This window comes from Pseudomonas carassii (assembly GCF_036324045.1).
Lineage (GTDB): Bacteria > Pseudomonadota > Gammaproteobacteria > Pseudomonadales > Pseudomonadaceae > Aquipseudomonas > Aquipseudomonas peradeniyensis.
In genome coordinates, this window is the sequence record NZ_JAZDCT010000042.1 from 1 (window position 1) to 54166 (window position 54166).

Sequence of the window (54166 nt, forward strand, 5' to 3'; positions counted from 1 at the left end):
AGCGCGGCGGGTTGAGCTACCTGTCGGCGTCGTTGTGCATGAACGAGGGATTCTTTCCCCAGACGGCGCAGGTGGTGTCGCGCAAGACCACGCAACTGCAGTTGATCCAGGCCGGGTTCGGGGTGGCGTTGCTGCCCCTGAGCATGCGCGAAATCGCCCCGCCCTCGGTCACCGTCGTGCCGCTGGCCGAGGCCTGCCAGAGCACCGTGGCCCTGGCCTGCCGACGCGACGCGGGAGCGCTGTCGAGAAAGCTACTGGACAGCCTGCGCTTGCCACAGGGCGATCAGGGCATGTAGCGCTCCACCAGCGCAAAGATGATCGCCGCGGTTTCCGCATCCAGTACACCGTCAAAGTTGCCTGGCCGGAAATGCAGCTGGAACGCCCTGAGCACTGCACGCACCTGGGCCGGATCGGGGCTGGTCGGGAAGCTGTAGCCGTAGGTACGCAGCTTGGCGAGGACGACCTTGACCTGCGGCAGGCAGCCCGCGAAGCGCTGCTGGTAGTACGCCTTGCGCGCCTCGTCATACCAGGCACCGATACCGGCCTGGTGCAGCGCCTGCCAGGGAAAAGCGGCACCCGGGTCACTCTTGCGGCCAATGGCGATGTCGCTGTGGCCGACCACCTGGGTCGGCGTGATGTCCGGATAGCGCTGCAGGATCGCCTGGCCCAGCTGGATCAAGGCCTCCACCTGTTGGGGGTGATAGGGCGGGAACACGAACTGGCCGTTGCTCACCGACGCCTGGCTGACGATCTCGATGCCGATCGACGTATCGTTCAGGTTGCTGCGTCCGGCCCAGCCGCTGACACCCGCGTGCCAGGCGCGCTCGTTCTCGTCGACGAGGTTGAAGGTGCGCATCGCGTCGAAACCTGCACTGGTGAAGCTCGGATCGGATGGGTCGGGCACCAGGTAATGGGCGCTGACCTGGGTACCGTTGACCAGCGCATTGATCGAGCCGTTGAAATTGACGGCTGTGTAATGCAGCACCAGGAATCGCACCCGTCGGTTGAACGCCTTGGACCGGTAGGTGTGAGCGTCTATGGGATACATGGCGAATCTCCACCTGGAATCAGGCGCCCAGCGTGCATCGCCGGATATCGGGGCCGGCAGCCGGAAATGCTCCCAAGGTGGGGCGTGCCAGAGGCCGGCACAGACAACCAGGCCTTCGCTCCTTTATGATGCCCGGCATGATCAGAGACCCTTTCGAACGACTCGGCCTGGACCGCGAGGTCCTCACCGTCAGCCAGCTCAACGGCCGCGCCCGCGTGCTGCTCGAGGACGTGTTCCGCAGCGTCTGGGTGGAAGGCGAGATTTCCAACCTCGCCCGCCCGGCCTCCGGCCACATGTACTTCACCCTCAAGGACAGCGGCGCGCAGATCCGCTGCGCGCTGTTCCGGCAGAACGCCGCCCGCGTGCGCCAGGCCCTGCGTGACGGCCTGGCGGTGAAGGTGCGCGGCAAGGTTTCGCTGTTCGAGGGCCGCGGCGACTACCAGCTGATCCTCGACACCGTCGAACCGGCCGGTGACGGCGCCTTGCGCCTGGCCTTCGAGGCGCTGAAGGAAAAGCTCGGCGCCGAGGGGCTGTTCAGCACCGAACGCAAGCAGCTGCTGCCGGCCCACCCGCAGCGCATCGGCATCGTCACCTCGCCCACCGGCGCGGTGATCCGCGACATCATCAGCGTGTTCCGGCGCCGCGCGCCGCAGGTCGAACTCAATCTGATCCCTACCGCCGTGCAAGGCCGCGAGGCCATCGCACAGATCGTCCGTGCCCTGCAGATGGCCGACCGGCAGGGCTTCGACGCGCTGATCCTGGCCCGTGGCGGCGGCTCGCTGGAAGACCTCTGGTGCTTCAACGAAGAGGCCGTGGCCCGTGCCGTGGCCGCCTGCGTGACGCCGATCGTCAGCGCCGTGGGCCATGAAACCGACGTGTCGATCAGCGACTTCGTCGCCGACGTGCGCGCCCCTACGCCATCAGCCGCCGCCGAGCTGCTCGCCCCCGACAGCAGCGGTCTGCAGCAGCGCCTGGACAGTCTGCAGCGGCGCCTGTTGCTGCGCATGCAGAGCCGCCTGGCCCATGACCGCCTGCGCGTCGAGGGCCTGGCCCGACGCCTGCGCCACCCGGGCGAGCGCCTGCGCCAGCAGGCCCAGCGTCTGGACGACCTGGACATGCGCCTGCGCCGCGCCTTCGCGCTGAACATGCGCCAACGCCACGAACGCCTCGGCCGCCTCGACATGCGCCTGGCCGCGCAACACCCGGGACGCAACCTGAAACTGCTCAAGCAGCGCCTGGACAGCCTGGCCGAACGCCTGCCACGGGCCATGCGCGAGGTGATCAAGGACCGCCGCCAGCGCTTCCAGGCGCAGTTGCAGACGCTGCAGGTGGTCAGCCCATTGGCGACCCTCGCCCGCGGCTACAGCATCCTCCTCGACGAGCGCGGCCAGGCCATCCGCAGCGCCGCGCAGACCCACAACGGCCAGCGCCTGACCGCCCGCCTCAACGAAGGCGAGCTCAAGGTGCGGGTCGAGGACAACCACCAGACTCCGGTCACCCTCTCGCTACTGGACTGACACATGCCCCGCCTGTTCGCGCCCCTGCTCGCCCTTGCCCTGCTGCTGCCGCTCACCGCGGCCCAGGCCAGCTACATCACCCGCACCCTCGACAAGCCGGTGCCCGGCGGCGTGGCCGTGGTCAACCTGGGGCCGGCCGCCAGCGCGCCGAGCGCCCGCTTCGACGGCAAGCCGGTGCTGGTGGTGAAGGAGCAGGACAACTGGCTGGCCATCGTCGGCATCCCGCTCACCCAGAAGCCCGGCAGCGCCGTGCTCAGCCAGGGTGGGCGCGACATCCGCTTCAGCGTGGGCAGCAAGAAATACCCCGAACAGCACATCACCCTGAAGAACAAGCGCCAGGTCAACCCCGAGCCCGAGGATCTCAAGCGCATCGACCGCGAGCTGGCCGAGCAGGTCAAGGCCTACCGCAGCTTCAGCCCGACCCTACCGAGCAACCTGATCCTCGACAAGCCGGTCAACGGCCCGCTGTCGAGCAAGTTCGGCGTGCGCCGCTTCTTCAATGGCGAGGAGCGCAACCCCCATGCTGGCCTTGACTTCGCCGTGCCGGCCGGCACGCCGATCAAGACCCCGGCCAACGGCAAGGTGATCCTGGTGGGCGACTACTTCTTCAATGGCCGCACGGTGTTCGTCGACCATGGCCAGGGCTTCATCAGCATGTTCTGCCACATGTCGCAGATCGACGTGAAGCCGGGGCAAGTGCTGCGCCGGGGCGAGGTGGTCGGCCGCGTGGGCTCGACCGGCCGGGCCACCGGGCCGCACATGCACTGGAACGTCAGCCTCAACGATGCGCGGGTCGATCCGGCAATTTTCATCGGCGCGTTCCAGCCCTGAAAGCGTAATCGCGGGGCAAGCCCGCTCCCACGCAGCCATGGTGGGATCGTGGGAGCGGGCTTGCCCCGCGATTTGCGCAACGAAAAAACATCACGCAATAAAATCTCAACAAACCCTAATCAACGGCCACAAAAACTCAGAAGCATCGTTTTTTTAAGCATTCCTCTCAATTTTCCCGCAATGCTTGCCATCCCCCAACCCACTGGTTAGGGTTGAGCCTATGAACATCTTCAGCACCCTGCTCCGACAACACCGCAGCCTCTGCCTGGTCAGCGCCCGACTACCAGGGTGAATCGCGTCGCCTAGCCTTTTTCTCTCGTTTTCGTTTGGCAGGCCCGATCACGGCCGCACATAAAAGGATTGCTTCCATGACCATGCTCAAAGACCCATCGAAGAAATACCGCGCGTTCCCGACCATCGACCTGCCTGACCGTACCTGGCCGTCGAAGACCATCACCCAGGCACCGATCTGGTGCAGTTCCGACCTGCGTGATGGCAACCAGTCGCTGATCGAGCCGATGGACTCGGAGAAGAAGCTGCGGTTCTGGAAGACCCTGGTGCAGGTGGGCGTGAAGGAAATCGAAGCGTCGTTCCCGTCGGCCTCGCAGACCGACTTCGACTTCGTGCGCACCCTGATCGAAGACGGCCACATCCCGGACGACACCACCATCCAGGTGCTGACCCAGGCCCGTGAAGACCTGATCGCCCGTACCTTCGAGTCCCTGCGCGGGGCCAAGAAGGCCATCGTGCACCTGTACAACGCCACCTGCCCGTCGTTCCGCCGCATCGTCTTCAACCAAGACAAGCAGGGCGTGAAGGACATCGCGGTCAACGCCGCCAAGCTGTTCGTCAAGTACGCCGCCCAGCAGCCGAACACCCAGTGGACCTTCCAGTACTCGCCTGAAACCTTCAGCGCCACCGAGCTGGAGTTCGCCAAGGAAGTGTGCGACGCGGTGATCGAGGTGTGGAACCCGACCCCTGAGCACAAAGTCATCCTCAACCTGCCGGCCACCGTCGAAGTCGCCACGCCGAACATCTACGCCGACCAGATCGAATGGTTCTGCCGCAACATCAACCGTCGCGACAGCGTGATCATCAGCCTGCACACCCACAACGACCGTGGCACCGGCATCGCCGCCACCGAGCTGGGCCTGATGGCCGGCGCCGACCGTGCCGAAGGCTGCCTGTTCGGCAACGGCGAGCGCACCGGCAACGTCGACCTGGTGACCCTGGCGCTGAACCTCTACACCCAGGGCATCGACCCGCAACTGGACTTCTCCGACATCGATGGCGTGCGCAAGGTCGTCGAGGAGTGCAACCAGCTGCCGGTGCACCCGCGTCACCCGTACGTCGGCGACCTGGTCCACACCGCCTTCTCCGGCTCGCACCAGGACGCCATCCGCAAGGGCTTCGCCAAGCAGCAGGACGGCGAACTGTGGGAAGTGCCGTACCTGCCGATCGACCCGGCCGACATCGGCCGCAGCTACGAGGCGGTGATCCGCGTCAACAGCCAGTCGGGCAAGGGCGGCATCACCTACCTGCTCGAGCAGGAGTACGGCATCAGCCTGCCGCGCCGCATGCAGATCGAGTTCAGCCAGGTGGTACAGGGCGAGACCGACCGTCTCGGCCTGGAAATGACCGCCGAGCAGATCTACAAGCTGCTGCAGAAGGAATACCTCCAGGCCAACGCACCGTATGCGCTGGTCAGCCACCGCCTGCAGGAAGAGAACGGCAGCAGCCACGTGCAGGTGGAAGTTTCCGGTGAAGGCGAGACCACCCTGCATTGGCACGGCAAGGGCAACGGCGCCCTGGAAGCGCTGGTCGCCGGCTTGCCGATCGCCGTGGAGATCATGGACTACAACGAGCACGCCATCGGTGCCGGCACCAACGCCAAGGCGGCGGCGTACATCGAACTGCGCGTGGCCGGCGGGCGTCCGGTGCACGGCGTGGGCATCGACGAGAACATCACCACCGCCAGCTTCAAGGCGCTGTTCAGCGCGCTGAACCGGTCGCTGAGCCAGCAGCAGGCCAAAGCGGCTTGATGCGCTGATCGACCAGAAGAGCCCGCAGAGATGCGGGCTTTTTTGTGCGCGCTGGATGAGATTAACAGGCTGCAGAAAGCAGGCCATCATTTAGCCTTCATTCATGGGTATACTGCGCGAGCCCTCCCCCACTCATGCAAGGAGCACCATGAGCTATTGCCTGGCGCGCGCACCGCGCCACCGCCCGCTGGAATGCAATCGATGAGCATCCCATTGAGTGAACGGATCGGCGCCATGGGGCTGGTTGACCAACTGCGTCATCGCGAAATGGCCATCCAGGAGCACCTGGACTTGCCTCGGCGCCGGGCCGAAGTGGCCGAAGGCATTCGCACTTACTACCAGAGCCATGGCATCGCCTTCGACGAAGCAACGGTCGAGGAAGGCGTACGTCAATTCTTCGCACGACGCCTTGAATTCCAAGCCCCTGCACTGGGCTTCACACAACGCCTGCTGACTCGTCTGGCCATGGCCTACCGACCGCTGCTAAAAGGCGTGGCCTACAGCGTGCTGCTGATCGCCTTGGGCCTGGGCACACTGTTTCTGGTGGAGAGTGGACTAAACATTCGGGCGGGCCTGAGCGCCGACCAATTGGCCATCGATGTCCAGCTGTTGCAGATGGATTTAGCTGCGCAGCGCCAGCGTTTGGAGCAATCCAAGGCGCGTCAGGCACGCCAACCGGTTCCAGTGGTGGCGGATCTGCTCGTCAAGGTCGAGCGTCTGCTGCCCAGCCCCAGCCAATCATTGAATGTCGTACGACCCGATCCGATCACCCGCGACAACCGCGCGCCCTTCAATGCTCGAATCGAACAAGCGTACTTCGTGTTGGCCGGCGCGCAAAACAACCTGGCAAAGGCCAGAAAACGACTCAACCGCGTGGAGCACGTCTACATCAGCCTCGACCGGCAGCAGCAATTGCAGGATCGCCTGAATGCCATGCCGCTGCCCAAGGCCGATCATGAGCAACTGGCTGACTGGCTCAACCGTGCCGGTGAAGATATCGCCAAGCTGCAACTGGAAAAGGCCGACTCCACCCTCGACGCAGTGAAGGACTACCTGATTTACGCCGCAGAACCCCTGACCATCGAGCTGATCGATCGCCCCGGCATCAAGTCGGGTGTGGAGCGCTGTTACGAAAACGCCGGCTGCAGCCCGAACAGCACCCGAGGCAAAAGCTGGTATCTGATCGTCGAACCCTTCGACGCTGCCGGTAAGCAGACGTGGGCGCCGGTGACCAGCGTGGAGACCGGCAAGACCCGTTGGGCCAATCGTTTCGGTGTCCGCGTCAGTTACGACGAGTATCTGCGGGTCCGGCAGGACAAGCTCGAAGATGGCCATATCAGCCAACGCCTGATCGGCAGAAAACCGGTGAACAGCCTGAGCATACACTTCAGCCAGAGCACCTACGCTACCCCCGACATGATTCTGGAATGGTAATGCCATGACACCGATCACCCTTGTCAATGCGCTCGAACACAACTCGCGCCAAGCCGAACAGACCAGACGTGACGCTGAGCAAGCGCTGTATACCCAGCTTGACCAAGAAGCCCGACTGGAAGACCAGATCACCTCGAAGCTGGGCCAGATTGCCGCCCTGCAGCTGAATATCGCCCCCGATCAAGACCTGCATACGCGGCAGTTGTTCGAGCAGCGCGAGTACGCCCGAGCGAACCTTATCCAGGCGCTCGAACGAGTCGAGCATTTGATAGCCGCCCAACTGGATAAACGTCAGCAAGTGCGCAGTGATCTCGGCCAACTCGATGCCCAGGCCCAGCGTCTGCTCGACGAGGATCCTGCTTTCGCCCAATTGCTGGAACAACTGAATGCGGCCCGGCAAGCCGAACAGCAGTCCGATGCGGGTTACGAGGAAATCCGCAACGAGTGCGCCAACAAACTGGAGGGTTACAAGAGCAACACGCTCTACCGTTTCCTCAAGGCCTGTAGCTATGGGACCGAACAATACCGGCCTTACCCCTTCCAGCGCGCACTGGACAACTACCTGGCGCGCAAGGTCGACTTTCACGTCAACTACGCCAACGAACAGACCTTGCTGGCCATGTACACGCGCAACGAGACCCAGCGCCAGACCCTCGCCCAGGCGCGGCAGCAATTGCAGGCGCAACACCAGCAGCATCTGGAAAAAGCCCGAGAAGCAGCTGGCATGCAAGCCCTGCAGGCCGAGGAACAAGAGCTGGAAGTGTTGTTGAGCGAGGCCAAGGCCGACGCCAGCTCGCTGCATGCTCAACTGGCCGACTTCAATCAGCAACGCGATCCCCATCTGTTGCAGATTCGCCAGAGCATCACCGACAGACTCAGGGCACGCCCCTTGGCCGAGCTGATCATCGAGGCAGCCAAAACACCGAGCCCGGACGACGATGTCCTGGTAGGCGACCTGCAGTTGCTGCACGCGCGGCTACGGGAGATTCAGCAACCGCTGAGGAGCCTGCGCGACCAGAGCGACAACCAGCGCCAACGCTATGACCGGGCCAAGACCCTGGAGTACGCGCTGCGCGATGCCCATTACCGCGACCCAAGCCATATGTACCAGCTGCAGCAGCCCATCGAGCAAATACTCGACGACTACATGCGCGGCCAGCTGGAACAGTCCGACGTTCAGCGCTTGCTCGATGAAGGTCGGCAGTTCGTGTCGCCACAGCTTCCAGTTGACGACCGGAGCAACTCGGCCAGCTCCCATGGCAGCAGCTTCTCCACGTCAGGCAGTTTCGGTGGAAGCGGTTTCAGCACCTCCAGCAGTTCCGGCGGTGGTGGTTTCCGCACTACCAACAGTTTCTGAATCGCGCAACTCAATTGCAGATACCCACTCAGGCAAGGATCACCATGAGCCAATACCTCGAACGCGCCCTCGACGGCCTGCGCAAAATCGGCATCGCCTTCGGTCAGGCGCCCCAGCCAGCACCAGTACTGAGCCTGCTGGACAAGGTCGCGCACTACGACAACCAGCGTGTCACCGGCATCGCCGCAGTACTGCAGCAGGCGTCACTGTTCAACCAGACCGTACGCGAGCAGATCGCCGGAATGGATATCTCTCACCGCTACATGGATATCACCGACAGCTTCACGTCAATTCGTGAAGATGCGGCTGCCATGGCCACCTGGATGGACGATGGTCGCCTGGATACCCTCGAACGCCTCAAGCTGGCCTGGATGCGCATGCTGCGAGGCTCGATCCCGAGCCGCTTCGAGGACATCCGCAAGCACTACCTGGACGTTTGCGCGGCCGCCAGCGATCAGATCACTCGCGAAAGCCTGATTCTGGAAGCGTACATGGACTTCCGCCTGGCCATGAAGACTGCCGAGGTCGATGCCCAGCAAGTACTGGCCATCGCAGGGCAGTCCCTGCAGGAGTGCAGCAGTGCCCTGGACACCGCCAACGCTACCGTGGCGGCGGCCGCAAGCGAAGCGCCCGCCCGCATCGCGGCACTTGAGCTGGTGCGTGACGAAGCGGTGCGAGCCCTGCAGAACGAAGACAAGAGCTACCAGATCGTCAAGGATATCGCTGACGACCTACGGGTTGGCTACAACACCGCCGAGATGGTTTTTGCCCGCATCAGCCAGGTGCATGTGGTCAAGGAGCGTCAGTACCAGCGAATGGTGTCGTTCTTCGCCACTAACGAAATCGTGCTCACCAGCCTTGCGGTTTCGTTCACCGCCAACCAGGGCATGGCCGAGGCCACCCATACCCTCAACGCCACCACCTCCGGTATCAACAAGGGCCTGGAAGCCCTGGGCGAGCTGGGCAACCAGCAACTGGGGGCGGCGATGAAAGCCAGCTATGGCTCGACCCTGCGCGTCGAATCGGTGCGCGCCCTGGCCCAGGCCACCCTGGATTTCCAGAATGACATGAAAGGCCTCACCGAAACCTACCGTGCCGAGTCGAGCAAGGCCGCGCTGGAAATTTCCACCGCAGTCGAAGACGCCAAGCGCGCCTTCGCCTCCTTGCTGAGCAAAGCCGCGCAATGAGCAATGGCTCGCTCAGCGAACAGATGGGGGCCATGGCCCTCGTCGACGAGCTGCGCCTGCAGCAGCGCCAGGTTCAGGAGCATCTGGACCTGGCGCTGCGTCGCGCCGAAATCGTCGAACGCATTCGTGGCTACTACCAGCGCCAGGGCATCGCTTGCGATGACAGCCTGATCGAGCAAGGGGTACGCGAGTTCTTCGCCCGCCGCCTGCGGTTCGAGGCGCCGCAACTGTCCTGGCCCCACAGGTTGCTGGCGGGGATGCTCCTGCGCCGCAGGCTGCTGGCCTGGGGGGGGCTGACGGGGGTCGCCTTGCTGGGCGGTGCCCTGCTGACGGCAAATCTGCGCCAACCTGTGGCGCCCACCCGACCGACCGAGGTCAGCGCCCCTGCCAATAAGGGCCTGGGGGTGCCAGCGCCAGCCTGGACAAGGGAAGCGGACCGAGCGGCGCACCAGGCACGCCTGGACCAGTACACTCAGTTGATGGCCCGCTTGGAAGCCATGCCGCTACCGGAAGACGTGCGCGCCAAGCTGCTGCCGTTCGCCCGTTCCACCGGCGCGCTGGTGGCCGATCATGGGCCGGCCAAGGCCATTCAGGCATTGCGCGAGCTGCAGGTGTACGTCGACTACACCGAAGCGCAGCTGCAACTGCGCATCCCCGACGGCGCCGGACAGCTATCCGGTTACGAACGCTGCCGCAAGACCTCGGCGTGCCAGCCAGGCAGCGAGGACGGCAAGGCATGGTTCCTGGTGTTTCAGGCACGCGACCCGCAGGGCAAGGTGGTGACGATGCCGCTCGCCAACGGCCACACCGGCGCGATCGCCCTCGCCGACTCCCTCGGTGTGCAGGTCACCCACGCGCAGTACCTGAAAGCCCAGCAGGTCAAGCAGGCCAAGGGCCGCGTCGATAATCCGGTCATCGGCCGCAAGGATGCCTACAACCTGAGCAGGCACTTCGACAATCGCGTCTTTGCCGGTAGCAGCTTCGACAATCCGGCCGACACCAACCAGTCCATCGTCTCCGCCAGCTTCTGATGACCCGCCAATGACCGTCTCACTTTCCGAACAGATGGGGGCCATGGCCCTGGTCGACGAGTTGCGCCACCAGGAACTCGCACTGCAGGAGCACCTGGATCTGCCGAAGCAGCGCAGCGAAGTAAGCGAACGCATACGCAGCTATTACCAGCGCAACGGCATCCATCATGAACAGACGCATGTCGAACAGGGCGTTCGGGCATTCTTCGCCCAACGCCTGGTCTTCGAAGCGCCGCCGCTGAGCAGGTGGGAGCGCTTGCTGGTGCGCCTGGCCCTGTCGCCCTCGCTGCTGATCCCTCCAACTGCGGCCGTACTGGCTGTCGGCGCCCTGAGCTGGGCACTGCTTGCTGGTTGGATATGACCGAACCATGACACCCGACACCCTGTTCATCGCGATCGACAACTACACCCGTAGCACCCTGCTGGCGCAGCGTGAAGCCGAAGAAGACTTGCGTGAGGCCATTGCTCGCGAGGTCAGGCTTGAGTGTCTGATGGCCGAGAAACTCAATGAACTTGCCAGTTTCCAACTGGAACAAGGCCCAGAGCTTGATCCTGAGACCCGACAACTGCTGGCCGAACGCGAAAGCGCACAAGCCGAGCTGCACGACCACATCGATCGCCTGCAACGGCTGATCGAGGCGCGCCTCGAGACTCAGCGCCACCTACAGACACACATCGGTACACTTGAAACCCAGGCACGTACTCAACTTGAGAAAGACCCGGCATACCTGAGCCTGACTGCGCACATTCGCCGAGCGCTGGACAACGAGCCGCAAGCCGAACTGGCTTATGTGGAGATCCGCGACGAGTGCAGGGCAAAGCTGGTAGCGTACTGGAACAACCCGATATTCCGCGCCCTGGTATTACGCGACTACGCAACCGAGCGCTACAGACCTCGCTTGCTGCGTACCTGGCTCGATGACTTCCTGGCCCGCAAGGTGAGTTTCCAGGTAAACCAGGCCAACGAACAGATGCTCCAGGCAATGCTCGACCGCAATGAAGTACAAAGGGAACAGCGCATGCGCGACAGGGAGCAAATGGGACGTGAACACCAGGCGTATCTGGACGAGGCGTACCATAGGCTGGGCTTGCCGGCGCTCTGGGCACAGGACGATGCTCTCGACCACGAACTGTCCGAGGCGAAGGCCGAAGTCGATGCCTGGTACCTGCAATTGAGCGCCTTCAACCAGGGGCTGGATCGCAACCTGCAACGCATTCGCGAGCAGCTCACTGCGAAACTCAAGACCCGCCCGCTTGCGCAACTCATGCAGCACGCCGCCGCCACACCGGATGAGACCGATGATGCGTTGGTGAGTGAGCTACAGGGCTTGCACCCACGCCTGCTTGCACAGCAGGAGGCCAGCACCAGGCTGCTGCAGGTGCGTGACCGCGCGAGCTTCGACCATGAGCGCGCGCTGGCACTGGATCGCGCCTTGCGCAACGACTTTTACCAAGATCGCAACAGCCGCTACATCACCCCTCGTCCGATCAGGCAGTTCATCGAGGCCTACCAGCGAGGCGAGATGGACCTGCAGGCGATCAAGACCCTGCTTACCAGCGCACGGACCCTGATCGACCCCAGCCGGCCTGGCAGCGGCTGACAATTATCGGCCTAAATGACTCAGGCAAAAAAAAGGGGCGCCGACCAAGCGCCCCACAAGCCGTGTAGCACACAACGAAATCTGTCAGTCCAGCAATGCCATCGCCTCGGCGCTGCACGCCTCGATCCGCGCCCAGTCGCCGTTCTTGATCCAGCTGCTGTCGAGCATCCAGGTGCCACCCACGCACATCACATTGGGCAGGGCCATGTAGTTGCGCACGTTGGCCGGGTTCACCCCACCGGTCGGGCAGAAGCGAATGTCGCCGAATGGGCCGGCAAAGGCCTTGATCGCCGCCACGCCACCACTGATCTCCGCCGGGAACAGCTTGAAGCGACGGTAGCCGAGGGCATAGCCCATCATGATCTCCGACGGCGTGCTGATACCCGGCAGCAGCGGAATGTCACTGTCCACGCCCGCTTCGAGAATGTCCTGGGTGATGCCCGGGGTAACGACGAACTGCGCGCCCGCGGCCTCGACGGCGGCGAACATGCCACGGTCGAGCACGGTACCGGCGCCGACGCACAGCTCGGGGCGCTGCTCGCGCAGCACCTGGATGGCCTTCAGGCCGTGCTGCGAGCGCAGGGTCACTTCCAGGGTGCGGATGCCGCCGGCGGCCAGGGCGTCGGCCAGAGGCAGGATGTCTTCCTCACGGGCGATGGTGATCACCGGCAGGATGCGCGCCTTGTCGCAGATCGCGTCGATCCGCGCGGCTTTGTCGGCCATCGAGAGCAAAGGCTGTGGGCGTTCGAGGGTGGTCATGACAATGGGTCCTTGGCTCATGGGCACCAGTAGATGTCCAGGGGGTCGTGAAGAAAAGCGCGAATCGGCATTTCGGTAGGGTCTTCGGCCGCCAGGGCGGCACGCAGGGTGGCGAGCTTGCCCGCGCCTTGCACGGACAGGGCGATGAAGCCGGCGCTGGCCAGCAGCGCGCGGGTCATGCTCAGGCGCTGGTGCGGCACGCTCGGCGCCAGCATCGGCAGGCAACGACGCTCGCCGACCTTGGCCAGGCCCTGGCGCAGGTTGGGGCTGGCCGGGAACAGCGAGGCCGTGTGGCCGTCGTCGCCCATGCCCAGCACCAGCACATCGATCGGCGGCAGGTCGGCGAGCACCTGGTCAGCCTGCTCGGCGGCAGCCTCCAGGGTCGCGGCACTCTGGTACAGGCCGATGAAGCGCGCCTTGGCCGCCCCGCCCTTGAGCAGGTGGCGGGCCAGCAGGCCGGCGTTGCTGTCTTCGTGTTCCACCGGCACCCAGCGCTCGTCCGCCAGGCTCACGGTGACCTTCGACCAGTCCAGCACCTCTGCCGCCAGTTTCTCGAGAAACGGCACCGGGCTGCGGCCGCCGGACAGCACCACGCAGGCCTGGCCCTTGCTGGCGATGGCCTGGCGCAGGCGCTCGGCCACATCACGGGCCAGGGTCGCCGCCAGGGTTTTCGCATCAGCCAGCTGATGCGCCTTAACCGTCGCCGGCAGTTGCAGTTCAGATATCGCCATACCAGGCCCTCCCATCGCGAGTGATCAATGCAATCGAGCTCATCGGCCCCCAGGAACCGGCCGCATAGGGCTTGGGCGCGTCGCCGCTGGTTTTCCAGCCGGCGATCAGCTGATCGCACCATTTCCAGGCGTATTCGATCTCGTCCTTGCGCACGAACAGGTTCTGGTTGCCGCGCATCACTTCCAGCAGCAGACGCTCATAGGCGTCCGGAATCCGCGCGCTGCGCCAGGTGTCGGAGAAGTTCAGTTGCAGCGGGCCGCTGCGCAGTTGCATGCCCTTGTCCAGGCCCTGCTCCTTGGTCATCACCCGCAGCGAAATGCCTTCGTCCGGCTGCAGGCGGATGATCAGCTTGTTGCCGATCTGCAAACGCTGTTCCGGGGCGAAGATGTAGTGCGGGGTTTCCTTGAAATGGATGACGATCTGCGACAGCTTCTGCGGCATGCGCTTGCCGGTGCGCAGGTAGAACGGCACCCCCGACCAGCGCCAGTTGCGGATATCGGCGCGCAGGGCGACGAAGGTCTCGGTGTCGCTCTGGGCGTTGGCGTTGTCCTCTTCCAGGTAGCCCGGCACCGGCTTGCCGTCACTGAAGCCGGCAATGTACTGGCCGCGCACCACATGGGTGCTCAGGCCTTCGCCAGTGATCGGCGCCAGTGCCTTGAGCACCTTGACCTTCTCGTCGCGGATGCTATCGGCCGACAGGTCGCTGGGCGGGTCCATGGCGATCAGGCAGAGCAGCTGCAACAGGTGGTTCTGGATCATGTCGCGCAGCTGGCCGGCCTTGTCGAAGTAACCCCAGCGGCCCTCGATGCCGACCTTCTCGGCGACGGTGATCTCCACATGGGAGATGGAATTCTGGTTCCACTGGGTTTCGAACAGGCTGTTGGCGAAACGCAGGGCGATCAGGTTCTGCACCGTCTCCTTGCCCAGGTAGTGGTCGATGCGGTAGACCCGGCTCTCGGGGAAGAACCGCGCCACGGCGTCGTTGACCCGGCGCGACGACTCCAGGTCGTGGCCGATGGGCTTTTCCAGCACCACTCGGGTGCGCGAGGCCAGGCCGGCCTTGTCGAGGTTCTCGCAGATCGCGCCGTAGACCGCCGCGGCCGTGGCGAAGTAGGCGATCAGCGGCTGCCCGCTCGGCGCCTGTTCGGCCAGGGCCTGGTAGCCCTCGGGTTCGACGAAGTCCAGGTGCAGGTAGCTCAGGCGCCCGAGGAAGCGCCCCAGGGAAGCGGCATCGATCTCGGCCTCCGGCACATGGCGGCGCAGGTGGGCTTCGATGTTGTTCAGGTGTTCCTGCACGCTGCCCGGCTCGCGGGCCAGGGCCAGCAGGCGGGTGTCCGGGTGCAGGAGGTCGGCGCGGTCGAGCTGGTACAGCGCGGGAAACAGCTTGCGCAATGCCAGGTCGCCGAGGGCGCCAAAGAGGGCGAAGGTGCAGGGTTCGACACTGATCGCGGCCATGATGTTGGTTCTTTTATAAATGTTGGACTAGGAATACCGGTTTCAACCCTGCTTTTCAAGGGTTAATGTAGTAAAAACCACAACATCCAATACAGCCATTACAGACAAGTGGTGTGACAATCTTACCGACAGTACGATACACGCCACCGCAAAAAGCCAGCTTCCCGACCCAAGGACACACCATGGACCGCGTGCGCAACCTCCTGGAACAGATCCAGGGCCGCCTCGACGAGCTGAACAAGGCCGAACGCAAAGTCGCCGAAGTCATCCTCCTCAACCCGCAACAGGCCACCCGCTTCAGCATCGCCGCCCTGGCCCAGGCGGCCAAGGTCAGCGAACCGACGGTCAACCGCTTCTGCCGCTCGTTCGGCGTCAGCGGCTACCCCGAGCTCAAGCTGCAGCTGGCCCAGAGCCTGGCCAGCGGCGCCGCCTATGTCAGCCGCGCGGTGGAGGCCGACGACGATCCGGCCGCCTACACCCAGAAGATCTTCGGCAGCGCCATCGCCTCGCTGGACAGCGCCTGCCAGGCGCTCGACCCGCAGCAGGTCAGCCGCGCCGTGGACATGATGATCCAGGCCCGACAGATCCACTTCTTCGGCCTCGGCGCCTCGGCCCCCGTGGCCCTCGACGCCCAGCACAAGTTCTTCCGCTTCAACCTCGCCGTGTCGGCCCATGCCGATGTGCTGATGCAGCGCATGCTGGCCTCGGTGGCCCACACCGGCGACCTGTTCGTAATCATTTCCTACACCGGGCGCACCCGCGAACTGGTCGAGGTGGCGCGCCTGGCCCGGGAAAACGGCGCCTCGGTGCTCGGCCTGACCGCCGCCGGCTCGCCCCTGGCCCAGGCCTGCAGCCTGAGCCTGCACATTCCGCTGCCGGAAGACACCGACATCTACATGCCGATGACCTCGCGGATCATCCAGCTCACCGTGCTCGACGTGCTGGCTACCGGCATGACCCTGCGCCGCGGCGTGGACTTCCAGCCGCACCTGCGCAAGATCAAGGAAAGCCTCAACGCCAGTCGCTACCCGATCGAGGACGACGACCTCAACTGAGCCGGTGCGCCTGCAGTCGCAGGTGCGCCCGCTCCCCCGGCGCCAGGCTCAGGCCCTCGCCACTGCCGCTGGCCGCCTCGACGCAGACAAAGCCCTGGCATTCACGCCCGGTCACGCCCATCAACGGGCGATTGCCCGGGTGCCAGACCACGGTGTCGTCGCTGTCGCCGGTGTCGATGCACAGCTCGCGCTGCCAGTCCGGATCCTGCAACTGCACCTTGGGTGTGCCCGGGTAGACTTTCTGGCAACCGCCCTTGAGGGTCAGCGCGCCATCCTCACGGCAGGCCTGGCGATTGAGGCGATCGTAGCCTTGGATATCCTCGAGCCCGGACAGCGCTATCTTCGACACGTCGCTGATTCGCCAGTAGGCCAGCAGCGCATGACTCAGCTGGCAGGGCTCGCTGTCCTGGTGCTCGGTGCTCAGGCTCAGCTCCATGCTCGCGCCGAGCCGGGCGTGCAGGTCGACCTGCCAGTCGCACAGGTCCAGGCGCCACTTCAGGGTCACGCCCTCATCATCCTCACTGCTGTCCACCAGCTTCCAGTCCAGCAGGCGCGCCCAGCCGTGGGCCGGCCACAGGTCCTCGCTGGGGTGACGGCCATACCATGGCCAGCATACCGGCACGCCCCCACGGATGGCGCCCACCTGCGGCCACTGCTCGGCGCACCACAGCCAGGGCTTTTCGCCGGCAGGCTGGAAATGCAGCAGCTGCGCGCCCTGACGGCTGAACACCGCCTGGCAGCAGGGGTGGTCGATGATCAGCACATCGCGCTGCTGGTAACGCTCCCACTCGAAGGTCGGCCTGGGCCGTTGCGAGGTGAAGAAGCGATGTAGCGGATGTTCAGGCATGGTTCCGAGCTCTTTTGTTGTTCGAGATAGCGCTGTCTCGACCCGTGCCCGCTAACCACTGCTGGCCAGTGGTTAGCGGGAGGTCGAGATGGATGGCGTAAATTTACAACAATTTTTCTCAGAATGACGACTGAATCTTCAACCCCGCGACCAGCGCGTTATCCACCTCGTCCACACCGCCCGGACTCTTGATGTACTGCAGGTTCGGGCGCACGGTCAGCCAGTTGGTGACGTGGAAACCGTAGTAGAGCTCGGCGTTGTACTCGGTGCGCTGCAGCGGCGCGAAGCCCGGGTTGTCGTAGTCGTTGATACCGCTCTGGGCATTGAGCAGCTCGGCACGCTTCTTCACGTCGTCGTTGACGTGGATGCGGGCGATGCCGAAGCCGATGTCGTCCTTGGGCCGGGCGTCGAAGGCGCCCTTGTAGACCAGGCCGACCTGCTGGTAGTTATCGACCACGTTGGTGGCCTTGTCGTGCACGGTGAAGTTGGCGAACAGGCTCAGGCCGCGATTGACGTCGCCGGCATGGGCGGTGACCTGCTGCTGCGCCACCACCCACCAGCCGTGCTTGCTGGAGTGCGACTTGAACGCCGCGCCGGTCAGCGCCTGCGGGTTGCCGTTGATGTCGTCGTAGACGTCGTCGGCCTTGGCGGTGCTGTAGTAGTAGCCCAGGCGGTACTCGCCCGGCAGGCCATTGACCTTGGGCGACCACACCGCCTCCACCGGCAGGATCGCGCCCTTGGTGCCGCTGCCGCTGAGCTTGAAGCCGTTGCCGGTCTCAAGGTTCGACGGGTTCTGCTCGTAGGCGCCGACCTGGACGAAGAATTCCGGGGTGATGTTGTACTTGACCCGCAGCGCCCACTGGCTGACCGGCCAGTTGTACCAGATGCCGCCGACCCAGTTGCCCACCTGCGAGCCGCAGAACGCCAGGTTCTGGAAGTCGCAGGGGAAGCTGTTGAAGTCCTCGCCCTCGCCGAAGCGGCCGAATTTCACGTCCAGCGCGCCGTCGAAGTACTTCTGCTTGATCCACATCTGGGTCAGGCGCCAGGTCTGGCCCCGGCCCCAGACTTCCTGCACCGAGCTGAACTGCCCGGCGCGCGGGTCACTGATGCGGTCGTTGGACAAGTTGCGGCCGCTACGTTCGGTGATCGCCAGTTTGAACTCGGTGTCCTTCCAGCCGAAGATCTTCTCCAGGTCCAGGTGCGCGCCCAGGGCGAACTGGTCGCTGTAGCGCGCGGTCTTGTCGTCGTTGTAGCCGCCGTGCAGATTGCCGGCCACCTCGCCGACATAGTCGAGGGTGAAGTCGTAGCCCTTCTCCAGCAACTCGGTGCGGGTGCCGCCCCAGTCGCCGGTCATCCATTTCGATTCCGACGAGAAAGCCTCGGCGGCCTGGGCCCCGCTGCTGCCGACCACGGCCAGCAGTGCCAGTGAACCCAGCGTCCTGATGCGATTGCGATGTTCCATCCCTTTGCGTCCTCTTTTCTTGTTATTAACAGAACGAATCAACGGCCAGGTCTTTTCTGTGGGAGCGGCCTTGTGTCGCGAAAGGGCTGCAGAGCAGCCCCAGCGATTGTGCGGGTTGCTCAGATCCCGGGGCCGCTACGCAGCCCTTTCGCGACGCAAGGCCGCTCCTACAGGGACCGCGTCCGGTTTAGCGGCCTTTGAAGCGAGTCACGTTGTCCTTTACGGCGGTGGCGGCAAGGTCCAGGCGTTCGCCGCTGCTGGCGTCGAACAGCAGCACCCGCGCCGGGTCGAACTGCAGGTTGAGGCTGTCGCCGACCCGGCATGCCACATCCGGCGCCAGGCGGCAGCACACCTTGGTCTGGTTGAGGGTGACGAACACCAGCAGGTCCGGGCCGGTGGGTTCGGTGACCTGTACTTCGGCGCGGATGCCCGGCAGGCCATTGCCCTGCTCCGCCCCCAAGGCGATCTGCTCCGGGCGCACGCCGAGGATGATCTCGCGGCCTTCCAGCTCGTCCGCCGCCACGCCCAGCGGCAGCTCGCAGCGCGCCTGGCCGCTGTCGAGCAGCGCCAGCACGCGGCCGTCCTGCTTCGTCAGGCGCACCGGGATGAAGTTCATCGGCGGCGAACCGATGAAGCTGGCGACGAACAGGTTGGCCGGATCGTTGTAGATCTGCTGCGGCGTGCCGAACTGCTGGATGATGCCGTCCTTCATCACCGCCACCTTGTCACCAAGCGTCATCGCCTCGATCTGGTCGTGGGTGACGTACACCGTGGTGGTTTTCAGGCGCTGGTGCATCAGCTTGATCTCGGTGCGCATCTCCACCCGCAGCTTGGCGTCGAGGTTCGACAGTGGCTCGTCGAACAGGTAGATCTTCGGCCGCCGCGCCAGCGCCCGGCCCATGGCCACGCGCTGCTGCTGACCGCCGGACAGCTGCCCGGGCTTGCGCTCGAGCAGGTGCTCGATCTGCAGCAGCTTGGCGACCCGTGCCACCTCCTGGTCGATGGCGGCCTGGGGCATCTTGCGGATCTTCAGGCCGAAGGCGATGTTGTCGCGCACGTTCATGGTCGGGTACAGCGCGTAGGACTGGAACACCATGGCGATGTCGCGATCCTTCGGGCTCATGCCGCTGACGTCCTCGTCGTCGATGAGGATCGCCCCGCCGCTGATGCTTTCCAGGCCGGCGATGCAGTTCATCAGCGTCGACTTGCCGCAGCCCGAGGGGCCGACCAGGATCAGGAACTCGCCGTCCTTGATCGCCAGCTGGATGTCCTTGAGCGTGTCCGGCAGGCCCACGCCGTAGGTCTTGTGCACATTGCGAAGTTCGAGTGTTGCCATGACTTACCCCTTGACCGCGCCGGCGGTCAGCCCGCGCACGAAATACTTGCCCGCGACCACGTAGACCAGCAGCGTCGGCAGCCCGGCGATCATCGCCGCGGCCATGTCGACGTTGTATTCCTTGGCCCCGGTGCTGGTGTTGACCAGGTTGTTGAGGGCCACGGTGATCGGTTGCGAGTCGCCGCTGGAGAACACCACGCCGAACAGGAAGTCGTTCCAGATCTGGGTGAACTGCCAGATCAGGCAGACCATGATGATCGGCGTCGACATCGGCAGGATGATCCGCCCGAAGATGGTGAAGAACCCGGCGCCGTCCAGGCGCGCGGCCTTGACCAGCGCCTCGGGGATGCTCACGTAGTAGTTGCGAAAGAACAGCGTGGTGAAGGCCAGGCCGTACACCACGTGCACCAGCACCAGCCCGCTGGTGGTGCTGGCCAGGCCCAGCTTGCCGAGGGTGAACGAGGCCGGCAGCAGCACGGTCTGGAACGGCAGGAAGCAACCGAACAGCAACAGGCCGAAGAACAGCTGCGAGCCACGGAAGCGCCACATCGACAGCACATAGCCATTGAGCGCGCCGATGGCGGTGGAGATCAGCACCGCCGGCACAGTGATCAGGATCGAATTGACGAAGTAACCGCTGACCGTGGCCCAGGCCTTGCTCCAGCCGATGGCGGTGAACGCGGTCGGCCAGCTCAGCAGGTTGCCGCTGCCGATGTCCTCGGGGCTCTTGAAGCTGGTCAGCAGCATCACCACCAGCGGCACCAGGTACAGCAGCACGGCCAGCAGCAGTACGGCATGGATGGCGATGCGGCTGAGGTTCAGTACGGGTTTGTCGGTCAGGCTAGTCATGGCGTTTGCCCCGCAATTCGGAATACAGGTACGGCACCAGGATCGCCAGGATCGCGCCGAGCATCAGGATCGCGCTGGCCGAGCCCATGCCCATCTGTCCACGGCTGAAGGTGAACGAGTACATGAACATGGCCGGCAGGTCCGAGGAGTAGCCCGGACCACCGGCGGTCATCGCCGCCACCAGGTCGAAGCTCTTGATGGCGATGTGCGCGAGGATCATCAGCGAGCTGAAGAACACCGGACGCAGGCTGGGCAGCACCACGGTCCAGTAGATCCGTGGCAGGCTGGCGCCATCGAGCTGGGCGGCGCGGATGATCGACTGGTCGACACCGCGCAGGCCGGCGAGGAACATCGCCATGATGAAACCCGAGGCCTGCCACACGGCAGCGATCACCAGGCAGTAGACCACGCGGTCGGGGTCGATCAGCCAGTCCAGGCGAAAGCCTTCCCAGCCCCAGTCGCGCAGCAGCTTGTCCAGGCCCATGCCGGGGTTGAGCAGCCACTTCCAGGCGGTGCCGGTGACGATCATCGACAGGGCCATGGGGTAGAGGTAGATGGTGCGGATGAATCCTTCACGGCGGATGCGCTGGTCGAGCAGCACGGCGAGGAACACGCCGATGGCCAGGGTGATGCCGATGAACAGGCCACCGAACAACAGCAGGTTCTTGCTCGCCACCCACCAGCGGTCGTTGTCGAACAGCCGGGCGTACTGCGCCAGGCCCGCCCACTTGTAGGTGGGCAGGAAGGTCGAGGTGGTGAACGAGAGGACGAAGGTCCACAGGATGTAGCCGTAGAAGCCCACCAGGACGATGAACATGCTCGGCGCCAGCACCAGCTTCGGTAGCCAGCGCTGCAGCGCGTCCAGGGGGGAGGCCCGCAGGCGGGCGGTTGCTGTGGTCATGGTTCAGATCTCGTTTCGAGAAAGGCAGATAACCGTGCAGGAGCGGCCTTGCGCCGCGAAAGGGCCGCAGCGCGGCCCCGACAACAACCGGAGAGGCCAGGGGCTGCTATGCAGCCCTTTCCGGCCGGTCCGGCGCCCCGGCAAGGCCGCTCCTACACAGGCGCCTGACTACTTGGCGGCGTTGACTGCTGCGGCCAGTTTCTTCGCCGCATCCGCAGGATCGGCCTTCGGATCGTTGATGTAGTTGGTCACCACATCGAAGAACGCCCCCTGCACCGCCAGCGTGGTGGCCATGTTGTGCGCCATGCTCGGTTGCAGGCCGCCGGTCTTGGCGTCGGCCAGGAAGTCCTTGGCCGCGGTCTGGGCGCAGCTGTCGAAGCCATGCTTGCCCATGTCGGCGAGCATGTCGTTACGCACCGGGATCGAGCCCTTGTTGATGCTGAAGACCTTCTGGAACTCCTCGCCCAGCACCTTGCGGGCGATGTCCTGCTGGCCCGCCGCGGTGCCCTTGTCCTTCTGCTTGAACACCACCAGCGAGTCGATGTTGTAGAGGAAGGCCTGGTCGGTGCCGGGGAAGGCCACACACTGGTAGTCCTTGCCGGCGGTCTTCTTGGCCAGGGTCCATTCGCTCTTGGCCCAGTCGCCCATGATCTGCATACCGGCCTTGCCGTTGATAACCTTGGCCGCCTCCAGGTTCCAGTCCTGGCCCTTGCCGTCAGGGTCCATGTAGGTGGCGACTTTCTTCAGCTCGGTGAGCGCCTTGACCATCTCGGGGCCGGTCAGGGCCTTTTCGTCCAGTTCGACCAGCGCTTTCTTGTAGCCTTCTACGCCCATTACCGAGAGCACCACGCTCTCGAACACGGTGCTGTCCTGCCACGGCTGGCCACCGTGGGCCAGCGGGATGAAGCCGGCGGCCTTGAGCTTGTCACCGGCGGCATAGAATTCTTCGAGGGTGGTCGGCGCCTTGTCGATGCCGGCCTTCTTGAACACTTCCGGGTTGATCCACAACCAGTTGATGCGATGGATGTTCACCGGCACGGCCACGTAGTCGCCGTCGTACTTGACGGTGTCGGCGACCTTCTTGTCGAGCAGGCTGTCCCACTTCTCCGCTTTGGCCACGTCCTTGAGCACGTCAGGGTCGAGCAGGCCGGTGGCGGCCCAGTCCTGGATATCCGGGCCCTTGATCTGCGCCACGCCAGGCGGGTTACCGGCCACGGCGCGGCTCTTGAGCACGGTCATGGCGGTGGCGCCACCACCGCCGGCCACGGCACCGTCCTTCCAGGTGAAACCGTCCTTCTCGACCTGGGCCTTGAGCACATCGACCGCGGCCTTTTCACCGCCGGAGGTCCACCAATGGACGACCTCCACGCTGCCTTTGGAATCGGCGGCCTGGGCACTGAGGGAGAACAGGGAGGCAAAGGAGATCGCGGCGGCGAGACGAAGCGTCGAATGCATGGGAATACCTTTCTTGTTGTTATGCGAGGCAAGACTGTCGCTTGCATGGCATTGAGTGTAAGGAGCCCGCGTCCGTCGTCAGGTAACGAACGGATGCGCGAATGTCATCATCTGGTTACATAGCCAGGGCCGTGGCCAGGCTCGGCGCCAGCGGCAGGCGCGGCAGCAGCAGGGCCTGGTAGGCGTGGTAGAGGTCGGGCTTGCCGCCCCAGATCCGCGCACTGGGCAGCAAGGTCGCATCGAGCTCGTGGTGCCAGCTGCCGTGGCCGCGGTCGATGAAGTGGCTGGCGATAAAGTCCCAGAAGCTGCGATACCAATGTTCGTATTGAGCCTCGCCGGTACGCCGCAACAGGGCCGCGGCGGTGGCGCTGGCCTCGGCATGCACCCAGTGCAGGCGCTCGCGCACCACCGGGCGGTTGCGCCAGTCCAGGGTGTAGACCAGCCCCGGCGCGCCATCGGCTTGCCAGGCATGGCGGCAGGCGCTGTCGAACAAGCCTCTGGCGGCAGGCAGCAAGGACTCGGGCGCAGGCAGTTGCGCCCGTTGCAGGGCCGCCTCCAGGTGCAACACCAGGCGTGCCCATTCGAAGGCATGGCCGGGCGTGGTGCCGTAGGGGCGGAAGCCGTCGGCGGGGTTGTCGCGGTTGTAGTCGGGCACTGTCTGCCAGTGCTCGTCGAAATGCTCGGTGACCCGGAAACCGTCGGCGGCGGCCTGGGCCAGGATCAAACGCTGCACGATGCGCAGCGAACGCTCCAGCCAGCGCACGTCGCCGATGACATCGGCCAGGGCAAGAAACGCCTCGACGCCGTGCATGTTGCTGTTAGCGCCACGGTAGGCCTCCGCCTGCCGCCAGTCGCGGGAGAACGACTCACGCAAGGCGCCCTCCTCCTCGCACCAGAAGTGCTGCTCGATGACCCGGACCACGGCATCCAACAGTGCCTGGGCCTGCGTGACACCCGCTACCACCGCCGAGCTGGCGGCAAGGGCGACGAAGGCATGCAGGTAGGCGGCCTTGCCGGTGTCGCCGTGGCCTTCGGGCTGGGCGTACCAGCCGTCGTGCTCCTGGTCACGCAGCGGGCCCAGCAGGGCCTCGACGCCATGCTCGACCAGCCCGCGGCACCCCGGAACACCCTGGATATGCGCCAGGGCGAAGCTGTGGGTCATGCGCGCGGTGTTCATGGTCTCGGCCAGGGCGCAACGGGGCAGGCGGCCTTCGTCGTCGAGGTTGCCGAACCCCTGGGGCAGGCGCGAAGCCCTGGCGAAGGCGAGCAGGCGCAGGGCCTCGGCGTCGAGCCAGGCATGGTGTGTCGGGGAGTCGAGCCAGCTGATGGCCATGGGTGCACCCTCCTTGTTGTTGTCAGCCGATTCTAGTCAGCCGTCCTGGCTGGCATGTCACGAAGGCCTGCCGAATTGTCACCATGCAGTGACATCAGTCCTCTGTAGGAGCGGCCTTGTGCCGCGAAAGGGTTGCGAAGCAGCCCCAGCAATTTCAGATCCCTGGGGCCGCTTTGCGGCCCTTTCCGGCCGGTCCGACGCCTCGGCAAGGCCGCTCCTACAGGGAATCGTGTCAATCGGCCGTACGGGGTAGGTACAAGGTCACCCGCAATCCCCCTTCACGCAGATTGAACAAGCTCACCTCGCCGCCATGGCTGTGGGCGATGTTGCGCGCGATCCCCAGCCCCAACCCATAGCCCTGCTGCTGTCCGGCCAGCCGGAAGTGCGGCTCGAACACCTGCTCAAGACGTTGCTCCGGTACCCCCGGCCCCTGGTCGTCCACCTGCAGGACGAAGCTCTCGGCGCTGTCGATAATCCGCAGGTGCGCCCGCTCGCCGTACTTGATGGCGTTGTCGATCAGGTTGCCGATGCAGCGACGCAGGGCCAGCGACTTGCCGGGATACGGCGCCAGCGCCTGTCCCTCGAGGGTGATGCGGCCGTCGCCGAGGTAAGGTTCGGCGAGCATCTCCAGCACCTGGTTAAGGTCGATCGGCTCGATGTTCTCGTGAATATCGGTGTCCTTCACGCACTGCAGCGCACCCTTGACCAGCAGCTCCAGTTCGTCGAGGTCGCGACTGAATTTCGCTTGCAGCTTCTCGTCCTCGAGCAGCTCGACCCGCAGGCGCAGACGCGTGATCGGCGTACGCAGGTCATGGGAAATGGCGCTGAACAACTGGGAGCGCTCGGTGAGGTAACGGCTGATGCGCTCGCGCATGCTGTTGAACGCCCGCCCCACCTCGACCACTTCACTGCCGCCGCCCTCGGCCACCGGGGCCACGTCGGCGCCCAGCGACATTTCCCGCGCCGCCCGCGCCAGACGCTTGAGCGGCCGGCTCTGCCAGTGCACCAACAGGCCGATGAACAGCAACAGCAGGGCGGTGGTCATGGCGATGAAGCCAATCTGCTGGCGCGGCAGGCGCTCGGCCTCGAGGCTGGTGTAGGGCTCGGGCAGCAGCGAGGCAATGTACAGCCACTCGCCCTCGCCCAGGCGGATCTGGGTCACCAGCACCGGCGGATTGAGCGGTTCCAGGGTCAGCGAGTAGTGCGCCCAGGAACGAGGCAGCTCATCGAGTTTCAGGCCGCTGTTGAAGATCCGCAGGTCGTCGGGGCTGACGAACTCGACGGAAATCTCCATCTGCTGGCCCAGGCGCTCGTGCAACACCTCCTGGAACACGTCGATCACCGCCTGCTTGCGCGAGGTGATCGGCAGCACCGGCATCTCCAGCGGCTTGACGTTGAGCGAGACGAAGAAGCGCGTGCCGCCCATGCTGCGCAACTGATCGAGGACCATGGGCCGGTAGGCCACCGGTAGCGAACGGAAGTAGCTGACGCTGGCGCTCATCGAGTGAGCCAGGCTGCCGGCGCTGGCACGCAGGCCCTGCAGCTGGCTGGCGCGCAGTTGCGCCACCCAGATCAGGCTCGACAGCCCCTGGGCCAGCAAAACCACCAGCAAGGTCAGCAGCAGCATGCGCCCCAGCAGCGAGCGCGGCAGCAGACGCCAGCGGCGCTCGCTAGGCCGGGCAGACATTGGCCGCCAGCAGGTAGCCGCTGCCGCGTACGGTGCGGATCAGCCGAGGGGGTTTTTCCGTGTCGCGCAGGCGCTGACGCAAGCGGCTGACAGCCATGTCGACGATACGGTCCAGCGGCATCGGCTCGCGCCCGCGGGTGGCGTTGCCGATGGTGTCGCGGTCGAGGATCTGCTGCGGATGGTCGAGGAACAGCTTGAGCAGGGCGAAGTCGGCGCCGGAGAGGATCACCTCCTCGCCATCGCGGTGGAACAGGCGATGACTGATCGTGTCCAGGCGCCAGTCGTCGAAGGCCAGCACCGCACTGGCCGGCGCCGCCTGGCCGAAATCAGCGCGGCGCAACAGGGCCTTGATCCGGGCCTGCAGTTCACGTGGGCTGAAGGGTTTGCCGAGGTAGTCGTCGGCGCCCAGCTCCAGGCCGATGACCCGGTCGGCCTCGTCGGAACTGGCGGTCAGCATGATGATCGGCACCCGCGCCTGGCGTGGGTGCTCACGTACCCAGCGGCACAGGCTGAAGCCATCCTCGTCGGGCAGCATCACATCGAGGATCACCAGGTCATAGGGGTTGGCGTCCAGGGCGCGACGAAAGCCCTGGCCATCGGGTTCGGCATGGACCTGCAGGCCGCAGCGGGCGAGGTAGGTCTGCAACAGTTCGCGGATGTCCTGGTCGTCGTCGACCATCAGGATCGATTTGCCGGCAGTGGTCACAATGGTCAGTCCTCTTGTAAACGCAGATCTTAATGCCTGCTGTACGGGGCTGCCTTGCAGCCCTTTCGCGGCACAAGGCCGCTCCTACCGTTGATCGCGTTGCCCTGTAGGAGCGGCCTTGTGCCGCGAAAGGGCCGCGAAGCGGCCCCAGCGATCAATGGTCCAACGCTTGCTGCAAGGCCACCCCGGCCCCCAGCAACCCGGAAAACTCCGCCGTCACCAGCCATACCGGCACCCCGGCAAAATAACCACTCATGCAGCCCTTGTCGGCGAAACTCGCGGCGAATCCGCTGCCCAGGAACAACTCGGCGAAACGCGGAATCACCCCGCCGACAATGTAGACCCCACCCCGGGCGCCCAGGGTGAGCACGTTGTTGCCCGCCACCCGCCCGAGAAAGCGGCAGAACTGCTCGATCACCGCCAACGCCCGAGGCTCACCGGCCAGGGCCGCGTCGGTGATCTGCGCCGGGGTCTTGTGCGTCGGCGTGGCGCCGTCGAGCGCGCAGATCGCCTGGTACAAGCGCACCAGCCCACCGCCACTGAGCACCGTCTCGGCGCTGACATGGCCGATCTGCCGGTGAATCTCCTGATGGATCGCCGCCTCGCGGGCATTGCCCACCGGCAGGTCGACATGCCCGCCCTCCCCCGGCAGCGCCAGCCAGTGCTCGCCCAGGCGCATCAGGCTGCCCACGCCCAGGCCGGTGCCGGGGCCGATCACCAGTGCCGGGCGCGACGGGTCGGCGAGGCCTGCGCAGACCTCGCGGAATTCACCGTCGCGCAGCCGGGTCATGCCCAGGGCCATGGCGGAAAAATCGTTGATCAGCAACAGGCGCTCGACCTGCAGCGTCTGGCAGAACGCGCTGCGGCTCAGGCGCCAGTGGTTGTTGGTGAAGCGGAATTCGTCGCCGTCCACGGGACCAGCCACCGCCAGGCACACCGCCGCCAGGCCGCCACGGGCGATGCCCTGGTCGGCGAGGTAGGCCTCGATGGCCTGCTCGGGGCTGGTGTAGTCGGCGGTGGCCAGCACCTGGACCGCCTGCAGCCCGTTGTCGCGCCACAAAGCGAAACGTGCGTTGGTGCCGCCGATGTCGCCGACCAGCAAGGCCTTCATTTGAGGTTCTCCAGGGCCGAGGTGAAGGCGCTCGCGCCCTGCTCGGCGGAACTGAACGCCACGCGCATGAAGCCGAACAGCTCGCGCCCGCAGCCCAGGTCGTTGCCCGTGGGCGGCTCGGGCAGCTCACGGCTGGCCAGTTCCTCGGCCGAGACCATGATCCGCAGCGTGCCTTCGGCACCATCGACGCGCACGATATCACCATCGCGCACCCGCGCCAGCGGGCCGCCATCGAAAGCCTCTGGGCACACGTGGATGGCTGCCGGGATCTTGCCCGAGGCGCCGGACATGCGCCCGTCGGTCACCAGCGCCACCTTGAAGCCGCGATCCTGCAGCACGCCGAGGAACGGTGTCAGCTTGTGCAGCTCGGGCATGCCGTTGCAACGCGGGCCCTGGAAGCGCACCACGGCGACGAAGTCGCGCTCCAGTTCGCCGGCCTTGAACGCATCGGCCAGCGCCTGCTGGTCGTGGAACACCCGGGCAGGCGCCTCGACCACGCGGTGCTCAGGCGCCACCGCCGACACCTTCATCACGCCGCGCCCCAGGTTGCCCTCCATGACCCGCAGGCCGCCCTCGGCGGAGAACGGCCGCGCCACCGGGCGCAGGATGCTTTCGTCGAGGCTGTCCTTCGGCCCTTCGCGCCACACCAGTTGGCCATCCTCGAGGAACGGCTCCTGGGTATAACGGCGCAGGCCATGCCCGGCCACGGTGTTGACGTCCTCGTGCAGCAGGCCCGCGTCGAGCAGCTCGCGAATGAGGAACGCCATGCCGCCGGAGGCCTGGAAGTGGTTGATGTCGGCCTTGCCGTTCGGATAGACGTGGGACAGCGTCGGCACCACCTCGGACAGATCGGCCATGTCCTGCCAGGTCAGCTGGATGCCGGCGGCCTGGGCGATGGCCGGGATGTGCAGGGTGTGGTTGGTCGAGCCGCCGGTGGCGTGCAGGGCGACGATCGAGTTGACCAGCGCCTTTTCATCGACGATCTCGCCGATTGGCATGAAGTTGCCGCTGGCCTTGGTCATGCGCGTGACCTGGCGCGCGGCTTCGGCGGTGAGGGCATCGCGCAGTGGCGTGTACGGGTTGACGAACGAGGCGCCCGGCAGGTGCAGGCCCATCACTTCCATCACCAGCTGGTTGGTGTTGGCGGTGCCGTAGAAGGTGCAGGTGCCCGGACCGTGGTAGCTCTTCATTTCCGATTCGAGCAGTTGCTCGCGGGTGGCCTTGCCCTCGGCGTAGCGCTGGCGCACATCGGCCTTCTCCTTGTTGGAGATGCCCGAGACCATCGGCCCGCCCGGCACGAAGATGGTCGGCAGGTGGCCAAAGCGCAGCGCGCCCATCATCAGGCCGGGGACGATCTTGTCGCAGATGCCCAGCATCAACGCGGCGTCGAACATGTTGTGCGACAGGGCGATGGCGGTGGACATGGCGATCACTTCGCGGCTGGCGATGGCCAGCTCCATGCCCGGTTCACCCTGGGTGACGCCATCGCACATGGCCGGCACGCCGCCGGCGAACTGGCCGACCGAGCCGAGCTCGCGCAGGGCCTGCTTGATCTGTTCGGGGAAGTGCTGGTACGGCTGGTGCGCCGAGAGCATGTCGTTGTAGGCCGAGACGATGGCCACGTTGGCGGCGTTCATCAGGCGCAGGGTCTGTTTGTCCTCGCCGCCACAGCCGGCCACGCCATGGGCGAAGTTGGCGCACTGCAGGCTGGCGCGCATGGGTCCGTCACTGGCCGCCCCACGGATCAGCTCAAGGTAGCGTTCACGGGTACGGCGGCTGCGGGCGATCAGCCGTTCGGTGACCTCAAGGATGCGCGGATGCATGTACTGGACTCCAGGCTAACTGTGGGGCGGCCTCCACAGGTCATTTCCCCTCCAAACGATTGCGACCTAGGCTCTAGAAAAAGGTGCCTGGACCGTTCGAAATGGGGCTGACCCGACCACTCGTTGTATGTTTAAACAAAATACTGCCAGTAAAAAGGCTTGTTTTCTATCTCTCGGTGAATAATCTTGTAATTCCAACAACAAAACCGTTTCAGTGAAGCTGCTCTTTGTGCCACAGGCTTCACCCGACTGCCAGAGGTAACGCCATGACCCTACGCATCGCCATCAACGGATTCGGCCGCATCGGACGCAACGTCCTGCGCGCACTGTACACGCAGGGCTACCGCCAGGACCTGCAGGTCGTCGCCATCAACGACCTGGGCGACAGCGCGATGAACGCCCACCTGCTCAAGTACGACAGCGTCCACGGCATTTTCGACGCCAGTGTCGAGGCCGACCACGAAAGCCTCACCGTCAATGGCGACCGCATCGCCGTCAGCGCCATCCGCAACCCCGCCGAACTGCCCTGGAAGACCTTGGCCATCGACGTGGTGTTCGAGTGCACCGGGCTGTTCACCGAACGCGCCAAGGCCGCCGCCCACCTGACGGCCGGCGCCGCCAAGGTGATCGTCAGCGCGCCGGCCAAGGGCGCCGACGCCACCGTGGTATACGGGGTCAACCACGACGTGCTGCGCGCCTCGCACCAGATCATCTCCAACGCCTCGTGCACCACCAACTGCCTGGCGCCGATCGCCCAGGTGCTGCACCGCGAGTTCGGCATCGAGCAAGGCCTGATGACCACCATCCATGCCTACACCAACGACCAGGTGCTCACCGACGTCTACCACGGCGACCCTTACCGCGCCCGCTCGGCCACCCAGTCGATGATCCCGAGCAAGACTGGCGCCGCCGAAGCCGTGGGCCTGGTGCTGCCGGAACTGGCCGGCAAGCTCACCGGCATGGCCGTGCGGGTACCGGTGATCAACGTGTCGTTGGTCGACCTCACGGTCAACCTCAAGCGCGAGGCCAGCGCCGACGAAGTCAACCAGCTGTTCCTCGAGGCCAGCCGCCACTCGCGGGTGCTGGGCTACAACGCCCTGCCGCTGGTGTCGTGCGACTTTAACCACAACCCGCTGTCGTCGATCTTCGACGCCAACCACACCCGCGCCAACGGGCGCATGCTCAAGGTGCTGGCGTGGTACGACAACGAATGGGGCTTCTCCAATCGCATGCTGGACAACTGCCTGGCGCTGTTCAACGCCAGGTGACGTTTTGCGCGATCCCCTGTAGGAGCGGCCTTGCCGAGGCGTCGGACCGGCCGGAAAGGGCTGCGCAGCGGCCCCAGTAATCTGCGCATCGACGCTAAAATCCTGGGGCCGCTCTGCGGCCCTTTCGCGGCACAAGGCCGCTCCTACAGGGATCGCGTTAGCCGCAATATTTACCTGTTCGTGACATTTCCGCGCTTGACCTCGAGCATGGATGATAAGCATTATCATTCACCCGAAAAGCGACCAGGTTTCCCCGTGAGTCAGTCCCGGTTCAACTCCGTGTTCCTCAACCAGCGCCTCTCCCTGCTGCGCACCTTGCAGCGCATGGTGGGCAACCCCAGCACCGCCGAGGACCTGCTGCAGGAAACCTACCTGCGAGTCACCCGCGCCCTGGGCGAGCGGCCAATCGAGCACCTCGAGCCCTTCGTCTTCCAGACTGCCCGCAATCTGGCCCTGGACCACCTGCGGGCACGTCGGGTGCAGGCCCGCACGCTGGTGGACGATGTGCCCGAACAGGTCCTGCACAATGTCGCCGCCCCCTCGACCAGCAGCGAGGACGCCGCCCACGCCGAACAACTGCTCAAGCACCTGAGCGTCAGCCTCGGCCAGCTCAGCGAACGCCAGCAGCGCATCTTCATCCTCAGCCGCCTGCACGGCGCCAGCTACCTGGAAATCGCCGAACAGCTGAACGTCTCGGCCAGCACGGTGCAGAAGGAACTGAAACTGATCATGGCCATCTGCATGGGCGTGGCCGATCGTCACCAGTGATGCGACCGCTCGCCGCTGCCCCGCGCAAAGCCCTTGCCACGGACCGGGTCTGCACTGATCATGCGCAAAAAAGCCCCAAGCAAGGATCCCCCGTGACCGACCGCCCCACACCTCGCCCGTCACCCGCCGAGCCTGATGCCCGCGCCCGTGCCCGCGAGGAGGCGCTCGACTGGCTGATCCGCCTGCAGTGCGCCAGCGAGGAGGATACCCGCGCCTTCGAGCACTGGCTGGGGGCAGAGCCGGAAAACGCCGAGGCCTATGTCGAGGCCGAAGCACTGTGGAACGGCGCCTCGCTGCGCCAGGCCGCCGGTCAGCTGCAGTACAACCGCAAGCGCTCGCTCGCCGGGCGCCTGCGCAGCCATTGGAAACCGCTGGCCACAGCCGCCGTGCTGCTGGTCGGGCTATTCACCTTCGGCAACCTGCCGGTGCGCCTGCAGGCCGACCATCTGACCGTGGTCGGCGAGCGCCAGCGCCTGGAACTGGACCCGGGCGCCAAGGTGCTGCTCAACACCAATTCGGCCTTCGCCAGCGACGAGCGCGAAGGCCGCAAGGTTGCCCGCCTGCTGCAAGGCGAGGCGTACTTCCAGGTGTCCAACACCAGTCAGCCGCCCCTGGAAGTCCAGGCCGGCCCGTTGCGCGCCAGCGTGCGCGACACCGACTTCGCCGTGCGCTACCTCGATGGCGAGGCACAGGTGCGGGTGCAGCGCGGCGATGTCGACCTGCAGGCCGCGAGCGACCAGCGCATCCGCCTGAGCGCCGGCGACAGCATCAGCGTCGGCCCCAAGGGTTTCAGCCAGCGCCAGCGCCCCGACATGAGCAAGGACCTGGCCTGGATCGAAGGCCGCCTGGTGTTCGAGAACTGCCCGCTGAGCCAGGTGCTCGCGGAAGTCCGCCGCTACTACCCGGGTTGGATCATCAACCGCAACGCCCACCTGGAGCAGGTCGCGGTCACCGGCAACTACCGCCTCGACCAGCCGCTGGAAACCCTGCGCGCCCTCGCCCATATCACCTCGGCGCAACTGCACGAGTACCCAGCCGTGGTGATTCTCAACTGACCCGGTAAGTTTTTTTACGCGATCACCCTGCCTCGCCCGTCTCGTTATAGCCAATACGATTGATTCTCGTTCGAAAACGAGAACAAGCACCGCCTATAACTCACGCGCGACAGGGAGCGCTTTCGATGCCCACAGGTCAGACCCGCCCGTCCACTTCTTCCCGCCGTCGCGGGCAATTGTCCCTGCTGACCCTGGCCCTGCTCGCCAGCGGCGCCTGCAGCCTGCCGGCGCTGGCCGTGGAACCGGCCCAGGCCAGCAGCCCGCGCATGGGCGACTACCGTTTCGCCATCGCCCAGCAGCCGCTGGTCGAGGCCATCAACGCCTTCAGCAAGGTGACCGGCTGGCAGGTCGGCTTCAGCGCCGAGCTCGCCGACGGCGTGGCCTCGCCCGGCGTGCAGGGCTCGCTGGCCCCGGAAGCGGCGCTGCAGCGACTGCTACGCGGTACCGGCCTTAGCTTCCGCAAGATCAGCAACGGCAACGTGGTGCTTGAACGCCAGTCCGCCGGCAATGCCATCGCCCTGCAACAAGTGACCGTCAGCGCCACCCGCAGCGCCCAGGATGTCAGCCAGGTGCCGAGCACCGTCAGCGTGCAGACCCGCGAGCAGCTGGATCGGCAGAACGTCAACGACATCAAGCAACTGGTGCGCTACGAGCCCGGCGTGTCGGTGTCCGGCACCGGCCAGCGCAGCGGTCTGAACGGCTACAACATCCGCGGTATCGATGGCGACCGGGTACTGACCCAGGTGGACGGCGTGTCGATTCCCGACAGTTTCTTCTATGGCCCCTATGCTCAGACCCAGCGCAACTACGTCGACCCGGAGATCGTCAAGCGCGTGGAGATCCTGCGCGGTCCGGCATCGGTGCTGTACGGCAGCAATGCCATTGGCGGCGCGGTGAGCTACTTCACCCTGGACCCAGAGGACATCATCAAGCCCGGCAAAGATGTCGGCGCGCGTCTGAAAACCGGCTACAGTTCGGCCGATGAAAGCTGGCTGACATCCGCCACCGTCGCCGGGCGCCAGGGTGACTTCGACGGTCTGTTGCACCTGAGCCAGCGCAACGGCCACGAAACCGATTCGTACGGTGGGCACGGTGGTACCGGCCTGTCACGCACCGCCGCCAACCCCGAGGACGTGCGCACCACCAACGTGCTGGCCAAGCTGGGCTGGAACTATGCCGAGGACGCTCGCCTGGGGCTGACCTACGAGCGCTACAAGGACGACCGCGACCAGAACATCCTCAGCGCCGTGGGTGGGCCCTTCATCCCGGGCATGCCGGCCATGAATTCTTACCGCATGCGCCAGGGCAACGACACCGTTACCCGTGAACGGGTCGGCATCAATCACGAATTCGGCCTCGACAGTCTGTTCGCCGACAACATGAAGTGGAGCCTGAACTACCAGATCGCCAAGACCGACCAGACCACCGAAGAGCTCTACTTCGCCCGTGGCCGCCAGGTAGCCCGTGACCGCCAGACCACCTACAAGGACCGCCAGTGGGTGTTCGACGCACAGCTGGACAAGGCCTTCAGCATTGGCGCTACCGACCACCTGCTGACCTACGGCACCACGCTCAAGCACGAGAAGATTACCGGTTCACGCAGCGGCACCGGCATTTGTCTCAACGTCGGTGGATCGTGCCGGGCAATCGGCCAGATCAGCGCGGACGATACCCAGGCGCGCGTCAGCGACTTCCCGGATCCGACAGTCGATACCTACAGCCTGTTCGCCCAGGACGAAATCCGCTGGAACCAGTGGACCTTCCTGCCCGGCCTGCGCTACGACTACACCCGCCTCGATCCGCGCATGACCGACGAATACCTGCTCGGCCTGCAGAGCGCCGCACCGGGGCAGTCGACCGGCGTGGACGACTCGCAGAAGAACTGGCATCGCCTGTCGCCGAAACTCGGTGTGACCTACGCCTTCAATGATCACTACACCTGGTACGGCCAGTACGCCGAAGGTTTCCGCACACCGACGGCGAAAGCCCTGTACGGGCGCTTCGAAAACCTGGCCGGCGGCTATGTGGTGGAGCCCAACTCGGGGCTGGAGCCGGAAAAGAGCAAGAGCTATGAAACCGGCCTGCGCGGCAACTTCGATGCCGGCAACTTCGATGTGGCAGTGTTCTACAACAAGTATCGCGACTTCATCAACGAGGACGCCGTCCAGTCCGGCAAGCTCGGCTCGACCTTCCAGGCCAACAACATCAAGCACGCCACCATCAAGGGCGCGGAGATCAAGGGTCGCCTGAACCTGGACCACTTCGGTGCGCCGGAAGGTCTCTACTCGATCGCCTCGGTTGCCTATGCCTATGGCCGCAACGACGACACTGGTCAGCCGCTCAATAGCGTGAACCCGCTGACCGGGGTGTTCGGCCTGGGCTACGAACAAGTCGACTACGGCACTCAGTTGAGCTGGACCCTGGTCAAACGCAAGAACCGCGTGGACGACACCACGTTCTTCGCCCCCGACGGCTCCAGCTCGGAGTTCCGCACACCAGGCTACGGCGTGCTCGACCTGACCGGCTTCTACCGGATCACCGACGACCTGACCATCAATGGCGGGCTGTACAACCTGACCGACAAGAAATACTGGCAGTGGGACGATGTGCGCAAGTACGCCAGCGTCGGCAATAACACCGGCGTGAGCGAAGCTGCCGTCACCCAGCCGGCCAACCTGGATCGCCTGACCGCGCCAGGACGCAACTTCGCCATCAATCTGGTGTGGGATATCTGATCGGCTGATAAGGGCGGCGCCCGCGATGCAGGTGCCGCCCGTTTCAAGTCATGAGAATGATTTCACTTCGCAGGTGAGGTTTTTTTACTGTCCCGCGTCTTCTGTTTCGTCTTGTCACTAGACGCCCCATTTTCCAAGGATGCCCCCATGACCGCCCCTTCCACCGAACGCGCCGCCCTGCGCTCCCAGCGCCTGAACCAGGTCACCCACGCCCCGCACACCGAGCTGGACGCCCTGGTCAAATCGCACAAGCCGTTCGACAGCCGTGAAAGCTTCGCCCGCTTCGTGGTTGCCCAGTACCTGTTCCAGTCCGAGCTGCAGGCGCTGTACACCGACCCGCAACTGATCGCCATCGTGCCGGACCTCGCCGCGCGCTGCCGCGCCGAACAGGCCCGCCTGGACCTGGCCGACCTCGACACCGAAGTACCCGCGCCCTTCGCCGGCGCCCTGGGCAAGCCAAGCCTGGGCGAGGCACTGGGCTGGATCTTCGTCTCCGAAGGCTCCAAACTGGGCGCCGCGTTCCTGATCAAGCGCGCCGTGGCCCTGGAGCTGTCCGAGACCTTCGGTGCCCGTCACCTGGGCGAGCCGGCCGGCGGCCGTGCCGAAGGCTGGAAGCAGTTCACCCGCATCCTCGACAGCCTGGAACTGTCGCCCGAGGAAGACGCCGCCGCCGAGCGTGGCGCGGTCGCCGCCTTCGAGCGCTTCACCGAGCTGCTCAAGCATGCCTACGCCGCCGATGCCGCGCTGGCCTGACACGCTTTACCCGGCCGCCTGCGGGCGGCCACACCGTTGCAGTGAGACCATGACCCGAATCGCCCGCTCGAAACTGTCCCGCCTGCTCTATGCGATCCTGGCCTATGTCAGCCTGGGCATTGGCCTCGTGGCCATCGTCATCCCAGGGCTGCCCACCACCGAGTTCATCCTCCTCGCCGCCTGGGCCGCAACCCGCAGCTCGCCGCGCCTGTCCGCCTGGCTGGAGAACCACCGGCTGTTCGGTCCGATCCTCTACAACTGGCGCAACGGTAAGGTGATCCAGCGCCGCGCCAAGGTCAGCGCGACCATCAGCATGCTGCTGTGCGCCGGCCTGATGCTGACCTTCCTCGAACACCACTGGCCGGTGTTCCTCGCCATCGCCGGCATGACCCTGGGCAACCTGTGGATCTGGTCACGACCGGAACGTCCCACCCCGACAGGTGCCGTCGAACTGCAAGGTTGATTCATTTGCGCTGCGGCGCCGGATGTACTGCAATGGACTCCACGAAGGAGGATCCGGCATGCAGCCATTGCTCGACACCATCGCCCATTCACTGCAACTCACCCCCGATGCCCTACGCTGGCACGGCATCGGCGCCCTGCCCTCCACATTCGCCGTGACCGAACTGGCCGCCGCCAGTCTCGCTGCCTGCGGCCTGGCCCTGGCCGATCTGCTCCAAGGTCAGTTGGACCTCTGCCCCCTGGTACACATCGACCGCCGCCTGGCGTCCTTCTGGTTCGCCAGCAGCCTGCGACCTCGCGGCTGGGAGCCACCGCCGCTGTGGGATGCCATCGCCGGCGACTATCAGGCCCGCGACGGCTGGATCCGCCTGCACACCAACGCGGCGCACCACCGCACCGCCGCCCTGCGGGTACTGGGGGCCAAAGCCGAGCACGCCAATGTCGCCAACCTGGTCGCCCGCTGGGACGCCGATGCACTGGAAGCCGCAGTGGTGCAAGCCGGTGGCTGCGCGGCGCGGATGCGCAGCTGGCCCGAATGGTGCGCGCATCCTCAGGGGTTGGCAGTGAACCAGGAACCGCTGATCCTGCGCCAGGCCTTCACCGCAACCACCCTGGCCTGGCGCGGCAGCGCAGATCGACCGTTGGCCGGCATCAAGGTTCTCGACCTCACCCGTATTCTTGCCGGACCTACCGCCACCCGCCTGCTGGCCGCTTTTGGTGCCGACGTGCTGCGGATAGACCCGACCGACTGGAATGAGCCTGCCGTGGCCGCCGAGGTGACCTTGGGCAAGCGCTGCGCCCGCCTGGACCTGCGCACTTTTGCCGGCCGCCAATGCTTCGAGCGCTTGCTGGCCGAGGCCGATGTGCTGGTACACGGTTACCGCGCCGATGCCCTCGAGCAGCTTGGCCTGGGTGTCGATCGACGTCGCGAGCTCAACCCAGGACTGATCGATGTGAGCCTGAACGCCTATGGCTGGAGCGGACCATGGCAGGAGCGTCGAGGTTTCGACAGTCTGGTGCAGATGAGCACCGGCATCGCCCGCGAAGGCATGCGCTGGCGCCAGGCGGATCGGCCTGTACCACTACCGGTGCAGGCGCTGGATCACGCCACCGGATACCTGATGGCGGCCGAAGTGATACGGGCGCTGGGGCGAGGCGAGGGATGCCGGTCGAGGCTGTCACTGGCACGCACGGCGGCATTGCTGATCGAACAAGGCACCGTGGAAGAGGAGCTGGCATTGGCCGCAGAGTCGGCGCTGGACATCGATCCGCGCATCGAACGCACACCTTGGGGCGAAGCACAGCGGATCAGGGCGCCGTTGAAGGTGGGTGAGGCCACCATGAGCTGGGCGCGGGGAGCCTGCGAGCTTGGCTCCGCACCTGCCCAGTGGTGACTGCCAGATCCCCTGTAGGAGCGGCCTTGTGCCGCGAAAGGGCTGCGTAGCAGCCCCGGCAATCCTGAGGCATTCCTGAGACCCAGGGGCCGCTGCGCGTCCCTTTCGCGGCACAAGGCCGCTCCTACAGGGCCAACGCCCGGCCTGATCACAGGCTCAACAACCCCGAATACAGGGCATACGCCGCCAGCCCCGCCCCCGCCAACACCGCCGCGAAGATCAGTTTCTCCCACGCGGTGAACAGCATCTGCCCCTGCTCGTGCTTGGCCCGGGCGAACAGGATCACCCCGGGCGCATACAGCAGCGCCGACAGCAGCACGTACTTGAGCCCACCGGCATACAGCAGCCAGATTGCGTACAGCAGCGCGATCGCCGCCACCAGCAGGTCCTTGCGCCGCAGCCCCGCCTGCCCCTGGTAGCCTTCGCCACGCCAGGCCAGCAGCACGGCATAGGCCGCCGACCAGAAGTACGGCACCAGGATCATCGACGACGCCAGGTAAATCAGGCTGGTGTAGGTTCCCGCCGAAAACAGGGTGATCAGCAGGAAGCCCTGGATCATCACATTGGTCAGCCACAGCGCGTTGGCCGGCACCTGGTTGGCGTTCTCCCGCGCCAGGAAGCGCGGCATGGTCTTGTCCCGGGCGGTGGCATAGAGAATCTCGGCGCACAGCAGCGCCCACGACAGCAACGCACCCAGCAGCGACACCGCCAGGCCGATACTGATCAACAGTGCCCCCCAGGGCCCGACGATATGCTCCAGCACCGAGGCCAGCGAAGGGTTCTGCAAGCCGGCCAGCTCCGGCTGGGTCATCACCCCCAGCGACAGCACGTTGACCAGCACCAGCAGCGCCAGCACGCCAAGGAAGCCGACTACGGTAGCCTTGCCCACGTCCGAGCGATGCAGCGCCCGCCCCGAATAGACACTCGCGCCCTCGATGCCGATGAACACGAACACCGTCACCAGCATCATGTTGCGCACCTGCTCCAGCACGCTGCCGAACTGCGGATTGCTCAGGCCCCAGATGTCGCGGGTAAAGATGTCGGCGCGAAAGGCGAAGGCGGCGATGACGATGAACATCAGCAGCGGCACGACCTTGGCCACGGTGGTCACCTGGTTGATGAAGGCGGCTTCCTTGATGCCGCGCAGCACCAGGAAATGCACCGCCCACAGCAGCAGCGAGGCGCAACCGATGGCCACCGGCGTGTTGCCTTCGCCGAACACCGGGAAATAGAAGCCCAGGGTACTGAACAGCAACACGAAGTAGCCGACATTACCCAGCCAGGCACTGATCCAGTAGCCCCACGCCGAGGAAAAGCCCATGTAGTCGCCAAAACCGGCCTTGGCGTAGGCGTACACCCCGGAGTCCAGCTCCGGCTTGCGGTTGGCCAGGGTCTGGAAGACGAAGGCCAGCGCCAGCATCCCCACCGCGGTGATGCCCCAGCCGATCAGCACCGCCCCGACATCGGCGCGGGCCGCCATGTTCTGCGGCAACGAGAAGATCCCGCCACCGATCATCGAGCCGACCACCAGCGCGATCAGCGCACCTAGGCGCAGTTTCTGTCCCGGTTCGCTCATAGGACTCCTCGTGCGCGGGCGCGCGTGAACGTATTGGCCGACACTATTGTTACAAGTTTTTTATCAAATAAAGCCATTAAACCTATAGCACTCATAACCATGCTGTCTATACCGACACCTTAATAAAAACCACATTAGTCGACTACTTTACGGATCGTCTAAACCCGTCGCTATTTGCTGTGAAAAATTTGCGAAAACCGCAAAACGGACTAACTTCTCAGTTCGCAGGCGAAACGGAGCGTTTGCTCTAGAAGGGCATGGAGGTGCCAGCGCACAAGGCCTGCGTCAGAGCTGTCGGCATCCTCCAGGAGGCGCGTGAAGGATTTTTCTGATCTTCATGCGGGCATGAACTGATCTAAGTCAGCGAATGATCCAGGCGTCAGATTTATTCTGAGGTCAACTTTCTCCTGGTACGGAGTCGTTAAATGTCTGATTCTCCCGGAAAACTAAAACTAGGTGCACTCGTTGCACTTGTCGTCGGCTCGATGATCGGTGGCGGGATCTTCTCGTTACCCCAGAACATGGCCGCCAGCGCCGGCGTCGGCGCCGTGCTGATCGGCTGGGCCATCACCGCAGTGGGCATGCTCACCCTCGCCTTCGTCTTCCAGACCCTGGCCAACCGCAAGCCCGATCTTGACGGCGGGGTATACGCCTACGCCAAGGCCGGTTTCGGTGACTACATGGGCTTCTCTTCAGCCTGGGGCTACTGGATCAGCGCCTGGCTGGGCAACGTCGGCTACTTCGTGCTGCTGTTCAGCACCCTGGGGTATTTCTTCCCGGTATTCGGTGAAGGCAACACCCCGGCGGCGGTGATCGGTGCTTCGATCCTGCTGTGGGCCGTGCACTTCCTGGTGCTGCGCGGCATCAAGGAAGCCGCGTTCATCAACCTGGTCACCACCGTGGCCAAGGTCGTGCCGCTGGCGCTGTTCGCGCTGATCTGCCTGTTCGCCTTCAAGCTCGATGTGTTCACCGCGGACATCTGGGCGGTCGGCACGCCGGAGCTGGGCAGCGTGATGAACCAGGTGCGCAACATGATGCTGGTCACCGTGTGGGTATTCATCGGCATCGAGGGCGCGAGCATCTTTTCTTCCCGTGCGGAAAAACGCTCCGACGTCGGCAAGGCCACGGTCATCGGCTTCGTCACCGTGCTGCTGTTCCTGGTGCTGGTCAACGTGCTGTCGCTGGGCGTGATGACCCAGCCGGAGCTGGCCAAGCTGCAGAACCCGTCGATGGCCGCGGTGCTTGAACACGTGGTCGGCCACTGGGGCGCGGTGCTGATCAGCGTCGGCCTGATCATCTCGCTGCTGGGCGCCCTGCTGTCGTGGGTGCTGCTGTGCGCCGAGATCATGTTCGCCGCCGCCAAGGACCACACCATGCCGGAGTTCCTGCGCCGCGAGAACGCCAACCATGTACCGGCCAACGCCCTGTGGCTGACCAACGCCATGGTGCAGATCTTCCTGGTCATCACCCTGTTCTCCAACAGCACCTACCTGTCGCTGATCTACCTCGCCACCTCGATGATCCTGGTGCCTTACCTGTGGTCGGCGGCCTATGCCTTCCTGCTGGCCTGGCGCAGCGAGACCTACGAACAGGCCCTGGCCGAACGCAAGAAAGACCTGATCATCGGCGGCATCGCCCTGCTCTACGCCATCTGGCTGCTGTATGCCGGCGGCGTGAAATACCTGCTGCTCTCGGCCCTGCTCTACGCCCCTGGCGCGATCCTGTTCGCCAAGGCCAAGCGCGAGGTCGGCCAACCGATCTTCACCAGCGTGGAAAAACTGATCTTCGCCGCCGTGGTCGCGGGCGCCCTGGTGGCGGCCTATGGCCTGTACGACGGCTTCCTGACTCTCTGAACCCCACGTCTTCGCTTTACAGGAGGATTCACCATGTCCACTGAGAAACAGAAATACGGCGTCCATTCCGAAGCCGGCAAGCTGCGCAAAGTGATGGTCTGCAGCCCGGGCCTGGCGCACAAGCGCCTGACCCCGAGCAACTGCGACGAACTGCTGTTCGACGACGTGATCTGGGTCGACCAGGCCAAGCGCGACCACTTCGACTTCGTCACCAAGATGCGCGAGCGCGGCGTCGATGTGCTGGAGATGCACAACCTGCTGACCGACATCGTCCAGCAGCCCGACGCACTGAAGTGGATTCTCGACCGCAAGATCACCTCCGATACTGTCGGCGTCGGCCTCACCAATGAAGTGCGCAGCTGGCTCGAAGGCCTCGAGCCACGCCACCTGGCCGAGTTCCTGATCGGCGGCGTGGCCGGCCAGGACCTGCCGGAAAGCGAAGGCGCCAGCGTGGTCAAGATGTACAACGACTACCTGGGCCACTCCAGCTTCATCCTGCCGCCGCTGCCCAATACCCAGTTCACCCGCGACACCACCTGCTGGATCTACGGCGGCGTGACGCTCAACCCGATGTACTGGCCGGCGCGACGCCAGGAAACCTTGCTGACCACCGCCATCTACAAGTTCCACAAGGAGTTCACCAACGCCGACTTCCAGGTCTGGTACGGCGACCCGGACAAGGACCACGGCAACGCTACCCTCGAAGGCGGCGACGTGATGCCGATCGGCAAGGGCGTCGTGCTCATCGGCATGGGCGAGCGCACCTCGCGCCAGGCCATCGGCCAGTTGGCGCAGAACCTGTTCGCCAAGGGCGCGGTGGAGAAAGTCATCGTCGCCGGCCTGCCGAAATCCCGCGCCGCGATGCACCTGGACACCGTGTTCAGCTTCTGCGACCGCGACCTGGTCACGGTCTTCCCGGAAGTGGTCAAGGAGATCGTGCCGTTCATCATCCGTCCCGACGAAAGCAAGCCGTATGGCATGGACGTGCGCCGCGAGAACAAGTCGTTCATCGAGGTGGTCGGCGAGCACCTGGGGGTCAAGCTGCGCGTGGTCGAGACCGGCGGCAACAGCTTCGCCGCCGAGCGCGAACAATGGGATGACGGCAACAACGTGGTGGCCGTGGAGCCCGGCGTGGTCATCGGCTACGACCGCAACACCTACACCAACACCCTGCTGCGCAAGGCCGGGATCGAGGTCATCACCATCAGCGCCGGCGAGCTGGGCCGGGGCCGCGGCGGCGGCCACTGCATGACCTGCCCGATCGTGCGCGACCCTATCGATTACTAACGCCCATCGAAACCGGCCGCGCCCACGAGGCAGCGGCCGGATACCTCACCGAATCCAAGGAGAACCGTCATGGCGTTCAACATCCACAACCGCAACCTGCTCAGCCTCGAACATCACAGCACCCGCGAGCTGCGCTACCTGCTGGACCTGTCCCGCGACCTCAAGCGCGCCAAGTACACCGGCACCGAGCAGCAGCACCTGAAGGGCAACAACATCGCCCTGATCTTCGAGAAGACCTCGACCCGCACCCGCTGCGCCTTCGAAGTCGCCGCCTACGACCAGGGCGCCAACGTCACCTATATCGACCCCAACTCCTCGCAGATCGGCCACAAGGAGAGCATGAAGGACACCGCCCGCGTGCTCGGGCGCATGTATGACGCCATCGAGTACCGTGGCTTCAAGCAGGAGATCGTCGAGGAACTGGCCAAGTTCGCCGGTGTTCCGGTGTTCAACGGCCTGACCGACGAATACCACCCGACCCAGATGATCGCCGACGTGCTGACCATGCGTGAGCACAGCGACAAGCCGCTGCACGACATCAGCTACGCCTACCTGGGCGATGCCCGCAACAACATGGGCAACTCGCTGCTGCTGATCGGCGCCAAGCTCGGCATGGACGTGCGCATCGCCGCGCCCAAGGCCCTGTGGCCCCATGACGACCTGGTCGAGCGCTGCCACAAGTACGCCGAGGAAAGCGGCGCGCGCATCACCCTGACCGAAGACCCGAAAGCCGCGGTCAAGGGCGTAGACTTCGTCCACACCGACGTCTGGGTGTCGATGGGCGAGCCGATCGAAGCCTGGGGCGAGCGCATCAAACTGCTCAAGCCCTACCAGGTGAACAAGGAACTGATGAAGGCCACCGGCAATCCACGCACCAAGTTCATGCACTGCCTGCCGGCGTTCCACAACTCCGAGACCAAGGTCGGCAAGCAGATCGCCGAGCAGTATCCGGACCTGGCCAACGGCATCGAAGTGACCGATGACGTGTTCGAGTCGCCAGCGTGCATCGCCTTCGAGCAGGCGGAAAACCGCATGCACACGATCAAGGCGATCCTGGTGTCGACCCTGGCTGATCTGTAACCCCGACCTGGGGCTTGTATGGGAGCAGGCTTGGCCCGCGATAGCGCCAGCAGCAACGACGCCATCGCGGGGCAAGTCGCAACGGCGCACCGCCGCTCCCACGCCCCACAGTCTCTTTGAAGGACATTCCCCATGCGTATCGTTGTTGCATTGGGCGGCAACGCCCTGCTGCGCCGCGGCGAACCGATGACCGCCGACAACCAGCGCGCCAATATCCGCACTGCCACCGAGCAGATCGCCAAGATCCACCCCGGCAATGAACTGGTCATCGCCCACGGCAACGGCCCGCAGGTGGGCCTGCTGTCGCTGCAGGGGTTATCGTACAAGCCGGATGAAGCCTATCCGCTGGATGTGCTCGGTGCCGAAACCGAAGGCATGATCGGCTACATGATCGAACAGGAACTGGGCAACCTGCTGGCCTTCGAAGTGCCGTTCGCCACCCTGCTCACCCAGGTGGAAGTGGACGCCAACGACCCGGCGTTCAAGGACCCGACCAAGTTCATCGGCCCCGTCTACGCCAAGGAAGAAGCCGAACGCCTGGCCAAGGAAAAAGGCTGGGTGGTCAAGCCCGACGGCGACAAGTACCGCCGCGTGGTGGCCAGCCCGAAACCCAAGCGCATCTTCGAGATCCGCCCGATCAAGTGGCTGCTGGAGAAGAGCAGCATCGTGATCTGCGCCGGCGGCGGCGGCATCCCCACCATGTACGACGAGAACCGCAAGCTCAAGGGCATCGAGGCGGTGATCGACAAGGACCTGTGCTCGGCGCTGCTGGCCGAACAGCTGGAAGCCGACCTGCTGATCATCGCCACCGACGTCGACGCGGCGTACATCGATTTCGGCAAGCCGACCCAGAAGGCCATCGCCCAGGCCCACCCGGACGAGCTCGAGAAGCTGGGCTTCGCTGCCGGCTCCATGGGACCGAAGGTCCAGGCCGCCTGCGATTTCGCCCGTCACACCGGCAAGGTGGCGGTGATCAGCTCGCTGGAGAACATCGAGGACATCGTCAAGGGCACCGCCGGCACGCGGGTTTCCACCGCCAAGCCCGGTATCAGCTACCGTTGAATGCAGTTGGCGGGTGCCTGGCGCCCGCCGTTTTCAACCTTCCGGAGGACTCGCCATGGCCCAGTACCACCCCGGTCATGTACACATCATGCGCAACGCGCTGAACAATAACGACCACAGCTACGACCTCAATATCGAATACGAGGCGGCGACCGACCCCACGGAAGGCAGAGGTATCCAGTTCCGCATGCACGGCCACATCGAGGGCAAGACCGTCGATGAGAAATTCTTCCTGGCCAAGGACCAGGTGCTGCCGAGCTTTCTGATGCAGTTGAGCCGCAAGGCCCAGTCGTACCTGCCGCCACCGAAGAAGTTCGAGAACCTCGGCTCGCCGCACAAGCTGTATGACTACATGTTCGAAGACATTCGCACCAAGCTGGATGTGAAATCGGGCGACCCGATCAAGCCCGAGCATCTCGAGTAATTTCTGGGGCTGCTATGCAGCCCTTTCCGACCGGTCCAACGCCTCGGCAAGGCCGCTCCTACAGGCACATGCGATCCCTGTAGGAGCGGCCTTGTGTCGCGAAAGGGCCGCAAAGCGGCCCCGGCAATGTTGGGCTAGGCACACCTCGCAAGGCATACTACGGCCTCCCTCGGCCATAATTGCCCCCCATGCGCATCCACGTCAGCTTCATCGACCGCGTCGGCATCACCCAGGAAGTCCTGGCCCTGCTCGGTGCCCGCAACCTCAACCTCGATGCCGTGGAGATGGTCCCGCCGAACGTCTACATCGACGCCCCGACCCTGAGCCCCGCCGTGCTCGAAGAACTGCACGACGCCCTCTTCGAGGTGCGCGGTGTGCAGTCGGTGCAAGTGGTCGACATCCTCCCCGGCCAGCGCCGTCACCTGCAACTCGACGCCCTGCTTGCCGCCATGAGCGACCCGGTGCTGGCGGTGGACAGCGCAGGCAATGTGCTGCTGGCCAACCCGGCGCTGATCGCCCTGTGCGGGCGCGAGTCGGCCGGGCGCTCGGTGGGCGAGCTGTTCGGCGATCCCGACCTGCTGCAAGCGTTGCTGGACAACAACTTCCACCTGCCCATGCGCGAGATGCAGCTCAACGGCCAGAGCCTGCTGCTCGACGCCACGCCGATCACCCACGCCGGCGGCCTGTTGACCCTGTACCCGCCGAACCGCATGGGCGAGCGACTGTCGGCCCTGCACCACGACCACGCCGAAGGCTTCGACGCCATGCTCGGCGACTCCCCGGCCATCCGCACCCTCAAGGCCCGCGCGCTGCGCGTGGCCACCCTCGACGCGCCGCTGCTGGTGCACGGCGAGACCGGTACCGGCAAGGAACTGGTGGCCCGTGCCTGCCACGCCATCAGCAGCCGCCATGCCGCGCCGTTCCTGGCGCTCAACTGCGCGGCGCTGCCCGAGAGCCTGGCCGAGAGCGAACTGTTCGGCTACGCCCCCGGCGCTTTCACCGGCGCGCAACGTGGCGGCAAGCCCGGGCTGATGGAGCTGGCCAACCAGGGCACGGTGTTCCTCGACGAGATCGGCGAAATGTCGCCGTACCTGCAGGCCAAGCTCCTGCGTTTTCTCAGCGACGGCAGCTTCCGCCGGGTCGGCGGCGACCGCGAGGTCAAAGTGGATGTGCGCATCATCAGCGCCACCCACCGCGACCTGGAGCGCATGGTCGGCGAAGGCACTTTCCGCGAAGACCTGTTCTACCGCCTCAACGTGCTCAACCTGCAGGTCCCGCCGCTGCGCGAGCGCGGCCAGGACATCCTGTCGCTGGCGCAATTTTTCATGCAGCAGGCCTGCACCCAGATCCAGCGCCCAGCCTGCCGGCTGGCCCCGGCCACGCACCCCGCGCTGCTGGCCAACCCCTGGCCGGGCAACGTGCGCCAATTGCAGAACGTGATTTTCCGTGCAGCGGCTATTTGCGAAAGCAACGTCGTGGATATCGGCGACCTGGACATCGCCGGCACCTCGGTGGCACGCGGTCAGGATGGCGAGGTGGCCAGCCTGGAACAGGCGATGGGGGATTTCGAGCGCGAACTGTTGCAGCGGCTGTATGCCAGCTACCCCTCGACCCGGCAGTTGGCCGGACGCTTGCAGACTTCGCATACGGCCATTGCCCAGCGCTTGCGCAAGTACGGAATTCCAACCCGAGGTTGACTCAGGCCGCACCTGGCGTATCGATTTCATTACGACGTAATGATATCGATACACATCCATTTACATGCGCCTTTGCAAGGGTTTGATCCTGCAACGCTTTTGATTTCCTACTCATCTGTATCGATTTCGTTCCAAGCGAATGACATAAAACCTACGAAATAAAATTAACTTATTGATTAATAAGGATTTTTGTTATCTGGCCGCATTATTGCTAAGGGAATTCCAACCTTAAGAGCGCGGAGCCTACCGCGCCCAACGCCCCCTGCTTCCCGAGGAATTCCCATGAGCGAGTTGCGTTTCACCGAAGATCACGAATGGCTGCGCGTCGAAGCCGATGGCAGCGTCACCGTGGGCATCACCGCCTACGCCCAGAACGCCCTCGGCGACGTGGTCTATGTGCAACTGCCGGAACTGCAGCAGTACGACAAGGGCGCCGAAGCCTCCACCGTGGAATCGGTCAAAGCCGCCAGCGGTGTGTACATGCCGCTCACCGGTGAAGTGGTCGCGGTCAATGAAGGCCTGAACGACAGCCCCGAGCTGGTCAACGAAGACCCGCTGGGCGAAGGCTGGTTCTTCCGCTTCATCCCCGCCGACATGAGCGAAGTGAACGCCCTGCTCGACCAGGACGCCTACGACCGCTTGCTCAAAGCCAACGACGACGCCTGAGGTACCGCACCATGACCCTCAACCTCGGCACCGCCAACGAATTCATCGCCCGTCACATCGGCCCGCGCGCCGCTGACGAGCAAGCCATGCTCACCACCCTGGGCTTCGACTCGCTGGAAGCGATGACCGCCGCGGTCATCCCCGACAGCATCAAGGGCACCAGCGTGCTCGGCAGCGAAGACGGCCAGAGCGAGGCCGACGCCCTCGCCGCGCTGAAAGCCATTGCCGGCAAGAACCAGCTGTTCAAGAGCTACATCGGCCAGGGCTACTACAACACCCACACCCCGGCACCGATCCTGCGCAACCTCCTGGAAAACCCGGCCTGGTACACCGCCTACACCCCGTACCAGCCAGAGATCTCCCAAGGCCGCCTGGAAGCGCTGCTGAACTTCCAGACCCTGATCAGCGACCTCACCGGCCTGCCGATCGCCAACGCCTCGCTGCTTGACGAAGCCACCGCCGCCGCCGAAGCCATGACCTTCTGCAAGCGCCTGTCGAAGAACAAGGCCAGCCACGCCTTCTTCGCCTCCGTGCACTGCCACCCGCAAACCCTCGACGTGCTGCGCACCCGCGCCGAACCGCTGGGTATCGAGGTAGTGGTGGGCGACGAGCGTGAACTGGGCGACGTCAGCGCCTACTTCGGCGCCCTGCTGCAATACCCGGCCAGCAACGGCGACGTGTTCGACTACCGCGAAGTGGTGCAGCGCTTCCACGCCGCCGGTGCCCTGGTGGCCGTGGCCGCCGACCTGCTGGCCCTGACCCTGCTCACCCCGCCGGGCGAGTTCGACGCCGACGTGGCCATTGGCAGCGCCCAGCGCTTCGGTGTGCCGCTGGGCTTCGGTGGCCCGCACGCAGCCTACTTCGCCACCCGCGATGCGTTCAAGCGTGACATGCCGGGCCGCCTGGTCGGCGTGTCGATCGACCGCTTCGGCAAGAGCGCCCTGCGCCTGGCCATGCAGACCCGCGAGCAGCACATCCGCCGCGAGAAGGCCACCAGCAACATCTGCACCGCCCAGGTGCTGCTGGCCAACATCGCCAGCATGTACGCCGTGTACCACGGCCCGGCCGGCCTCAAACGCATCGCCGAGCGCACCCACGCGCTGACCGCGATCCTGGCCACCGGCCTGACCAAGCTGGGCGTGAAAGTCGTCACCGACGAGTTCTTCGACACCCTGACCCTGGCCACCGGCAGCGCCACCGCCGCCCTGCACGACAAGGCCCGCGCCCTGGGCATCAACCTGCGCCAGGTCGACACCGCTCACCTGGGCCTGTCGCTGGACGAAACCAGCAGCCAGGCCGATGTCGAGGCCCTGTGGCAACTGTTCGCCGACGGCCAGGCCACCCCTGACTTCACCGCCCTGGCCAACACTGTCGCCGCGCGTCTGCCGGCTGGCCTGCTGCGCCAGTCGGCCATTCTCGAGCACCCGGTGTTCAACCGCTATCACAGCGAAACCGAACTGATGCGCTACCTGCGCCGCCTGGCCGACAAGGACCTGGCGCTGGACCGCAGCATGATCCCGCTGGGCTCGTGCACCATGAAGCTCAACGCCGCCAGCGAGATGATCCCGGTGACCTGGGCCGAGTTCGGCAACCTGCACCCGTTCGCCCCGGCCGAGCAGAGCCAGGGCTACCTGCAGATGACCACCGAGCTGGAAGCCATGCTCTGCGCCGCCACCGGCTATGACGCCGTGTCGCTGCAGCCCAATGCCGGCTCCCAGGGCGAGTACGCCGGCTTGCTGGCGATCCGCGCCTACCACCGCAGCCGCGGCGACAGCCACCGCGACATCTGCCTGATCCCGTCCTCGGCCCACGGCACCAACCCCGCCACCGCGCACATGGCCGGCATGCGCGTGGTGGTCACCGCCTGCGATGCCCGCGGCAACGTCGACATCGACGACCTGCGCGCCAAGGCCATCGAGCACCGCGAGCGCCTGGCGGCGATCATGATCACCTACCCGTCGACCCACGGCGTGTTCGAGGAAGCCATCGGCGAGATCTGCGCGATCATCCATGACAACGGCGGCCAGGTGTACATCGACGGCGCCAACATGAACGCCATGGTCGGCCTGTGCGCCCCGGGCAAGTTCGGCGGCGACGTCTCGCACCTGAACCTGCACAAGACCTTCTGCATCCCCCACGGCGGCGGCGGCCCGGGCGTCGGCCCGATCGGCGTCAAATCGCACCTGGCGCCGTTCCTGCCCGGCCATGCGACGCTGGAGAACACCGCGGGCGCCGTGTGCGCCGCACCGTTCGGCAGCGCGAGCATCCTGCCGATCACCTGGATGTACATTCGCATGATGGGTGGCGCTGGTTTGAAACGCGCCTCGCAGATGGCGATCCTCAACGCCAACTACATCGCCCGTCGCCTGGAAGAGCACTATCCTGTGCTGTACACCGGCGGCAACGGCCTGGTGGCGCATGAGTGCATCCTCGACCTGCGTCCGCTCAAGGACACCAGCGGCATCAGCGTCGACGACGTGGCCAAGCGCCTGATCGACTTCGGCTTCCACGCCCCGACCATGTCCTTCCCGGTGGCCGGCACGCTGATGATCGAACCGACCGAAAGCGAGTCCAAAGAGGAACTGGACCGCTTCTGCAACGCGATGATCCAGATCCGCGAGGAGATTCGCGCCGTCGAGAATGGCAGCCTGGACAAGGACGACAACCCGCTGAAGAACGCCCCGCACACCGCGTCGGAGCGGCCGGAAAGGGCCGCAAAGCGGCCCCAGATTCTTCAGGAGAAGTACCATGTCCCTGAGCGTCTTCGACCTGTTCAAGATCGGCATCGGCCCCTCCAGCTCGCACACGGTCGGCCCGATGCGCGCCGCCGCGCGCTTCGCCGAAGGCCTGCGCCGTGACGGCCTGCTGGCTGGCACGGTCAGCGTCAAGGCCGAGCTGTACGGCTCGCTTGGTGCCACCGGCAAGGGTCACGGCAGCGACAAGGCCGTGCTGCTGGGCCTGGAAGGCGAACATCCCGACACCGTCGACACCGAAACCATCCCCGCGCGCCTGCAGGCGATCCGCGACAGCGGACGCCTGCGCCTGCTCGGCGAACATGAAATCGCCTTCGTCGAGAAGCAGCACCTGGCGATGATCCGCAAACCGCTGGACTACCACCCCAACGGCATGATCTTCCGCGCCTTCGACGCCGCCGGCCTGCAGATCCGCAGCCGCGAGTACTACTCCGTGGGCGGCGGCTTCGTGGTCGACGAGGAGGCCGCAGGCCACGACCGCATCGTCGAGGACAGCACCGTGCTGGCCTACCCGTTCAAGACCGGCAAGGAACTGCTGGCCCATTGCACCACCCAGCAGCTTTCGTTCAGCCAGGTGATGCTGGCCAACGAGGCTGCCTGGCGCCCGGAGGCCGAGACCCGCGCCGGCCTGCTGCGCATCTGGCAGGTGATGCAGGACTGCGTCGAGGCGGGTTGCAGGCATGAGGGCATCCTGCCCGGCGGGCTCAAGGTCAAGCGCCGGGCGCCGGCACTGTACCGCCAGCTCAGCCGTCATCCGGAGGCCAGCCTGCGCGACGCGCTGTCGGTGCTCGACTGGGTCAACCTCTATGCCCTGGCAGTGAACGAGGAGAACGCCTACGGCGGGCGGGTGGTCACCGCGCCGACCAACGGCGCGGCCGGCATCGTCCCGGCAGTGCTGCACTACTACATGCGCTTCGTCCCCGGCGCCAATGAGGACGGGGTGGTGCGCTTCCTGCTCACCGCTGCGGCGATCGGCATTCTGTACAAGGAAAACGCCTCGATCTCCGGCGCCGAGGTCGGCTGCCAGGGCGAGGTTGGCGTGGCCTGCTCGATGGCTGCTGGCGCCCTGTGCGAAGTGATGGGCGGTACCCCGCAGCAGGTGGAAAACGCCGCCGAGATCGGCATGGAACACAACCTGGGCCTGACCTGCGACCCCATCGGCGGGCTGGTCCAGGTGCCCTGCATCGAGCGCAACGCCATGGGCTCGGTAAAGGCGATCAACGCGGTGCGCATGGCCCTGCGCGGCGACGGGCAGCACTACGTCTCCCTCGACAAGGTCATCCGCACCATGCGCCAGACCGGCGCCGACATGAAAAGCAAATACAAGGAGACCGCCCGCGGCGGTCTGGCCGTCAACATCATCGAATGTTGACCCGAATAAAAAACGAGGAGTCACCGATGTCCGAAACACTGCACAAGACCCCGCTGCACGCCCTGCACCTGGAACTGGGCGCGCGCATGGTGCCGTTCGCCGGCTACGACATGCCCGTGCAGTACCCGCTGGGCGTGCTCAAGGAGCACTTGCACACCCGCGAGCAGGCCGGCCTGTTCGATGTCTCGCACATGGGCCAGATCATCCTGCGTGGCAGCGATGCCGCCCGTGCCCTGGAAACGCTGGTACCGGTCGATATCGTCGACCTGCCGGTGGGCATGCAGCGCTATGCCATGTTCACCAACCCGCAGGGCGGCATTCTCGACGACCTGATGGTCGCCAACCTGGGTGACGACACCCTGTTCCTAGTGGTCAATGCCGCCTGCAAGGACCAGGACCTGGCGCACCTGCGCAAACATATCGGTGATCACTGCGAGATCCAGCCGCTGTTCGAGGAACGCGCCCTGCTCGCCCTGCAAGGCCCGGCGGCGGTCAAGGTGCTGGAGCGCCTGGCCCCGGAAGTGGCCGGCATGACCTTCATGCAGTTCCGCCCGGTCAGCCTGCTCGGCAACGACTGCTTCGTCAGCCGCTCGGGCTACACCGGCGAGGACGGCTACGAGATTTCGGTGCCGGCCGCCGCCGCCGAAGCCCTGGCCCGCCGCCTGCTGGCCGAGCCCGAGGTCCAGCCGATCGGCCTGGGCGCGCGCGATTCGCTGCGCCTGGAAGCCGGCCTGTGCCTGTACGGCCACGACATGGACACCACCACCACCCCAATCGAAGCCAGCCTGCTGTGGGCCATCTCCAAGGTGCGCCGCGCCGATGGCACTCGCGCTGGTGGCTTCCCAGGTGCAGACACCGTGTTCGCCCAGCAACAGGCTGGCGTGGCGCGCAAGCGGGTCGGCCTGCTGCCCCAGGAACGCACGCCTGTGCGTGAGGGCGCGCAGATCGTCGACCAGGCTGGCAAGGTGGTCGGCGAAGTGTGCAGCGGCGGCTTCGGGCCGACGCTTGGCGCGCCCGTGGCCATGGGCTATGTCGATAACGAACATGCGGCCCTCGACACGGCGTTGTTTGCAGTCGTCCGTGGCAAGCAAGTTGCCCTGAAGGTCAGCAAAATGCCTTTCGTGGCACAACGTTACTACCGTGGCTGAATGAGTGGATTGGACGGGTTCGACATATTCGTTTTCGAACCTGTCCAATAACTTCTGAACATAGCGCCAGCCCAGGCGCCACGCCGTTTCCGACAAATCGTTCGGTTATCGGGAAAACCCTGATTTTCACCCACCGCAAGGGCTTGTTTTTCGCTCGGCAGTTGGCGTAGAGTCATCGCACTGTGTTTGCATGGGTCGCAACAGTTCGTGACCTGGGCCAGTAGCCGCAATCTGCTACAACCCGTTCGACGTCTCTTACTTTCCTGCAACCCAGCCCAGTAGTCTTTCACTTACAAAAGCGTGAAAGAAACTGTCATCAAAATTCAAGTTTCATAGGAAATAAGACAATGGCTGAGCGTCAGAACGGTACCGTCAAGTGGTTCAATGACGAGAAAGGTTACGGCTTCATCACCCCTGAGAGCGGTGCTGATCTGTTTGTTCACTTCCGTGCCATCGAAGGCAACGGCTTCAAGAGCCTGAAAGAAGGCCAGAAAGTCACCTTCGAAGCCGTGCAAGGCCAGAAAGGCCTGCAGGCTGACAAAGTTCAGGTTGTCGCCTAAGCGATTACCCGAATTCAAAAAGCCCCTGCCAAGTGCAGGGGCTTTTTTTTGCCCGTAGAATAGCGGCTTCGCCATTCGGAGCCGTCCTGCATGTCCAAGCCCCTGCTCTCACCCCAGGGTGATTTCCCCCCCGTCGGCCTGGGTCGCCGGCTGGCGGCGATGTTCTATGACTTCCTGCTGTGCACCGCCCTGCTGATCGTCACCGCCGGCGCCTACAAGATGATCCAGATGGCGATCATCGGCGAGGCGCGCATGCGCGAACTGACCGAGGCCGGCGCGCTGGATGGCGACCCGTTGCTGTCGACGATCCTGCTGTTCGCCCTGTTCGGCTTCTTCGCCAAGTTCTGGACCCATGGCGGCCAGACCCTGGGCATGCAGGTGTGGGGAGTGCGGGTGCAAAACGCCGACGGCAGCGCCATCAGTCTGTGGCAGGCGCTGCTGCGCTTCGTGGTGTCAATCGCCTCCTGGCTGTGCCTGGGGCTGGGGTTCTTCTGGTCGCTGATCGACAAGCGCCAGCGCAGTTGGCACGACATTTACTCCGAGACACAGCTGGTGCGTGTGCCCAAGCGCAAGAAGTAGCCCGGACGACGACCACCCTGTAGGAGCGGCCTTGTGCCGCGAAAGGACCGCAAAGCGGCCCCAGGATCTACGCCACAAGACAGATCGCCGGGGCCGCGGTGGGGCCCCGTCGCGG

The 54166-nt window shown here is 64.9% G+C and carries 45 protein-coding genes and 1 pseudogene; 30 read left to right on the plus strand and 16 right to left on the minus strand.

The features are described from left to right. Nucleotides 1-296: LysR substrate-binding domain-containing protein (locus V0R62_RS23490; RefSeq protein WP_330105420.1), on the plus strand; the 296-nt coding region annotated here is incomplete at its 5' end. Here V0R62_RS23490 and V0R62_RS23495 read toward each other — a convergent pair. After that, nucleotides 284-1048, minus strand: a complete 765-nt coding sequence (locus V0R62_RS23495; RefSeq protein ID WP_069017654.1) for an N-acetylmuramoyl-L-alanine amidase — start codon at nt 1046-1048, stop codon at nt 284-286. The genes V0R62_RS23490 and V0R62_RS23495 overlap by 13 nt on opposite strands. A 137-nt stretch (nt 1049-1185) precedes the next feature. Between V0R62_RS23495 and xseA the strand changes: the two genes are divergently transcribed. The 9 genes from xseA to V0R62_RS23540 all read left to right on the plus strand — a co-directional run bounded on the left by xseA (nt 1186) and on the right by V0R62_RS23540 (nt 12048). Next, nucleotides 1186-2565, plus strand: a complete 1380-nt coding sequence (xseA, locus tag V0R62_RS23500) for an exodeoxyribonuclease VII large subunit (protein WP_330105421.1) — start codon at nt 1186-1188, stop codon at nt 2563-2565. A 3-nt stretch (nt 2566-2568) separates the two neighbouring features. Further along, nucleotides 2569-3396: a peptidoglycan DD-metalloendopeptidase family protein gene (locus V0R62_RS23505; RefSeq protein ID WP_330105422.1), complete on the plus strand. Its 828-nt coding sequence runs from the start codon at nt 2569-2571 to the stop codon at nt 3394-3396. Nucleotides 3397-3764: 368 nt separating this feature from the next. Next, on the plus strand, nt 3765-5438 hold the full coding sequence (leuA, locus tag V0R62_RS23510) for a 2-isopropylmalate synthase (RefSeq protein WP_330105423.1): 1674 nt from the start codon (nt 3765-3767) through the stop codon (nt 5436-5438). A gap of 156 nt (nt 5439-5594) precedes the next feature. Next, a complete protein-coding gene (locus V0R62_RS23515) occupies nt 5595-6872 on the plus strand; it encodes a DUF6384 family protein (RefSeq protein WP_330105424.1) in 1278 nt (425 codons plus the stop codon). Between the two features lie 4 nt (nt 6873-6876). Continuing rightward, a complete protein-coding gene (locus V0R62_RS23520; RefSeq protein ID WP_330105425.1) occupies nt 6877-8229 on the plus strand; it encodes a coiled-coil domain-containing protein in 1353 nt (450 codons plus the stop codon). A gap of 44 nt (nt 8230-8273) precedes the next feature. Continuing rightward, nucleotides 8274-9416 (plus strand): merozoite surface protein 3b, encoded by a 1143-nt coding sequence (locus V0R62_RS23525; protein ID WP_330105426.1) that lies wholly within the window; start codon nt 8274-8276, stop codon nt 9414-9416. After that, nucleotides 9413-10447 carry a DUF6384 family protein gene (locus V0R62_RS23530; RefSeq protein ID WP_330105427.1) on the plus strand — a complete coding sequence of 345 codons (1035 nt, stop codon included), beginning with the start codon at nt 9413-9415 and terminating at the stop codon, nt 10445-10447. The genes V0R62_RS23525 and V0R62_RS23530 overlap by 4 nt, the downstream gene beginning before the upstream one ends. A 10-nt stretch (nt 10448-10457) precedes the next feature. Next, nucleotides 10458-10808 carry a DUF6384 family protein gene (locus tag V0R62_RS23535; protein WP_330105428.1) on the plus strand — a complete coding sequence of 117 codons (351 nt, stop codon included), beginning with the start codon at nt 10458-10460 and terminating at the stop codon, nt 10806-10808. A 7-nt stretch (nt 10809-10815) separates the two neighbouring features. Further along, on the plus strand, nt 10816-12048 hold the full coding sequence (locus V0R62_RS23540) for a coiled-coil domain-containing protein (protein ID WP_330105429.1): 1233 nt from the start codon (nt 10816-10818) through the stop codon (nt 12046-12048). 84 nt (nt 12049-12132) lie between these two features. Here V0R62_RS23540 and V0R62_RS23545 read toward each other — a convergent pair whose 3' ends face one another. From V0R62_RS23545 to zwf, 3 genes are read right to left on the minus strand one after another with little or no spacing between them, the layout of a single operon-like run. After that, nucleotides 12133-12807 (minus strand): bifunctional 4-hydroxy-2-oxoglutarate aldolase/2-dehydro-3-deoxy-phosphogluconate aldolase, encoded by a 675-nt coding sequence (locus V0R62_RS23545; RefSeq protein ID WP_050704151.1) that lies wholly within the window; start codon nt 12805-12807, stop codon nt 12133-12135. A 17-nt stretch (nt 12808-12824) separates the two neighbouring features. After that, a complete protein-coding gene (gene pgl, locus V0R62_RS23550; protein WP_330105430.1) occupies nt 12825-13538 on the minus strand; it encodes a 6-phosphogluconolactonase in 714 nt (237 codons plus the stop codon). Further along, on the minus strand, nt 13525-14994 hold the full coding sequence (gene zwf, locus V0R62_RS23555; protein ID WP_186734093.1) for a glucose-6-phosphate dehydrogenase: 1470 nt from the start codon (nt 14992-14994) through the stop codon (nt 13525-13527). Before zwf ends, pgl begins: the two co-directional genes overlap by 14 nt. Before the next feature lie 191 nt (nt 14995-15185). Here zwf and hexR point away from each other — a divergent pair, with 191 nt between their 5' ends. Further along, a complete protein-coding gene (gene hexR / locus V0R62_RS23560) occupies nt 15186-16049 on the plus strand; it encodes a DNA-binding transcriptional regulator HexR (protein ID WP_172402443.1) in 864 nt (287 codons plus the stop codon). Here hexR and V0R62_RS23565 read toward each other — a convergent pair. The 11 genes from V0R62_RS23565 to edd form a co-directional block, all read right to left on the minus strand. After that, a complete protein-coding gene (locus tag V0R62_RS23565) occupies nt 16042-16896 on the minus strand; it encodes a D-hexose-6-phosphate mutarotase (RefSeq protein ID WP_330105431.1) in 855 nt (284 codons plus the stop codon). The two genes, hexR and V0R62_RS23565, sit on opposite strands and share 8 nt — an antisense overlap. 118 nt (nt 16897-17014) lie before the next feature. Beyond that, the gene (locus tag V0R62_RS23570; RefSeq protein WP_330105432.1) at nt 17015-18358 is read right to left on the minus strand and encodes a carbohydrate porin; all 1344 of its coding nucleotides are present in this window, start codon (nt 18356-18358) and stop codon (nt 17015-17017) included. A 187-nt stretch (nt 18359-18545) separates the two neighbouring features. Further along, nucleotides 18546-19694 (minus strand): ABC transporter ATP-binding protein, encoded by a 1149-nt coding sequence (locus V0R62_RS23575; RefSeq protein WP_330105433.1) that lies wholly within the window; start codon nt 19692-19694, stop codon nt 18546-18548. 3 nt (nt 19695-19697) lie between these two features. After that, entirely contained in the window at nt 19698-20543 is an 846-nt protein-coding gene (locus V0R62_RS23580; RefSeq protein WP_330105434.1) for a carbohydrate ABC transporter permease, read from the minus strand. After that, a complete protein-coding gene (locus V0R62_RS23585) occupies nt 20536-21444 on the minus strand; it encodes a carbohydrate ABC transporter permease (RefSeq protein WP_186713879.1) in 909 nt (302 codons plus the stop codon). The genes V0R62_RS23580 and V0R62_RS23585 overlap by 8 nt, the downstream gene beginning before the upstream one ends. A 168-nt stretch (nt 21445-21612) precedes the next feature. Continuing rightward, entirely contained in the window at nt 21613-22899 is a 1287-nt protein-coding gene (locus V0R62_RS23590) for an ABC transporter substrate-binding protein (RefSeq protein WP_330105435.1), read from the minus strand. Nucleotides 22900-23014: 115 nt separating this feature from the next. Next, complete coding sequence (locus V0R62_RS23595) at nt 23015-24232, minus strand: D-mannose isomerase (RefSeq protein WP_330105436.1); 1218 nt, start codon at nt 24230-24232, stop codon at nt 23015-23017. A 232-nt stretch (nt 24233-24464) separates the two neighbouring features. Further along, nucleotides 24465-25919, minus strand: a complete 1455-nt coding sequence (locus tag V0R62_RS23600; RefSeq protein ID WP_330105437.1) for an ATP-binding protein — start codon at nt 25917-25919, stop codon at nt 24465-24467. Then, nucleotides 25903-26598: a response regulator gene (locus V0R62_RS23605; RefSeq protein WP_408005735.1), complete on the minus strand. Its 696-nt coding sequence runs from the start codon at nt 26596-26598 to the stop codon at nt 25903-25905. Before V0R62_RS23605 ends, V0R62_RS23600 begins: the two co-directional genes overlap by 17 nt. A gap of 181 nt (nt 26599-26779) precedes the next feature. Then, nucleotides 26780-27736 (minus strand): glucokinase, encoded by a 957-nt coding sequence (locus V0R62_RS23610; RefSeq protein WP_330105439.1) that lies wholly within the window; start codon nt 27734-27736, stop codon nt 26780-26782. After that, on the minus strand, nt 27733-29559 hold the full coding sequence (gene edd, locus V0R62_RS23615) for a phosphogluconate dehydratase (RefSeq protein WP_330105440.1): 1827 nt from the start codon (nt 29557-29559) through the stop codon (nt 27733-27735). The genes V0R62_RS23610 and edd overlap by 4 nt, the downstream gene beginning before the upstream one ends. 266 nt (nt 29560-29825) lie before the next feature. Here edd and gap point away from each other — a divergent pair, with 266 nt between their 5' ends. The 7 genes from gap to V0R62_RS23650 all read left to right on the plus strand — a co-directional run bounded on the left by gap (nt 29826) and on the right by V0R62_RS23650 (nt 37994). Beyond that, nucleotides 29826-30827, plus strand: coding sequence for a type I glyceraldehyde-3-phosphate dehydrogenase (gap, locus tag V0R62_RS23620; protein WP_050704137.1), 1002 nt, complete (start codon nt 29826-29828; stop codon nt 30825-30827). A 255-nt stretch (nt 30828-31082) separates the two neighbouring features. Further along, nucleotides 31083-31595, plus strand: coding sequence for an RNA polymerase sigma factor (locus V0R62_RS23625; RefSeq protein WP_330105441.1), 513 nt, complete (start codon nt 31083-31085; stop codon nt 31593-31595). Nucleotides 31596-31687: 92 nt separating this feature from the next. Then, a complete protein-coding gene (locus V0R62_RS23630; RefSeq protein ID WP_330105442.1) occupies nt 31688-32650 on the plus strand; it encodes a FecR family protein in 963 nt (320 codons plus the stop codon). Nucleotides 32651-32775: 125 nt separating this feature from the next. Further along, nucleotides 32776-35385 (plus strand): TonB-dependent receptor, encoded by a 2610-nt coding sequence (locus V0R62_RS23635; RefSeq protein ID WP_330105443.1) that lies wholly within the window; start codon nt 32776-32778, stop codon nt 35383-35385. Between the two features lie 147 nt (nt 35386-35532). Continuing rightward, nucleotides 35533-36138: a biliverdin-producing heme oxygenase gene (locus tag V0R62_RS23640; RefSeq protein ID WP_028691979.1), complete on the plus strand. Its 606-nt coding sequence runs from the start codon at nt 35533-35535 to the stop codon at nt 36136-36138. 49 nt (nt 36139-36187) lie between these two features. Then, nucleotides 36188-36601, plus strand: coding sequence for a YbaN family protein (locus V0R62_RS23645; protein ID WP_330105444.1), 414 nt, complete (start codon nt 36188-36190; stop codon nt 36599-36601). A 58-nt stretch (nt 36602-36659) separates the two neighbouring features. Continuing rightward, nucleotides 36660-37994 carry a CoA transferase gene (locus tag V0R62_RS23650; RefSeq protein WP_330105445.1) on the plus strand — a complete coding sequence of 445 codons (1335 nt, stop codon included), beginning with the start codon at nt 36660-36662 and terminating at the stop codon, nt 37992-37994. 148 nt (nt 37995-38142) lie between these two features. Here the strand turns inward: V0R62_RS23650 and arcD (V0R62_RS23655) are convergent, their stop codons facing one another. Next, entirely contained in the window at nt 38143-39570 is a 1428-nt protein-coding gene (arcD, locus tag V0R62_RS23655) for an arginine-ornithine antiporter (protein ID WP_330105446.1), read from the minus strand. Nucleotides 39571-39995: 425 nt separating this feature from the next. Between arcD (V0R62_RS23655) and arcD (V0R62_RS23660) the strand changes: the two genes are divergently transcribed. From arcD (V0R62_RS23660) to V0R62_RS23715, 12 genes and pseudogenes are all read left to right on the plus strand, one after another. Further along, the gene (arcD, locus tag V0R62_RS23660) at nt 39996-41423 is read left to right on the plus strand and encodes an arginine-ornithine antiporter (RefSeq protein WP_050704130.1); all 1428 of its coding nucleotides are present in this window, start codon (nt 39996-39998) and stop codon (nt 41421-41423) included. A gap of 33 nt (nt 41424-41456) precedes the next feature. Then, nucleotides 41457-42710 carry an arginine deiminase gene (arcA, locus tag V0R62_RS23665; protein WP_186713869.1) on the plus strand — a complete coding sequence of 418 codons (1254 nt, stop codon included), beginning with the start codon at nt 41457-41459 and terminating at the stop codon, nt 42708-42710. A gap of 69 nt (nt 42711-42779) precedes the next feature. After that, nucleotides 42780-43790 (plus strand): ornithine carbamoyltransferase, encoded by a 1011-nt coding sequence (locus tag V0R62_RS23670; RefSeq protein ID WP_186713868.1) that lies wholly within the window; start codon nt 42780-42782, stop codon nt 43788-43790. Nucleotides 43791-43922: 132 nt separating this feature from the next. Further along, on the plus strand, nt 43923-44852 hold the full coding sequence (gene arcC / locus V0R62_RS23675; RefSeq protein ID WP_330105447.1) for a carbamate kinase: 930 nt from the start codon (nt 43923-43925) through the stop codon (nt 44850-44852). Nucleotides 44853-44907: 55 nt separating this feature from the next. After that, complete coding sequence (locus V0R62_RS23680) at nt 44908-45276, plus strand: DUF5064 family protein (RefSeq protein ID WP_330105448.1); 369 nt, start codon at nt 44908-44910, stop codon at nt 45274-45276. 188 nt (nt 45277-45464) lie between these two features. Then, on the plus strand, nt 45465-46973 hold the full coding sequence (locus tag V0R62_RS23685; protein WP_330105449.1) for a sigma-54-dependent transcriptional regulator: 1509 nt from the start codon (nt 45465-45467) through the stop codon (nt 46971-46973). A 282-nt stretch (nt 46974-47255) separates the two neighbouring features. Further along, nucleotides 47256-47639: a glycine cleavage system protein GcvH gene (gcvH, locus tag V0R62_RS23690; RefSeq protein WP_330105450.1), complete on the plus strand. Its 384-nt coding sequence runs from the start codon at nt 47256-47258 to the stop codon at nt 47637-47639. Nucleotides 47640-47650: 11 nt separating this feature from the next. Then, nucleotides 47651-50335: pseudogene (gene gcvP, locus V0R62_RS23695) on the plus strand (aminomethyl-transferring glycine dehydrogenase); the annotation flags it as partial. A 52-nt stretch (nt 50336-50387) separates the two neighbouring features. Then, nucleotides 50388-51764: an L-serine ammonia-lyase gene (locus V0R62_RS23700; RefSeq protein WP_330105451.1), complete on the plus strand. Its 1377-nt coding sequence runs from the start codon at nt 50388-50390 to the stop codon at nt 51762-51764. A 26-nt stretch (nt 51765-51790) separates the two neighbouring features. After that, entirely contained in the window at nt 51791-52912 is a 1122-nt protein-coding gene (gcvT, locus tag V0R62_RS23705; RefSeq protein ID WP_330105452.1) for a glycine cleavage system aminomethyltransferase GcvT, read from the plus strand. A gap of 347 nt (nt 52913-53259) precedes the next feature. Continuing rightward, complete coding sequence (locus V0R62_RS23710) at nt 53260-53472, plus strand: cold-shock protein (protein WP_050704121.1); 213 nt, start codon at nt 53260-53262, stop codon at nt 53470-53472. Between the two features lie 90 nt (nt 53473-53562). Beyond that, a complete protein-coding gene (locus tag V0R62_RS23715) occupies nt 53563-54051 on the plus strand; it encodes an RDD family protein (RefSeq protein WP_330105453.1) in 489 nt (162 codons plus the stop codon). Nucleotides 54052-54166 lie beyond the last annotated feature (115 nt).

Coding starts and splice junctions, on each gene's coding strand:
- V0R62_RS23715 (WP_330105453.1), top strand. CDS start 53,563: ATGTCCAAGCCCCTGCTCTCACCCCAGGGTGATTTCCCCCCCGTCGGC.
- V0R62_RS23505 (WP_330105422.1), top strand. CDS start 2,569: ATGCCCCGCCTGTTCGCGCCCCTGCTCGCCCTTGCCCTGCTGCTGCCG.
- V0R62_RS23605 (WP_408005735.1), bottom strand. CDS start 26,598: ATGGTCGACGACGACCAGGACATCCGCGAACTGTTGCAGACCTACCTC.
- xseA (WP_330105421.1), top strand. CDS start 1,186: ATGATCAGAGACCCTTTCGAACGACTCGGCCTGGACCGCGAGGTCCTC.
- V0R62_RS23670 (WP_186713868.1), top strand. CDS start 42,780: ATGGCGTTCAACATCCACAACCGCAACCTGCTCAGCCTCGAACATCAC.
- V0R62_RS23680 (WP_330105448.1), top strand. CDS start 44,908: ATGGCCCAGTACCACCCCGGTCATGTACACATCATGCGCAACGCGCTG.
- V0R62_RS23565 (WP_330105431.1), bottom strand. CDS start 16,896: ATGCCTGAACATCCGCTACATCGCTTCTTCACCTCGCAACGGCCCAGG.
- V0R62_RS23575 (WP_330105433.1), bottom strand. CDS start 19,694: ATGGCAACACTCGAACTTCGCAATGTGCACAAGACCTACGGCGTGGGC.
- V0R62_RS23495 (WP_069017654.1), bottom strand. CDS start 1,048: ATGTATCCCATAGACGCTCACACCTACCGGTCCAAGGCGTTCAACCGA.
- V0R62_RS23590 (WP_330105435.1), bottom strand. CDS start 22,899: ATGCATTCGACGCTTCGTCTCGCCGCCGCGATCTCCTTTGCCTCCCTG.
- V0R62_RS23645 (WP_330105444.1), top strand. CDS start 36,188: ATGACCCGAATCGCCCGCTCGAAACTGTCCCGCCTGCTCTATGCGATC.
- V0R62_RS23700 (WP_330105451.1), top strand. CDS start 50,388: ATGTCCCTGAGCGTCTTCGACCTGTTCAAGATCGGCATCGGCCCCTCC.
- V0R62_RS23535 (WP_330105428.1), top strand. CDS start 10,458: ATGACCGTCTCACTTTCCGAACAGATGGGGGCCATGGCCCTGGTCGAC.
- V0R62_RS23545 (WP_050704151.1), bottom strand. CDS start 12,807: ATGACCACCCTCGAACGCCCACAGCCTTTGCTCTCGATGGCCGACAAA.
- V0R62_RS23635 (WP_330105443.1), top strand. CDS start 32,776: ATGCCCACAGGTCAGACCCGCCCGTCCACTTCTTCCCGCCGTCGCGGG.
- gcvH (WP_330105450.1), top strand. CDS start 47,256: ATGAGCGAGTTGCGTTTCACCGAAGATCACGAATGGCTGCGCGTCGAA.
- V0R62_RS23595 (WP_330105436.1), bottom strand. CDS start 24,232: ATGGCCATCAGCTGGCTCGACTCCCCGACACACCATGCCTGGCTCGAC.
- V0R62_RS23525 (WP_330105426.1), top strand. CDS start 8,274: ATGAGCCAATACCTCGAACGCGCCCTCGACGGCCTGCGCAAAATCGGC.
- leuA (WP_330105423.1), top strand. CDS start 3,765: ATGACCATGCTCAAAGACCCATCGAAGAAATACCGCGCGTTCCCGACC.
- V0R62_RS23710 (WP_050704121.1), top strand. CDS start 53,260: ATGGCTGAGCGTCAGAACGGTACCGTCAAGTGGTTCAATGACGAGAAA.
- gcvT (WP_330105452.1), top strand. CDS start 51,791: ATGTCCGAAACACTGCACAAGACCCCGCTGCACGCCCTGCACCTGGAA.
- V0R62_RS23540 (WP_330105429.1), top strand. CDS start 10,816: ATGACACCCGACACCCTGTTCATCGCGATCGACAACTACACCCGTAGC.
- arcD (WP_050704130.1), top strand. CDS start 39,996: ATGTCTGATTCTCCCGGAAAACTAAAACTAGGTGCACTCGTTGCACTT.
- V0R62_RS23530 (WP_330105427.1), top strand. CDS start 9,413: ATGAGCAATGGCTCGCTCAGCGAACAGATGGGGGCCATGGCCCTCGTC.
- arcD (WP_330105446.1), bottom strand. CDS start 39,570: ATGAGCGAACCGGGACAGAAACTGCGCCTAGGTGCGCTGATCGCGCTG.
- arcA (WP_186713869.1), top strand. CDS start 41,457: ATGTCCACTGAGAAACAGAAATACGGCGTCCATTCCGAAGCCGGCAAG.
- pgl (WP_330105430.1), bottom strand. CDS start 13,538: ATGGCGATATCTGAACTGCAACTGCCGGCGACGGTTAAGGCGCATCAG.
- gap (WP_050704137.1), top strand. CDS start 29,826: ATGACCCTACGCATCGCCATCAACGGATTCGGCCGCATCGGACGCAAC.
- zwf (WP_186734093.1), bottom strand. CDS start 14,994: ATGGCCGCGATCAGTGTCGAACCCTGCACCTTCGCCCTCTTTGGCGCC.
- arcC (WP_330105447.1), top strand. CDS start 43,923: ATGCGTATCGTTGTTGCATTGGGCGGCAACGCCCTGCTGCGCCGCGGC.
- V0R62_RS23600 (WP_330105437.1), bottom strand. CDS start 25,919: ATGTCTGCCCGGCCTAGCGAGCGCCGCTGGCGTCTGCTGCCGCGCTCG.
- V0R62_RS23640 (WP_028691979.1), top strand. CDS start 35,533: ATGACCGCCCCTTCCACCGAACGCGCCGCCCTGCGCTCCCAGCGCCTG.
- V0R62_RS23585 (WP_186713879.1), bottom strand. CDS start 21,444: ATGACCACAGCAACCGCCCGCCTGCGGGCCTCCCCCCTGGACGCGCTG.
- V0R62_RS23650 (WP_330105445.1), top strand. CDS start 36,660: ATGCAGCCATTGCTCGACACCATCGCCCATTCACTGCAACTCACCCCC.
- V0R62_RS23685 (WP_330105449.1), top strand. CDS start 45,465: ATGCGCATCCACGTCAGCTTCATCGACCGCGTCGGCATCACCCAGGAA.
- V0R62_RS23570 (WP_330105432.1), bottom strand. CDS start 18,358: ATGGAACATCGCAATCGCATCAGGACGCTGGGTTCACTGGCACTGCTG.
- V0R62_RS23580 (WP_330105434.1), bottom strand. CDS start 20,543: ATGACTAGCCTGACCGACAAACCCGTACTGAACCTCAGCCGCATCGCC.
- V0R62_RS23520 (WP_330105425.1), top strand. CDS start 6,877: ATGACACCGATCACCCTTGTCAATGCGCTCGAACACAACTCGCGCCAA.
- edd (WP_330105440.1), bottom strand. CDS start 29,559: ATGCATCCGCGCATCCTTGAGGTCACCGAACGGCTGATCGCCCGCAGC.
- V0R62_RS23610 (WP_330105439.1), bottom strand. CDS start 27,736: ATGAAGGCCTTGCTGGTCGGCGACATCGGCGGCACCAACGCACGTTTC.